This window comes from Streptomyces chilikensis (assembly GCF_001642695.1).
Classification (GTDB): Bacteria; Actinomycetota; Actinomycetes; order Streptomycetales; family Streptomycetaceae; genus Streptomyces; species Streptomyces chilikensis.
Map to the genome: position 1 here is coordinate 1,242,427 of NZ_LWCC02000005.1, position 42,115 is coordinate 1,284,541.

General features: G+C 73.5%; 32 protein-coding genes, 1 pseudogene and 2 riboswitches. Of the genes and pseudogenes, 15 read left to right on the forward strand and 18 right to left on the reverse strand.

Annotation, left to right across the window (positions count from 1 at the left end):
- Positions 1-374 precede the first annotated feature (374 nt).
- The 10 genes from A2U95_RS05555 to A2U95_RS05600 form a co-directional block, all read right to left on the reverse strand.
- Positions 375-1,235 carry a thioesterase family protein gene (locus tag A2U95_RS05555; protein ID WP_166021100.1) on the reverse strand — a complete coding sequence of 287 codons (861 nt, stop codon included), beginning with the start codon at positions 1,233-1,235 and terminating at the stop codon, positions 375-377.
- A gap of 62 nt (positions 1,236-1,297) precedes the next feature.
- Positions 1,298-1,975, reverse strand: a complete 678-nt coding sequence (locus A2U95_RS05560) for a trimeric intracellular cation channel family protein (protein ID WP_166021101.1) — start codon at positions 1,973-1,975, stop codon at positions 1,298-1,300.
- Between the two features lie 138 nt (positions 1,976-2,113).
- On the reverse strand, positions 2,114-3,478 hold the full coding sequence (locus A2U95_RS05565; protein ID WP_166021102.1) for an ABC transporter ATP-binding protein: 1,365 nt from the start codon (positions 3,476-3,478) through the stop codon (positions 2,114-2,116).
- Complete coding sequence (locus A2U95_RS05570; RefSeq protein ID WP_166021103.1) at positions 3,475-4,596, reverse strand: ABC transporter ATP-binding protein; 1,122 nt, start codon at positions 4,594-4,596, stop codon at positions 3,475-3,477. Before A2U95_RS05570 ends, A2U95_RS05565 begins: the two co-directional genes overlap by 4 nt.
- The gene (locus A2U95_RS05575) at positions 4,593-5,591 is read right to left on the reverse strand and encodes an ABC transporter permease (RefSeq protein ID WP_166021104.1); all 999 of its coding nucleotides are present in this window, start codon (positions 5,589-5,591) and stop codon (positions 4,593-4,595) included. The genes A2U95_RS05570 and A2U95_RS05575 overlap by 4 nt, the downstream gene beginning before the upstream one ends.
- 153 nt (positions 5,592-5,744) lie before the next feature.
- Entirely contained in the window at positions 5,745-7,535 is a 1,791-nt protein-coding gene (locus tag A2U95_RS05580) for an ABC transporter substrate-binding protein (protein ID WP_166021105.1), read from the reverse strand.
- A 74-nt stretch (positions 7,536-7,609) separates the two neighbouring features.
- Positions 7,610-8,617 (reverse strand): ABC transporter permease, encoded by a 1,008-nt coding sequence (locus A2U95_RS05585; RefSeq protein WP_166021106.1) that lies wholly within the window; start codon positions 8,615-8,617, stop codon positions 7,610-7,612.
- 823 nt (positions 8,618-9,440) lie between these two features.
- Positions 9,441-10,223, reverse strand: a complete 783-nt coding sequence (locus A2U95_RS05590; protein ID WP_166021107.1) for an enhanced serine sensitivity protein SseB C-terminal domain-containing protein — start codon at positions 10,221-10,223, stop codon at positions 9,441-9,443.
- A gap of 205 nt (positions 10,224-10,428) precedes the next feature.
- Entirely contained in the window at positions 10,429-11,214 is a 786-nt protein-coding gene (locus A2U95_RS05595; protein ID WP_240957210.1) for an enhanced serine sensitivity protein SseB, read from the reverse strand.
- Positions 11,215-11,268: 54 nt separating this feature from the next.
- Complete coding sequence (locus A2U95_RS05600; RefSeq protein ID WP_240957211.1) at positions 11,269-12,036, reverse strand: AAA family ATPase; 768 nt, start codon at positions 12,034-12,036, stop codon at positions 11,269-11,271.
- Between the two features lie 180 nt (positions 12,037-12,216).
- Positions 12,217-12,340: riboswitch (glycine riboswitch) on the forward strand.
- Positions 12,341-12,452, forward strand: a riboswitch (glycine riboswitch).
- 42 nt (positions 12,453-12,494) lie between these two features.
- Here A2U95_RS05600 and gcvT point away from each other — a divergent pair.
- The 6 genes from gcvT to A2U95_RS05630 all read left to right on the forward strand — a co-directional run bounded on the left by gcvT (position 12,495) and on the right by A2U95_RS05630 (position 19,385).
- Positions 12,495-13,628 carry a glycine cleavage system aminomethyltransferase GcvT gene (gcvT, locus tag A2U95_RS05605; RefSeq protein WP_166021109.1) on the forward strand — a complete coding sequence of 378 codons (1,134 nt, stop codon included), beginning with the start codon at positions 12,495-12,497 and terminating at the stop codon, positions 13,626-13,628.
- A 60-nt stretch (positions 13,629-13,688) separates the two neighbouring features.
- Positions 13,689-14,066: a glycine cleavage system protein GcvH gene (gene gcvH / locus A2U95_RS05610; protein ID WP_166021110.1), complete on the forward strand. Its 378-nt coding sequence runs from the start codon at positions 13,689-13,691 to the stop codon at positions 14,064-14,066.
- 5 nt (positions 14,067-14,071) lie between these two features.
- Positions 14,072-15,343, forward strand: coding sequence for a serine hydroxymethyltransferase (gene glyA, locus A2U95_RS05615; protein ID WP_166021111.1), 1,272 nt, complete (start codon positions 14,072-14,074; stop codon positions 15,341-15,343).
- A 172-nt stretch (positions 15,344-15,515) separates the two neighbouring features.
- The gene (locus A2U95_RS05620; protein WP_166021112.1) at positions 15,516-16,883 is read left to right on the forward strand and encodes an L-serine ammonia-lyase; all 1,368 of its coding nucleotides are present in this window, start codon (positions 15,516-15,518) and stop codon (positions 16,881-16,883) included.
- Between the two features lie 225 nt (positions 16,884-17,108).
- Positions 17,109-17,867 (forward strand): histidine phosphatase family protein, encoded by a 759-nt coding sequence (locus A2U95_RS05625; protein ID WP_166021113.1) that lies wholly within the window; start codon positions 17,109-17,111, stop codon positions 17,865-17,867.
- A 348-nt stretch (positions 17,868-18,215) separates the two neighbouring features.
- A complete protein-coding gene (locus A2U95_RS05630) occupies positions 18,216-19,385 on the forward strand; it encodes a hypothetical protein (RefSeq protein ID WP_166021114.1) in 1,170 nt (389 codons plus the stop codon).
- A gap of 157 nt (positions 19,386-19,542) precedes the next feature.
- On the opposite strand, the gene A2U95_RS05635 is transcribed toward A2U95_RS05630, so the two are convergent.
- Together A2U95_RS05635 and A2U95_RS05640 are read right to left on the reverse strand one after the other, a co-directional pair.
- Positions 19,543-20,319, reverse strand: coding sequence for a PP2C family protein-serine/threonine phosphatase (locus tag A2U95_RS05635; protein ID WP_240957212.1), 777 nt, complete (start codon positions 20,317-20,319; stop codon positions 19,543-19,545).
- A 242-nt stretch (positions 20,320-20,561) separates the two neighbouring features.
- Entirely contained in the window at positions 20,562-21,149 is a 588-nt protein-coding gene (locus A2U95_RS05640) for a nucleosidase (protein ID WP_166021115.1), read from the reverse strand.
- Positions 21,150-21,322: 173 nt separating this feature from the next.
- Between A2U95_RS05640 and A2U95_RS05645 the strand changes: the two genes are divergently transcribed.
- Positions 21,323-21,883 (forward strand): glycoside hydrolase family 25 protein, encoded by a 561-nt coding sequence (locus A2U95_RS05645; RefSeq protein ID WP_166024852.1) that lies wholly within the window; start codon positions 21,323-21,325, stop codon positions 21,881-21,883.
- 60 nt (positions 21,884-21,943) lie between these two features.
- On the opposite strand, the gene A2U95_RS05650 is transcribed toward A2U95_RS05645, so the two are convergent.
- From A2U95_RS05650 to A2U95_RS05665, 4 genes are all read right to left on the reverse strand, one after another.
- Positions 21,944-22,156 (reverse strand): EF-hand domain-containing protein, encoded by a 213-nt coding sequence (locus A2U95_RS05650; RefSeq protein ID WP_166021116.1) that lies wholly within the window; start codon positions 22,154-22,156, stop codon positions 21,944-21,946.
- Positions 22,157-22,479: 323 nt separating this feature from the next.
- Positions 22,480-22,986 (reverse strand): ATP-binding protein, encoded by a 507-nt coding sequence (locus tag A2U95_RS05655; protein WP_166021117.1) that lies wholly within the window; start codon positions 22,984-22,986, stop codon positions 22,480-22,482.
- 247 nt (positions 22,987-23,233) lie between these two features.
- The gene (locus A2U95_RS05660) at positions 23,234-24,001 is read right to left on the reverse strand and encodes an enoyl-CoA hydratase/isomerase family protein (protein WP_166021118.1); all 768 of its coding nucleotides are present in this window, start codon (positions 23,999-24,001) and stop codon (positions 23,234-23,236) included.
- 94 nt (positions 24,002-24,095) lie between these two features.
- Positions 24,096-25,343 carry a L,D-transpeptidase gene (locus tag A2U95_RS05665; RefSeq protein WP_420856966.1) on the reverse strand — a complete coding sequence of 416 codons (1,248 nt, stop codon included), beginning with the start codon at positions 25,341-25,343 and terminating at the stop codon, positions 24,096-24,098.
- Positions 25,344-25,659: 316 nt separating this feature from the next.
- Here A2U95_RS05665 and glgX point away from each other — a divergent pair, with 316 nt between their 5' ends.
- The 5 genes from glgX to A2U95_RS05690 all read left to right on the forward strand — a co-directional run bounded on the left by glgX (position 25,660) and on the right by A2U95_RS05690 (position 35,371).
- The gene (gene glgX, locus A2U95_RS05670) at positions 25,660-27,915 is read left to right on the forward strand and encodes a glycogen debranching protein GlgX (protein WP_166021120.1); all 2,256 of its coding nucleotides are present in this window, start codon (positions 25,660-25,662) and stop codon (positions 27,913-27,915) included.
- 166 nt (positions 27,916-28,081) lie between these two features.
- Complete coding sequence (locus A2U95_RS05675) at positions 28,082-29,917, forward strand: ABC transporter ATP-binding protein (protein WP_166021121.1); 1,836 nt, start codon at positions 28,082-28,084, stop codon at positions 29,915-29,917.
- Complete coding sequence (locus tag A2U95_RS05680) at positions 29,914-31,791, forward strand: ABC transporter ATP-binding protein (protein ID WP_166021122.1); 1,878 nt, start codon at positions 29,914-29,916, stop codon at positions 31,789-31,791. Before A2U95_RS05675 ends, A2U95_RS05680 begins: the two co-directional genes overlap by 4 nt.
- Complete coding sequence (locus A2U95_RS05685) at positions 31,788-33,626, forward strand: ABC transporter transmembrane domain-containing protein (protein ID WP_166021123.1); 1,839 nt, start codon at positions 31,788-31,790, stop codon at positions 33,624-33,626. Before A2U95_RS05680 ends, A2U95_RS05685 begins: the two co-directional genes overlap by 4 nt.
- Positions 33,623-35,371, forward strand: a complete 1,749-nt coding sequence (locus A2U95_RS05690; RefSeq protein WP_166021124.1) for an ABC transporter ATP-binding protein — start codon at positions 33,623-33,625, stop codon at positions 35,369-35,371. Before A2U95_RS05685 ends, A2U95_RS05690 begins: the two co-directional genes overlap by 4 nt.
- A gap of 102 nt (positions 35,372-35,473) precedes the next feature.
- Here A2U95_RS05690 and A2U95_RS05695 read toward each other — a convergent pair whose 3' ends face one another.
- Complete coding sequence (locus tag A2U95_RS05695; RefSeq protein ID WP_166021125.1) at positions 35,474-36,097, reverse strand: flavin reductase family protein; 624 nt, start codon at positions 36,095-36,097, stop codon at positions 35,474-35,476.
- Between the two features lie 473 nt (positions 36,098-36,570).
- Between A2U95_RS05695 and A2U95_RS05700 the strand changes: the two genes are divergently transcribed.
- Positions 36,571-38,229, forward strand: coding sequence for a M4 family metallopeptidase (locus A2U95_RS05700; protein ID WP_166021126.1), 1,659 nt, complete (start codon positions 36,571-36,573; stop codon positions 38,227-38,229).
- A gap of 92 nt (positions 38,230-38,321) precedes the next feature.
- On the forward strand, positions 38,322-38,834 hold the full coding sequence (locus A2U95_RS05705) for a DUF1990 family protein (protein WP_166021127.1): 513 nt from the start codon (positions 38,322-38,324) through the stop codon (positions 38,832-38,834).
- A gap of 61 nt (positions 38,835-38,895) precedes the next feature.
- Here A2U95_RS05705 and glgP read toward each other — a convergent pair whose 3' ends face one another.
- Complete coding sequence (gene glgP / locus A2U95_RS05710) at positions 38,896-41,520, reverse strand: alpha-glucan family phosphorylase (RefSeq protein WP_166021128.1); 2,625 nt, start codon at positions 41,518-41,520, stop codon at positions 38,896-38,898.
- 396 nt (positions 41,521-41,916) lie between these two features.
- On the opposite strand from glgP, the pseudogene A2U95_RS31975 reads away from it, so the two are divergent.
- Positions 41,917-42,115: pseudogene (locus tag A2U95_RS31975) on the forward strand (hypothetical protein); the annotation flags it as partial.

Sequence of the window (42,115 nt, forward strand, 5' to 3'; positions counted from 1 at the left end):
GCCGGTCGCGTCCCGGGACGGGAGCCGGTGAGTCGCCGCCGCGCGGGGCGTCTCCCCCACCCCGCCCCTTCCCGGAACCGGGGCTCCGCCCCGGACCCCGGGCCGCGTCGAGGGAGCCGTCGCGCGGACAGGCGCGGGACCGCACCCGCTTCCCCCGAAAACTTCGTCCGGGGATACCCCCCGCCCCCGAGCTCTCGGCTTCGCTCGAGCAGGTGGGGATCCCCGGACGAAGTCCGGGGAGGGCCCCCGTCCCGCCCTCTGGGCGGGACGGTCGCCCAGGGGGAGGGACGGACGGAGCCCGGGCGGCCGCGCCCTTGGGCCCGGCAGCCCGCGGGCGGGAAGGAGCCCCGGCGGACAGGGCCTCGGGCGGCCGCTCAGGCGAGCCGCGCCCGCGCGAGCTGGCGGGACTGGGCGACGAGGCGGCCGGCGGTGTCCCAGACCTCGGCGTCCTCCTCGAGGAAGCCGCCGGCGAGGTTGCGCGTGGTGATGGAGACCCGCAGCGGGCCGGGGGCCGGACGGCACCGGATGTGGGCGGTGAGCTCCACGGTCGGCACCCATCCCGTGAGCCCCAGGTCGAACGCGGTCGGCGGCAGCGCGTCCACGGTCAGCAGGAGCGAGAACGGGTCGGCGTCCCGCCCGTCGGCGAGGCCGAAGTACCCCCGCACCTCGCCCTTGCCGGAGGGCGCGCCCAGCGCCCAGCCCAGGGTGGCGGGGTCCAGCTTCATGAACAGGCGGTCCGTGATGGCGGACGCGCCCGGCAGCGGCTCCGGCGAGTCGTCGGGCCCGAAGCACTGCTCGAGCGGCGGGAACGACGGCGGAACGGCGGTGGTGCGGACGTCGTCGGGCAGCGAGTCCAGGTCGCCGTAGGAGGCGAGGACCCGGATCCGCTCGACCTCGTTGCCGTCCGCGTCCGTCTGGAAGATCGACGCCTGGCCGGTGGAGAGGGTGCGGCCGGTGCGGACCACGGACGTGCGCACCACGGCCGGGCCGGGCGTGGAGGCCGTCAGGTAGTGGGCCGTGATGGAGAACGGGTCGTCGTGCGGCAGCGCGTCGGAGAGGGCGCGGGCCGCCACGGCCAGCAGGAAGCCGCCGTTGACCGCGTTGAAGATCGTCCAGTCGGCGGAGAGATCGATGTCGTACACGCCGGGCTCCCGGCGCGTGACCGTGCTGTCCCGGTCGAACTCGCTGTCACCGATCGTGGCCCGGATCGCCTGGGCGGAGGCTGCATCTGACATGGGAGAACGATACAACGCACGTTACTAAGCGGTAGCTTTCCAACGGGCGACAGTGTCCCACCTCACACCAGGACGTCCTCCGTGGCGACCTCCTTGACCGTCGACCGCCGGTGCCAGGCGCGGGGGGCGCGCCAGTGGAACCGCATGGCCAGCAGCCGCAGCACGAAGGCGACCATGACGGCCACGCCCAGGGTGGCGGGGGTCAGCGCGTCCAGCCCGATGAAGACGGCGGCCATCGCCGAGCCGACGATGGCGGGCACCGCGTACAGGTCGCGGTCCCAGCGCAGCAGCGAGGGCACCTCGTTGGCCAGCATGTCCCTCAGCACGCCGCCGCCGACGGCGGTCGCCATGCCCAGCGTGGCCGAGGCCGTGAGCCCCAGCCCGTACTCGTACGCCTTGAGCGTCCCGCCCACGCAGAACAGGCCGAGGCCAGCCGCGTCGAAGACGTTGACCGCGGTCTGGATGCGCTCCACCTGGGGATGGAGGAAGAAGACCAGCACGGTGGCCGCGAGGGGGGTGAGGAAGTACCCGAGGTCGGTGAAGGCGACCGGCGGCACGGCGCCGATCACCACGTCACGGAGGAGACCCCCGCCGAGCGCGGTGACCTCGGCGAGCACGGCCATGCCGAAGACGTCGAAGTTCTTGCGCACGGCGAGCAGCGCGCCGGATATGGCGAAGACGAAGATGCCGACCAGTTCGAGCGTGTGCTGAACTCCCGGGCTGAACAGTTGGGGAGACACCTCAACATTGTGCCGGTCGCCTGGCGTTCGCCTTGCATTAAAAGGTCCAGCATGCGAGATGCCTGAAGTTCAATGCGTCACGTCGGCATGCGGAGGGGGCGGCACCCTGCGGGCGCCGCCCCCTCCGGCCACCGGACGTCACTCCTTGGTGACGGCCTCGCCGGACGTCCCGTCCGGCCCGGACTTCGCGGCCGGGCCCGTGCCGGGCTCCGCGGCCGGGTCCGCGCCGGACTCCGTGACGGGGTCCGCGCCGGACTCCGTGACGGGGTCGGCCCCGGACTCCGTGACGGGGTCGGCCCCGGACTCCGTGACGGGGTCGGCCCCGGACTCCGTGGCCGGGTCCGCGCCGGACTCGCGCTCCGCCGCGACCGCGGCCGAGGTGGACTCCTCCAGGACGGCGTCCGGCACCAGCTCGGCCGCCTCCTTGGCCGCCGAGAGCAGCACGGTGTCCTGCGGCGCCTGGTCCGCGAAGTCCTCCGGGTGGTGGCAGGCCACCCGCTGCCCGGGCCGCAGCTCCAGCAGCGGCGGCTCGGTGGTGCGGCACACCTCGGTCGCCTTCCAGCACCGGGTGTGGAACCGGCAGCCGCTGGGCGGGGCGATCGGCGAGGGGACGTCGCCCTGGAGCAGGATCCGCTCGCTCTTCGCCGACTTGCGCGACGGGTCCGGGATCGGCACCGCCGACATCAGCGCCTTGGTGTACGGGTGCATCGGCGACTTGTACAGCGAGTTGCGGTCCGCCAGCTCGACGATCTTGCCGAGGTACATCACCGCGATCCGGTCGGAGACGTGCCGGACCACCGACAGGTCGTGCGCGATGATCACGTAGGTCAGCCCGAGCTCCTGCTGGAGGTCGTCCAGCAGGTTGACCACCTGCGCCTGGATGGACACGTCGAGCGCGGAGACCGGCTCGTCCGCGACCACCAGCTTCGGCTTGAGCGCGAGCGCGCGGGCGATGCCGATGCGCTGGCGCTGGCCGCCGGAGAACTCGTGCGGGTAGCGGTTGTAGTGCTCCGGGTTGAGGCCCACGACCTCCAGCAGCCGCTGGACCTCCTTCTTGATGCCGCCCTCGGGCGTGACGCCCTGCAGCTTGAAGGGGGCGCCGACGATCGTGCCGATGGTGTGGCGCGGGTTCAGCGACGAGTACGGGTCCTGGAAGATCATCTGCACGTCACGGCGGAGCGGGCGCATGCCCCCGACGCCGAGGTGCGTGATGTCCTTGCCCTCGAACTCGACCGTGCCGCCGGTCGGCTCCAGCAGGCGGGTGATCAGCCGGCCCATGGTCGACTTGCCGCAGCCGGACTCGCCGACGACGCCCAGCGTCTCGCCCCTGCGGACCTCGAAGTCCAGGCCGTCGACGGCGCGGACCGCCCCGGTCTGCCGCTTCAGCAGGCCGCTGCGGATCGGGAAGTGCTTCTGGAGCCCGGTGACCTTCAGCAGGATCTCGCCGTCGGCGGTCTCCCCGGAACCCGCGGGGTCCGTACGGTTCTCTCGGTTCTCGCTCACAGCTTCGGCGCAATCTCTTCGGTCCAGATACGCTCCCGCTGCTCCTGGCCCATGTGGCAGGCGGCCCAGTGACGGCTGCCGACCTCGGTCAGCTCCGGCCGGACCGTGCGGGTGACGTCGTCCTTCGGGATGTCCGCGTACGGGCAGCGCGGGTTGAAGGCGCAGCCGGACGGGAGGTTGATCAGCGACGGCGGGGAGCCCTTGACCGGGACGAGACGCTCCTGCTGCTCGCGGTCCAGCCGCGGCATCGAACCGAGCAGGCCCCAGGTGTAGGGGTGGCGGGGTTCGTAGAAGACCTTCTCGGCCGGGCCGCGCTCGACGCACCGGCCGCCGTACATCACCAGGATGTCGTCGGCGAGCTCCGCGACGACGCCCAGGTCGTGGGTGATGACGATGACCGCGGAGCCGAACTCCTTCTGCAGGTCGCGGATGAGGTCGAGGATCTGCGCCTGGACGGTCACGTCCAGGGCGGTCGTCGGCTCGTCGGCGATCAGCAGTTCCGGGTTGTTGACCAGGGACATGGCGATCATGGCGCGCTGGCGCATGCCGCCGGAGAACTCGTGCGGGTAGCTGTCCACCCGCTTGTCCGGCTGCGGGATGCCCACGCGGTCGAGCATCTCGACCGCGCGGCGCTTCGCCGTCTTCTTGTCCACGTCGTGGTGGATGCGGTACGCCTCCACGATCTGCTGCCCGATCGTGTAGTACGGGTGCAGCGCGGAGAGCGGGTCCTGGAAGATCATCGCCATGTTCCGGCCGCGCAGCTTGCGCACGTGGTCGGGGTCGGCGGAGAGCAGTTCGGTGCCGTTCAGCCAGATCTCGCCGGAGATCCGCGCCTTGCGCTTGCCGTACTGCCCGGCGGTGTGCAGGCCCATGATGCCGAGCGAGGTGACCGACTTGCCGGATCCGGACTCGCCCACGATGCCGAGGGTCCTGCCCCGCTCGAGCTGGAAGCTCAGGCCGTCGACGGACTTGACCAGGCCGTCGTCGGTGGGGAAGTGCACCTTGAGGTCGCGGACGTCGAGGAAGGCGCCGCCGCCGGCCGGGCGGGCCGCGGCGGGCTCGCCCACGGCCGTGCCGCGGTCGGTCGTGGAGCCGGCGTTCTTGCTGGTGTCGGTCATGCGAGCCTCACCCGGGGGTCGATCACGGAGTAGAGGATGTCCACCACGAGGTTGGCGATGATCACCGCGATGGAGGTGATCAGCACGACGCCCAGGATGACGGGCAGGTCCTGGGTGCGGATCGCCTGGAGCACCGCCTGGCCCAGTCCGGGCAGGTTGAAGGTGGTCTCGGTGAGGATCGCGCCGCCGATGAGGGCGCCGATGTCCATGCCCAGCATGGTCAGCACCGGCGTCATGGTGGAACGCATGGCGTGCTTGCTGATCACGGTCTTCTCGGCCAGGCCCTTGGCGCGCGCCGTGCGGATGTAGTCCTCGCCGAGGACCTCCAGCATGGTGGCGCGGGTGATCCGGGCGTACATGGCGGCGTAGAGGAAGGCCAGGGTGATCCAGGGCAGGATCAGACCGCCCATCCACCCGGAGAAGCTCTCCTCCAGCGGGACGAACTGGCCGTCGATCCAGCCGAGTCCGTAGATGAAGATCGCCGCCGACACCATGCCGGTGAAGTAGATGGGCAGCGAGACGCCGCCCAGCGCGATGACCATGGCGCCGCGGTCCCAGACGCTGCCCCGCTTGAGGGCGGAGAGCACGCCGGCGGACACGCCGAGCAGCAGCCACAGCAGCGCGGCGCCCAGCGCGAGGGCGAGCGTCACCGGGAAGCGGTCCATCAGGACCGGCCAGATCTCCTGCTCGGTGCGGAACGAGTAACCGAAGCAGGGCGCGGCGCAGTTGGTGACGTCGCCGCCGCCCACGTAGGTGCGGCCGGCGAAGATGCCCTTGAAGAACTCCCAGACCTGGGAGTGGATCGGCTCGGCCAGGCCGAGCTTCTGCCGCACGGCTTCGATGGCCGCGGGGTCCGCCTGCTTGCCCACGAAGTTGGCCGCGGGATCGATGCCGGCCCACTTGGGGATCAGGAAGAAGATGCCGAAGACCACCACGATGATGACCACCAGCATCACTGCGGCGGCTATGAGCCGCCTGATGAGGTAAGCGAGCACAGCTCTCGGCCCGCCGCGGACCGCGGGCCGAGCCGGGGGACGTTCCCCAGCCGCCTTGTGAGCGGCGGGGGTTCGTCCCCCGGTCGGCCCGCGGTCACGCCGCGCCGGCCTTCACCTGCCTTTCGTGCCGTACGGCGGGTGTGCCGGAAGGGATTACTTCTTCAGGCCCAGGTTGACGAAGTCGTACTGACCGCTGTAGCCGTCCGAGGTGTACACGTTGGCCAGCTCCGGGGAGCGCCAGTTGATGAACTTCTCGAAGACGAAGGGCAGGTAGTAGCCGCCCTCCATGACCTTGTGGTTGATCTGCGTGGAGATCTCGGCCTTCTTGGCGTCGTCGAGTTCCTTGACGTAGTCCTCGAAGAGGCCGTCGATCTCCTTGTCCTCGATGAGCGCGTAGTTGTTGTTGCCGCTCTCGAGGATGTAGTCGCTGTGCCACAGCGGCAGGCCGTAGCCCTGGACGGACGGGAAGTCCGGGCCCCAGCCCATGATGATGATGCCGTAGCCCTTCTTCTTCACGTTCTCGGGGCTACCGATGATGGAGGAGGTCTGCGAGCCGTCGTACTGGTCGATCTCGGCCTCGATGCCGACCTTCTTCAGCGACGCCTGCAGCGACTCGGCGGTCGCGACCTCGACCGGCTTGTTGTTGCGGACCGCGATGCGGGTCTTGAAGCCGTCGGGCTTGCCGCAGGCCTCGAGCTCTTCCTTGGCCTTCTCGGCGTTGCCCTTCTTGTTGGCACCGGCGAGCTCGTACGGGTCGTACTTCTGGCCCTCGGAGCCCGGCACCGACGGCGGGAGCATGTTGGTGCCGATGTCGCCACCGGCGATCGGGCCGCCGCGCGCGGTCTGCAGCGACTCGTGGTCGGCACCGTAGATCACGGCCTTGCGGCAGTGCTCGTTGTCGAACGGCTTGACGCTCTGCGGGAAGACCGCGTAGCGGATGTAGCCGGAGACCGGGTTGTCCAGGTTGCCCTTGTGCTCCTGGAGGGCGGTCTGGCGGCCCTGCGGGGACATGCCGGTCTGGTTGATGTCCAGGTGGTAGTCACCGTTGATCAGGCGCTGGTCCATGTCGTTGGCGTCCGAGAAGAACGTCACCGAGATCTTGTCCGGGTACGCCTTGCGGACCGGGTCGGACTCCTGCGACCACTTGTCGTTGCGGACCAGGACCAGCTTCTTGCCGGGCTCGTACGACTCGAACTTGTACGGGCCGGAGGAGAACGGCTTGAGCTGGTACTGGGCCTTGGTGTCCTTGTCGGCGCGGACCGGGGACGCCGAGACCATGGCGAGCATCTCCTCGAAGTCGGAGTTGGCCTCCGGCAGCTTGAAGATGATCGTCTTGTCGTCCGGGGTCTCGATCGCCTTGAGGCCGAGCTTCTCCGGGTGCTTGTCCTTGTACGGGCCCTTGTACTCGCCCTTGGGGTCGAGGACGTCCTTCAGGTAGACCGGGCCGCCCGACAGCACGTCCTGCGCCCAGATGCGCTCGATGCCGTACTTGACGTCCTTGGAGGTGATGGGCTTGCCATCCTCCCAGGTCACACCGTCACGGAGGGTGTACTTGTAGGTCTTGCCGTCGTCGCTGATCTCGGCGGCGGCGGTCGCCAGGTCCGGCGTGATGCCCGCGCCCTCGGCACCCGGGGCCGGCGTGTTCGTCACCAGCGTGCGGGAGTAGTACCGGGCGAAGTTCCACATGAAGCCGTAGTAGCCACGCGTGGTGTCCCACGAGTCGGCGTCCTGGGCGCCCGCGAACTTCAGCTCGCCGCCCTTGGCGACCAGTTCGGCCTGGGCGACCTTGTTGTTCGCGGCGTCGAAGCCCGCGGCCTTGGCGGTGTTGCCGGCCTTGTCGGTGCTGTCGCTGCCGCCGCCGCACGCCGCCGTGGACAGCAGCGCCGCGACCACGGCGGCAGCGGCGAGAGCCCGCTTCCGCCGCCCTGTGGTGTGGGTAGTCACGATCTCGGATCCTCCGGATTGATGAAAGATCCCGTGTGCTTGAGCCACGGGACGCTCAGTGGGTGTTCGACGCGTCAGCGCGAACCCTTCGGGTCGAGGGCGTCACGGACGCCGTCGCCGAAGAGGTTGAAGGCCAGGACGGTGATGAAGATCGCCAGACCGGGGACCACCATGTACATGGGGTCCGACTGGTAGTAGCTGATCGCGCTGGAGAGCATCTGGCCCCAGGACGAGGTGGGCGGCTTGACGCCCACGCCCAGGAAGCTGAGGGCCGCCTCGGTGAGGATGTTGGTGGGGATCATCATCGTCGTGTACACGATGATCGGCGCCACCAGGTTCGGCAGCAGCTCCTTGAACAGGATGTAGAGCCGCCCGGCACCCAGCGAACGGGCCGCCTCGACGTACTCGCGCTCCCGCATGGAGAGCGTCTGGCCGCGCACCACGCGTCCGACGTAGGGCCAGCCGAAGAAACCGATCACCAGGATCATCACGAACACCCGGACGCCGGAGCCGCTGAGTCCCAGCAGGTCGTTGGGCATCACGGAGACCAGGGCGATGGTGAACAGCAGCTGCGGGAAGGCCAGCAGACCGTCCATCACGCGGCTGATGAGCGCGTCGACCCAGCCGCCGAAGAAGCCGGCCAGGATCCCGAGCACGGTACCGAGCACCACGGCCACCAGCGCGGAGGCGAAGCCGACCAGGAGCGAGACCCGGGCGCCGTGGACGATGCGGGCGAAGATGTCGCGGCCGCTGACCGGCTCGACGCCGAACCAGTGCTCGCCGCTGACGCCGCCGAGCGACCCGATGGGCGTGCCGAACAGCGGGTCGATCAGTTCCTCGTGGCGCAGGTCCGGGTCCTGCCCGACCAGGCTGGTGATCAGCGGGGCGAAGATCGCCACGAACACCAGCAACACCACGACGACGCCGCCGAAGAGTGCGAGCTTGTCCCGCTTCAGGCGCTCCCAGGCGATCCGCCCAAGGGAACGCCCCTGGACGGCCTTCGTCCCGCTGCTGGCAGCGGCCGCTTCCACGGCCGCGCTCGGGGCCGCCTCGGCGGTCGGCTCGTGCAATGGTGCCGTCATCTGGCAGGGACCCCTCTCAACCGGCGGTAGCCGGGCCGCACATGCCGCGGTAGCGGCTTGACCTGTCCGTCGTGCAAAAGGGTGCGTAGCGCACACCCTTGCGGGGAGTTTTCATGGCCATGGCGACGAATCGCCAGAGCTCCCGGGGAATGGATGCGCAACTGTGATGCTGAGCTGGGAGTTCCGTTATTCGGACGGTGGTCATCAAGGGGCGGACACACCCGCGTCGGGACAGGTGCGTCTCAACGCTGTCCAACTGGGCCAAACCGCCCGGAGGTTACGCGCGGAGACTCCGGCCGCGGACGCATGGTGGACCGGACTGCGGCGCGGGCGGCGCGGTGCGAGGCGTGGGGTTCCGCCGCCCGGCACGACCACGGGGTCCGGGTGCACGGCGTGGCACCACCGGCGGGTCGCGGCCCTGTCGGCCCGCGACCACAGGCCGGGCCCGGCCGCACCCACGCGATGTCAACAGGCGCGCCGACGCGGCCCGGTGGCCGGGGCGCGCTCGGACCTTCTCCGCACCGGAACGGGGCCTGCGGCCAGGGACGGACACCCGCACGGGCCGGCCGCCGGACGGCGGCCCGCGACCGCCGGACGGGCCCGGCCGCACCCGCACGGCGTCAACAGCCGCGCCGGCACGGCTCGGCAGCCGGGGCGCTCGGACGGGTCCGCGCGGGAACGGGGCCGGCGGTCAGGTCCCGCCGTCGCCCGGAGGGCGGCCGCGCGGGCGGGGCCGGGTGCGCGCTCCCGGCGCGGCGGGGGCGCGTGCACGGCGTCGCGCGGCCGACGGGAACGGCCGGGCGGGCGGACGCCGGCGGGCGGATCAGCCGCCGGGGACGGGCGGGTAGCCGTAGGCGCCGGCCGGGCGGGCGTGCGCGTCCCGGTCGTAGAACGGGCGGGCGTTGGCCCGCATCCACAACGCGACCGGGTCGTGGTCGTCGGCCATGGCGACCGTGGAGACCGCCAGGCCCTCCGGCACCGCGCCGACCGACTGGCTCATCATCGACCGCACCGACTCCACGGCGGCGGGCGACGCCTGGTAGACGTCGAGCCCGATGGCCAGGTAGGGCGCGCCGAGCACCGGCTGCACCCAGGCGCGGCGCAGCGCGCGCACCGCCGGGGTGCGGTGGGCGTTCTGCGCCAGCAGGGCGTAGAACTGCGGCACCTCTATGGCGGGTTCGGACAGCCGCAGCGGACCGGCCGGCTGCCGGTCCAGGCCGGCGACGATACGCCGCAGGTCCAGCCAGGGGATGCCGACCCCGCCGCCGGGGGCGTGCGGGTTGAGCCACAGGCCGTGGTGGTCCGGGTAGAGGGCGTTGGCGACCTCGAGGGCGTCGACGACCTCGTAACCGCGGCTCCAGCCGCTGGCGGAGAGTTCCTGCGCGGAGGTCACGCAGGGCACGTAGGCGTACCCGTCGACCTCCATGCTCCCGTACTGCGCGTCGGGGGACCCGGCCCGGCCGTGCCACAGCAGCATCCAGAGCCGGCCGGCGGACGGGGCCGCGAGGGCGCCCAGCAGCGCCTCGTAGGCGTCATAGCGCCCGGGCGACACCTGGCGCAGCATCTGCTCCACCTGCCCGGCGGCGGCCGTGCCCGACGCGCTCACCTCAACCAGCCTTTCGCGACGACATTGGTTTCCGCCCATCGATGTCCGACAGCGAGTGTTCGACCGGGATTATGAAACCAGGTTGAGCGGGGTCGAAGACACCACCTTGACGCACCCGGGAGCTCCCGGGCGATTTGCCCCGCCCGGCGGCCGGTGACCGCCGGGCGCCGGCGGCGGGCGGCGCGGCGCCTGCCGGAGCGGCGGCTCAGACCGCGCCGTAGAAGGGCGGCACCTTGGTGCGCAGGTAGTCGCAGACCGGGTCCGGTACCGCGTCGAGCAGGACCAGGTTGACGGGCCAGCGGACGGGGTGGCGCCCCAGGGCGCGGCCGAGCGCGTCCAGGGGGAGGGCCCTGGCGTCCCCCGACGGGGCGTCCCAGGTGGCGAGTTCGACGCCGACGAACAGCGTCGGCTCCGCCGTCTCGATCGCCGCCAGGCAGCGGCGCGCGCTCGCGACGACGCCGAGGGCGGCGAACTCCTCGGCGGCGGCGCGCAGGAAGTCCACCGGGTCGTCCCGCCAGTCCGGCTCCCACAGCCGGACGCGCCCGCCGCGGGTCCCGCCGCCGGGGCCCGCGGCACGGCACAGCTCGGCCACCGCCGCCGGGGGCAGCGGGAGGCCCACCGCGCCGTCCGGGTTGACGGCGATGCCCACCTCGGGCGGCAGCCCGCGGGCGAACTCCACGAGCGGGGCGACGGTGAACGACATGCGGGGTCCGACAACGCGCAGGAACTGTTCCTGGGAGCTGAAGACCGGGACGAACGTCTGCCCGTCCAGCTCCACGGTGGGCAGGTCCAGGGTGGTGCTGTCCCGGTCGCCGCCGCCGGGGAGGGGGATCCAGACGAAGCTGCGGGTCAGCACCTCCAGGACCCTGCCGCCGGCGGCCTGGGAGGCGGGAGCGCCGGCCGACGCCGCCAGCACCTCCTCCAGTTCGTTGACGGGCCCGCCCGCTTCCGCCGGACCGCCGGCCCCGTAGTTCATCCCTGCCGCGTTCATCGCCTACCGCCTGGGTTCCCGCTCTGCTCGACCGCTTGTCTGCGGCTGGCCAGACTACGGGACGCCGGAGCCCCGGTCCGGGGCGAACCCGATCCCGCGCAGTGCCCGCGCCGCCGCGCGGTCCAGCAGCACCGCCGATCCGCAGTCCCGCGGCAGCCGGCCCCGGTCCACGACGTCGGAGAGGAGCTGCCCGACCGCCTTGCGGTGCCGGGCGAAGGCGTACCGGGAGACGCCGCGCCCCCTCGCCCGCTGTCCCTGCAGGGCCTCGCCGGGGGTGGCGTCGAGCAGGACGAGCCGCAGCGTCCCGCCCCGCCGGCGGGCGGCGCGGCCCAGCCAGGAGCGGACCCACCGCTGGGTGCCGCAGTCGTGCACCACCACCGGCGCCGGTCCGCGCAGCGCGCGCCGCAGCCCCGCGTAGTGGTCCAGCCGCACCAGCGGCCGGTACACGGCGTAGGGCAGCGCCCGCGGCATCCGCGCGTCCCACCGGTCGCGGGTGTCCTGGGAGTCGATCCGGACGGCGCCCTCACCCACGGCCCGCCGCATCATGGTGGACTTGCCGCTGCCCGGCAGCCCGGTGACCACCACCACGTCCCGCGCCCCGAAGACCAGCCGCGCCCCGGGCCCCCCGGCGCCCTTCCCGCGCAGGTCGCACACCTTCCTCGCGGCGGCCCCGCCCGCCGCGCAGCGCGCCGCCCGGTCGGCGCCGCCCCTGGCCCGGGCCGGACCCGCCGCCCGTGTCCCGGCCCAGGAGCGCGCGTGGTGGCGCGGACCGGGTCCGGTCACGGGCACGGCGTACCCGGTGCCGGCGATCGTCCTCTTCACGTGGTCGTCCTCCCCCTCGGGTTCGGGACCTGGAGCATCCCCCCCAAGTGTAAAGAGGAGGTAATGCGGGGGTCGTCTCATTTGCGCCCGGTTCCCGCCACGGTTCCGCAACACGCGGGGGGCCCGCCGGGCGCGGGCGGGCCGTGCGATGATGAGCCCGTCAACTGCATACCGGCCGCTTGAATCCGCGCGGGAGAGTCCCGGGGCGTCGGACCCACGTCTTTTCAGGTGTGCGGTCGGCCCGGGCGCCGAAGGAGCAAGTCCCTCCCTTGAATCTCTCAGGCCCAGTCACCGCGCGGGCGAGGCACATCTGAAAAGCGGTCCGTCCCTCGTGGCGGTCCCACCCACGGTGCAAGCCCTGACCCCGGCCGGCGGTCATGGCGAACCTCTCAGGTTCCGATGACAGATGGGGAGGAACACCCCACCGTCATGCCCTCGCCCGTACCGGGAGTCCGCCCATGAGCAGTTCCGACCTCCGTCACACCGCGCTCGACGCCCTGCACCGCTCGCTCGGCGCCACCATGACCGACTTCGCCGGCTGGGACATGCCGCTGCGGTACGGCTCCGAGCGCGACGAGCACAACGCCGTCCGCACCCGGGCCGGCCTCTTCGACCTCTCCCACATGGGCGAGATCACCGTCACCGGCCCGCAGGCCGCCGCGCTGCTGGACTTCGCCCTCGTCGGCAACATCGCCTCGGTCGGCACGGGCCGCGCCCGGTACACGATGATCTGCCAGGAGGACGGCGGCATCCTCGACGACCTGATCGTCTACCGACTGGCGGACACCGAGGCCGGTCTGCAGAAGTACATGGTGGTCGCCAACGCCTCCAACGCCCAGGTCGTCCTCGACGCGCTCACCACGCGCGCGGCCGGCTTCGACGCCGAGGTCCGCGACGACCGGGACGCCTACGCCCTGATCGCCGTCCAAGGCCCCGCCTCCCCCGGCATCCTGGCCTCCCTCACCGACGCCGACCTGGACGGCCTGAAGTACTACGCGGGCCTGCCCGGCACCGTGGCCGGCGTCCCGGCGCTGATCGCCCGCACCGGCTACACCGGCGAGGACGGCTTCGAGCTGTTCACCGCCCCGGAGCACGCCGAGGAACTGTGGCGGGCGCTGACCGAGGCGGGCGCCCCCGAGGGCCTGATCCCGTGCGGCCTGTCCTGCCGCGACACGCTGCGCCTCGAGGCCGGCATGCCGCTGTACGGCCACGAGCTCTCCACCTCCCTCACGCCCTTCGACGCCGGTCTCGGCCGGGTCGTGAAGTTCGAGAAGGAGGGCGACTTCGTCGGCCGCGCCGCCCTCACCGAGGCCGCCGCGCGCGCGCAGGAGAACCCGCCGCGCAAGCTGGTGGGCCTGGTCGCCGAGGGCCGCCGGGTCCCCCGCGCGGGCTACCCGGTGGTCGCCGACGGCAAGGTGATCGGCGAGGTCACCTCCGGCGCCCCCTCCCCCACCCTGGGGAAGCCGATCGCCATGGCCTATGTCGACGCCTCCCACGCCGAGCCCGGCACGGCCGGCGTGGGCGTGGACATCCGGGGCACCCACGAGCCGTACGAGGTCGTCGCGCTGCCGTTCTACCGGCGTCAGAAGTAATCCTTCGCCGCCTTTTCCCCCTTCCTTCGGAAACTCCCCGCGTACAGGAGAATCTCTGCCATGAGCAACCCCACTGACCTGCGTTACAGCAAGGAGCACGAGTGGCTGTCGCCCGTCGAGGACGGCGTCGCCACCATCGGCATCACCAAGTTCGCGGCCGACGCGCTCGGTGACGTCGTCTACGCCCAGCTCCCCGAGGTCGGCGAGAGCGTCGCCGAGGGCGAGACCTGCGGCGAGCTGGAGTCCACCAAGTCGGTCTCCGACCTGTACTCCCCGGTCTCCGGCGAGGTCACCGAGATCAACGAGGACGTCGTCAACGACCCGTCCCTGGTGAACTCCGAGCCCTTCGAGGGCGGCTGGCTCTTCAAGGTCCGCATCTCCGAGGAGCCGAGCGACCTGCTCTCCGCCGACGAGTACACCGAGTTCGCCGGGAACTGAACCTTATGTCGACGCTCAACACCCCCCTTCAGCAGCTCGACCCCGAGGTCGCCGCGGCGATCGACGCCGAGCTGGCGCGCCAGCAGTCCACCCTCGAGATGATCGCGTCGGAGAACTTCGCTCCGGTGGCCGTCATGGAGGCCCAGGGCTCGGTCCTCACCAACAAGTACGCCGAGGGCTACCCGGGCCGCCGCTACTACGGCGGCTGCGAGCACGTCGACGTGATCGAGCAGATCGCGATCGACCGCCTCAAGGAGCTCTTCGGCGCCGAGCACGCCAACGTGCAGCCCCACTCGGGCGCCCAGGCCAACGCCGCCGTGATGCACGCCCTGCTCAAGCCGGGCGACACCATCATGGGCCTCAACCTGGCCCACGGCGGGCACCTGACCCACGGCATGAAGATCAACTTCTCCGGCCGCCTCTACGACGTGGTCCCGTACCACGTCGGCGAGGACGGCCAGGTCGACATGGCCGAGGTCGAGCGCCTGGCCAAGGAGTCGCGGCCGAAGCTGATCATCGCCGGCTGGTCGGCCTACCCGCGGCAGCTGGACTTCGCCGCGTTCCGCCGGGTCGCGGACGAGGTCGGCGCCTACCTGATGGTCGACATGTCGCACTTCGCCGGCCTGGTGGCCGCGGGCCTGCACCCGAGCCCGGTGCCGCACGCCCACGTCGTCACCACCACCACCCACAAGACGCTGGGCGGTCCGCGCGGCGGCGTGATCCTCTCCACGGCCGAGCTGGCCAAGAAGATCAACTCCGCGGTCTTCCCCGGCCAGCAGGGCGGCCCGCTGGAGCACGTGATCGCGGGCAAGGCGGTGGCCTTCAAGGTCGCGGCGTCCGAGGAGTTCAAGGACCGCCAGCGCCGGACCCTGGAGGGCTCGCGCATCCTGGCCGAGCGCCTGGTGCGGGACGACGTCACCGCGGCGGGCGTCTCCGTCCTCTCCGGGGGCACGGACGTCCACCTGGTCCTGGTCGACCTGCGCGACTCCGAGCTGGACGGCCGGCAGGCCGAGGACCGGCTCCACGAGATCGGCATCACCGTCAACCGGAACGCGGTCCCGAACGACCCGCGCCCGCCGATGGTGACCTCCGGACTGCGCATCGGCACCCCGGCACTGGCCACCCGCGGCTTCGGCGCGGAGGACTTCACCGAGGTCGCCGACGTGATCGCCGAGGCGCTGAAGGCCCCGTCGCCGTTCCCGGCCGACACGGCCGCCGCCCTCGCCGCGCGGGTGGAGGCCCTGGCCGCGAAGCACCCGCTGTACCCGTCGCTGTGATCCCGGCGACGCTGTAACCGGCCCCGCACGGCGCGTGCGGATTTCGCCCCGCCTGGGGCATTACGTACGATTCACGTACGCGCGCGGGGCGTCCCGCCCACCACCGTCCGGTGGGCGGGGCGCCCCGCCCCTTCCCCCCACCCCACAGCCAACGATTCAACGAGGAGTCGACGTGGCCGTCTCGGTCTTCGACCTGTTCTCGATAGGCATCGGCCCGTCCAGCTCCCACACGGTGGGCCCGATGCGCGCCGCGCGCATGTTCGCCGCCCGCCTGCGCAACGAGAACCTGCTGGAGGCCACCGCCTCCGTCCGCTGCGAGCTCTACGGCTCCCTCGGCGCCACCGGCCACGGGCACGGCACCCCCAAGGCCGTGCTGCTGGGCCTGGAGGGCGACTCGCCGCGCACCGTCGACGTGGAGTCGGCCGACGAACGCGTCGAGAAGATCAAGGAGACCGGTCTCCTGCGCCTGCTGGGCGACCACGAGATCCCCTTCGACTTCGACGCCGACCTGGTCCTGCACCGCCGCGAGGCGCTCCCGTACCACGCCAACGGCATGACGGTCGCCGCCTACGGCCACACCGGCGAGGAGCTCCTCCACAAGACGTACTACTCGGTCGGCGGCGGCTTCGTCGTCGACGAGGAGGCCGTCGGCGCGGACCGCGTCAAGCTGGACGACACGGTGCTGAAGCACCCCTTCCGCACCGGCGACGAGCTGCTGCGCCTCACCCGGGAGACCGGCCTCTCCGTCTCCTCCCTGATGCTGGAGAACGAGAAGGCCTGGCGCACCGAGGAGGAGATCCGCTCCGGCCTGCTCGACATCTGGCGCGTGATGCGCGAGTGCGTCGACCGCGGCATGTCCCGCGAGGGCATCCTCCCGGGCGGCCTGAAGGTCCGCCGCCGGGCCGCCGTCACCGCCCGCCAGCTGCGCGCGGCCGGCGACCCGCTGGCCCACTCCATGGAGTGGATCACCCTCTACGCCATGGCGGTCAACGAGGAGAACGCGGCCGGCGGCCGGGTCGTCACCGCCCCCACCAACGGCGCCGCGGGCATCATCCCCGCCGTCCTGCACTACTACCTGAACTTCGTCCCGGGCGCGGACGAGGACGGCGTGGTCCGCTTCCTCCTCGCGGCCGGCGCCATCGGCATGCTCTTCAAGGAGAACGCCTCCATCTCCGGCGCCGAGGTCGGCTGCCAGGGCGAGGTCGGCTCCGCCTGCTCGATGGCGGCCGGGGCCCTCGCCGAGGTGATGGGCGGCTCCCCCGAACAGGTGGAGAACGCCGCCGAGATCGGCATGGAGCACAACCTGGGCCTGACCTGCGACCCGGTCGGCGGTCTGGTCCAGATCCCGTGCATCGAGCGCAACGGCATGGCCGCGGTGAAGGCGGTGACCGCCGCGAAGATGGCGCTGCGGGGCGACGGCTCGCACAAGGTCTCCCTCGACAAGGTCATCAAGACCATGAAGGAGACCGGCGCGGACATGTCGGTGAAGTACAAGGAGACGGCGCGGGGCGGGCTCGCGGTCAACATCATCGAGTGCTGACGGGACGGGCCCGGCACGGGCGGGCTCCTGACGGTCCCGGCGCAAGGCCGCCGCCCGGTGGTCCCGGCACGGCGCCGGCCGCCCGGTGGTCCGCGCGGCCGGCGCCGGCACACCGGTTCCGCGTCCCGCGCGGGCCCGCGCGGCCCTACCCTGGCGGCGACGGCCTTCCCCCGTGAGGAGTGCGCGCATGGATCTGTCCGCGACCGGCCGGCGCGAGCGGCCGGCATGACGCGGCTCCCCGAACCGGGCCCGCCGGCCGACCTGGTCCCGCCCTGCGCCCTGGCCGGCCTGTGGGCCGTGCGCCACGGGCGGAGCACGGCCAACGTGGCCTTCGCCGCCGCGGCGGCGTCCGGCTCCACGGAGCCCGTCCCGGGCCGCGACCGGGACGTCCCCCTGACCGGTGAGGGGGTGGCGCAGGCCCGCGCGCTGGGGACCTGGCTGGCCGGGTTCGCCCCCGGAGCAGGGCCGGAGCTGGTCGTCTGTTCCCCCTACCTGCGCGCCCTGCGGACGTGGGAGGAGATGGCCTCCCGTGCCGCCGGGCTCGGCACGCCGCCCCTGGACGCGCTGGTCGACGAGCGGCTGCGGGACCGGGAGACGGGCGTCTTCGAACTGCACCCGCCCACCGCGCTGCGCGCCCGGGCGCCGGGCGAGGCGGCCCGCCGGGAGCTGCTGGGCGACTGGTACTACCGGCCGCCCGGCGGCGAGGCCTTCACCGACGTGGCCGTCCGGGTCGGGCAGTTCGTCTCCGACCTGGGCCGGGCCGCGCCCGGACGGCGCGTCCTGGTCGTCGCGCACGACGGCGTGCTGATCGCCCTGCGCCACGTCCTCGCCGGCATCGGGGCCACCGCGCCCGAGCAGCTGCCGCCCGTCCCGAACGCCTCGGTGTCGCACTGGGACGGCGACGGCCACCGCCTGCGCCTGATCTCCTGGGGCGACACCGCCCATCTGACCCCGCCGGCATCGGCCGGTGACCGCACCGCCTGACCCCGGGGCACCGCCCGGCGGGCCGCGCCGTTCCCGCCGCCGTCACCCCGTGAGCCGCTCGGGCGGGGCCGGGAGCCGGGGGAAGCGCACGCCGGGCCCCGCGGCCCCCGCGCATGATCCGCCGGACGGGCCCTCCGGGCACCGGGCGCCGCGGCCGGCCGCCGCCGTGGGGCGGATCCCGCGCACCGCCGGGGCCGCGGTCCCGGTTCCGTTCCGGCGCGGGTACGCTGCCTCGCCGGGACCGCTCCCGAAGGGGGCGGCCGGGGAGGGGGGACGGTCATGCGCCGGTGCCGGTCAGCCGTGTGGCGGGGGGCCGCGGCAGCCGCCGTCACGGCGACGCTGCTCACCGTGGCCGGATGCGCTCCCGGCACGGCCCCGGGCCCTCCCGCCCCGTCCGGCTCCGGCGGCGGGGCCGCCTCGTCCCCGCTCCGCTGGGAGTTCGAGCACATCGCGGACTCCGGCGCGCCGTTGAGCGATGTCGCCGCCCTGGCCGAGGACGACGTCTGGGCGGTCGCGCCCGAGGGCGACGGGGGGCCCGGCGCGCACCTGCTGCACCACGACGGGGAGCGGTGGAGGCGCGAGCCCCTGCCCGAGGCGCTCGGCGCCGGCCCGCACCCGCCGCGGCTCGAGGAGATCGGCACGGAGGAACTGTGGCTCCGCCCCTCGGGTGCCACCGACGGCCCCGCCTCCTGGGCGCGGTGGGACGGGGACCGCTGGTCCGCGGTGCCCGTCCCCCCGCCGGTGCCGTCCCGGGACCTCGGGGCGGACGCGTCCCTGGTCGGGGACCTCCACGCGCTGGGTCCGGACGACGTCTGGGCCCTCGGCCCCGACCGGACCGCCCTGCACTTCGACGGCGTCCGCTGGACCTCGACCCGGCTGCCGTACGACGCCTCCGACCTCGCCGTGGCCGGACCGGACGACGTGTGGGCGGTGGGCAGCCGCTCGACCGGGCCGGGCACCGAACTGGGCTACGGCGAACGGTACGCCCAGCCCGCCTCCATGCACTGGGACGGCGCGTCCTGGAGAGCGGTGGAGACTCCGCCGGCCCGCTTCGCGGAGCCGGTCCCCCCGGAGCCGAGCGCCGGCCTCAGCCGGGTCCTCGTCCTCGACGACGGTGAGGTGCGCGCCTACGGGACCAACACCTTCAACCACGGCGAGGTCGATCCCGAGCCGCAGGACGAGTACATCCGGCTGCGCCGGGAGGGCTCACGGTGGGTGGAGCAGGAGCCCGCGCCGGGACAGTGCGCCTGGCGGACCCCGGTGGGCCAGGAGGACCGGGGCCTGTTCCTCGACGGCAACTGGTACCTGACCGACGACGGGCGGTGCGTGAAGATCGGGCGCGACCGGCTGCCCGTCTCCACCGGGGCCCGTGAGGAGTCGCGGCAGTCGCTGTGGCTGCGGGAGATCCACCGGGTGCCCGGCACCGACGAGTGGCTCGGCGCCGGCCACGTCCAGGTCAACCAGTCGGGCGATCCCTTCCGCGCCCCCGTCGTCGTGCGCCTGCGGCGCGAGGGCTGACCGGCCTGGACGTCCGGCGAGGGGCGCGGCGGCGGGCCCCCGCCGGGCCGAGGAGCGGCGGCTGCGCGAAGCTCCCCAGGGCGGCGGGCGGGATTGTCTCCGGCGGTCCGTCACCCGCCCTCGGGTCGTCCGGCTCGTCCGGCGGCCCGGGCGCCCGCTACGGGATCGGGTGGGCGACCGGCGCCTGCCCCGGGACCGGCAGGGGGGCGAAGAGCCGCGCGTCGTTGTGCAGGATCAGCAGGGCCGTGTCGTCCGAGGGGCTTCCCCCGGTGTGGTGCAGCAGCGCGGAATCCAGCGCGTGGAGCAGGTACCGGGCGGTGGGCGGACGGCCGCGGGCCGCTCCGGTGAGCGTCTCCGGCAGGGGGAAGGGACGGCCGCGGTCGTCGCGGGCCTCGGTGACGCCGTCGGTGTGCAGGATCAGGGCGTCGTCGGGGCGCATCCGGCCGCAGTGGGTGACCGGGATGTGCTCGGGCAGCGGGAACGCGCCGAGCGGGGGCAGCGGTTCGGCCTCCGAGAGCGGCCGGGTCGGCCCCACGCCGACGCGGTACGGCCACGGGTGGGCGCAGTTGACCGCGCGCAGGACGCCGTCGCCGCGGATCTCCAGGAGCAGCAGGGTGACGAACTCCTCGCCCGCCGGGTGCCGTCCCTCCTGGGCGCGGTGCCTCAGGTGGCGGGCGAAGGCCCGGTCGACGCGGCGGAGCACGCCGTGCAGTTCGTACTCCTCGTGCGCCGCCTCGCGGAAGCAGCCGAGCACCGCGGCGGCGGCCGGGACGGCGGTCAGGCCGTGGCCGCGGACGTCCCCGATGAGGGCGCGGACGCCGTGCTCGGTGTCCAGCACCTCGTAGACGTCGCCGCCGATGACCGCGCCGGGGTCCGCGGAGCGCTGGACCGCGGCCACGTCCAGGCCGCCGACCCTGGGCGGCAGGGGGCGCACCAGGACCCCCTGGGCCGTGGCGGCGATGTCCCAGGTGCGGCGCAGCTCCCGCAGCAGGGCCCGGCGGGCGTGCAGGACCAGTCCCGCGCCCGCCCCGAAGAAGAGCGCGGTGGCGGCCGTCCGGATGCCGGTGCCGCTCCTGTCGCCGGTGATCCCGACGATCAGCCAGCAGATGGGCGGGGCGCGGCCGCCTCCGGGCCGGCGGGCGCCCGTGCCGCCGCCCGGCGCACGGCCGGTGCGGTCTACGCCGGGGCCACGTTCCGCTCCGCCCAGCGGGCCAGCTCCACCGCGCAGGCGGCGACCGACTCCCGCCAGGTGCGGGCGGCGCCGTCCCCCGCGTCGTCGCTCACGTGCTTGACCAGGCGGATCGGCACCCCGAACCGCTGCGCGACCGACGCCAGGGCGTACCCCTCCATGTCCACCAGTGCCGCCTGTCCGGCGAGGCGGTCCCGGGCCGCGTCGTCGGACACGAAGGTGTCGCCGGTGGCCAGCACCGGTCCGTCGCCGTCATCCTCGGCCAGCGTGATCGGCGCCCCGTAGACCTCCCCGGTCAGGCCCGCCAGCAGGCGCGAGTCCAGGTCGTGCTGGATCACCCGGGCGATCACGTGCGTCCCGGTCCACCCCGGTCGCAGCGCCCCCGCCGTGCCGAGGTTCACGATCTCGCGCGGCAGCACCCCTCGCCCCAGGACCCCCGCCAGCGCCGCGGCCGCGTTGACCTTGCCCATGCCGGTCAGCAGCACGGGGGCACCGCTCCCGAGTTCCGCCGCCTCCTCCTTGACCGCCAGGACGAGGAGCGGGCGGTCGGGGGACATCTCACCGATCAGTTCCATGGGAGGAACGGTACGTTCCACCGGCGGACGGCGGTTCCGGGGGCCGGGCGTCCGGAGACCCGCTTTGCGCGGTTTGACGGGGATCGGTGGTGATCGGTGGGGGTCGCTCCCGTTCGCGAGGGGAATGCTCCGTTCAACCCGGCTTGTTCAGGAGCGACATGAGGGAGACCCCCATGCTTCACGGCATCGACGTCAGTTCGCACCAGCCCGCCTCCTACGACACCGACGGGCTCGCCTTCGTGATCGTCAAGGCGACGGAGGGGCGGACCTACGTGAATCCGAAGATGGAGGCGCAGGCCGAGTGCGCCCGGAAGGCCGGACTGGTTGTCGGTTTCTACCACTTCCTGTGGCCCGGCGACATCACCGAGCAGGCCGAGTACTTCACGCAGAAGGCCCCGGCGCGGGCGGGCGACCTGCTGGCCTGCGACTGGGAGACGACCGGTGGCGGCACGCGGGCGAGCGACGCGGAGAAGGACCGGTTCATCCGCGAGGTGAAGTCGCTCAGGCCGCGCAACCGGGTGCTGCTGTACTGCAACCGGAGTTTCTGGCTGGACGTCGACCGGACCTCGTACGCCGGCGACGGGCTGTGGATCGCGCAGTACGGGGTCGCGGAGGGCGAGCCGGAGATCAGGGCGAAGTGGGTCGTCCACCAGTACACCGACGACCCGGTGGACAGGAACGTCGCCCGGTTCGACGGAGCGGACGCGCTCCGGGAGTGGGCCGAGGGCGCCTGAACGGCGGCCGCCCCGCGCCGGCGGGGGCGCAGGGCGGGCCGGACGTCTCGGAGCGGGGCGTCACTTGGAGAGGTACGCCCAGAACTCGTCGAAGGAGAGGAGCTTGTCGCCGTCCAGGTCACGCGAGGCGATGATGGACTCGGCGACGGTGTCGGTGACGTTCCAGTCACCCGCCTGCGCGAGCGCCGTCTTGAACTCGGCGGCGGTGACGAAGCCGTCCCCGTCGGCGTCGAGCCGCTCGAACTCCTTGCGTGCTTCCTGAATGTCCGCCATGCCGGACCCTCCCCTTCGTGCCGGACGCGCCGTCTGCCCGCGCGTCCACGTCTACATCTGGTTGACGCAGGAAAGATTATCCGGCCGCACGGGCGCGCAGTGCGGCGACCACCCGGGCGAACGCCTCCCGGCGGCCGGCGTCCGGCCGCCGCCCCTTTCCGGCCGCCGGCAACTCCCGTCGGCGGAGCGGCCCTTCGACGGTGTCCTCCTCCGCGCGGGCCTCGGCGGCGGGGCCGCCCCGGGAGGGGCGCCGCCGTCGGCCGTGGCAGCGGGTCCGGTGTTCCCGGCGGGCGGAGGACCGGGCGGCGCGCGCCGCGGGGGTCCTAGACGCGGTCGGCGACCCGCATCTCGAACCAGGTCCGCTTGCCGCGGGGCAGCAGGTCGACGCCCCAGCGGTCCGCCATGCGGTCGACCAGGTACAGGCCCCGCCCGCTCTCGTCCATCGGATGGACGGGCAGCAGACAGGGCAGCCCGCGGGAGGGGTCGCGGAGTTCGATGCGGATCCATCCGCGCCGGCGGCGCATCCGCAGCCCGTACTGGGCGGCGCCGGTGTGCCGGACGGCGTTGCCCTCGAGTTCGGAGACGAGCAGCGTGCAGTCCTCGGCGAGCTTGGGCCCCAGCGCCCAGTGGCGCAGGATGACGACCTGCACCAAGCGCCGCGCCGTGCCCCGGGTCTCCGGGGAGGACGGCAGGACGACCTCCGCCTCCGCGGGGTTGCCGTGGGCGGCGACGGCCGAGAGCGCCCGTTCGTCCTCCACCGCGGGCGACCAGCGCACCAGGGGGACGCCGGCAGGTCCGCGCGACTGCTCGATGCCCTCCAGCCCCGCCATGCCCCCATCATGGCCGCCGGACGAGCGCTCCGGGGTGGTTCCGCAGGAATCCGTACACCGGAGCGATCGATTCCGTCCGTTCGGGCGACATATGCCAAGGAAACATGTGTGAACCTTGGCCAGAACCTTCACGAAGAAGGATGCCGAAAGGGCCGATTCCGGCCGGACCACGGGCAGGGGACCGGCCGGGTCCCGGCCGGGCACCCGGCCGGTCCGGCTTCGCCGCCAGGCCCGGCGCCCCGTCCGGTCAGAGGAACCTGGCCTTGCCCGGGCCCTCCTCCACGAAGGACTTCATCCCCCGCTCCCGGTCCTCGGTGGCGAACAGCCCGGCGAACCAGTTCCGCTCGATGGCGAGTCCGGTGTCCAGGTCGGTCTCCAGGCCCGCGTCCACCGACTCCTTGGCGGCGCGCAGCGCGATGGCCGGCCCCTGGGCGAGCTTCGCGGCCCAGGCGTGGGCCTCGGTGTAGACGTCGGCCGCCGGGACGACCCGGTCCACCAGGCCCAGGGCCAGCGCCTCGTCGGCGCGCACGTGACGGCCGGTGAAGATGAGGTCCTTGGCGCGGGACGGGCCGATCAGGCGGGACAGGCGCTGGGTGCCGCCGGCGCCCGGGATCAGGCCGAGCAGGATCTCCGGCTGACCGAGCTTGGCGTTGTCGCCGGCGATGCGGTAGTCCGCGCACAGCGCCAGCTCGCAGCCGCCGCCCAGCGCGTAGCCGGTGATCGCGGCGACCACCGGCTTGGGGATGCGGGCGACCGCGGTGAACGAGTCCTGGAGGTCCCGGGCCCGGGCGACCATGGCCGCGTGGTCCATGGCCCGCATCTCCTTGATGTCCGCGCCGGCGGCGAACACCCTCTCCCCGCCGTACACGACCACGGCGCGGACGTCGTCGCGCCGGGTGATCTCCTCGGCGAGTTCCTTGATGCGGTCCTGGGTCGCGATGTCCAGGGCGTTCATGGGCGGGCGGTCCAGGCGCAGGGTGCCGACGCCTTCGGCGACTTCGAGATGAACGGTCATGCGCAGCAGGTTACGGGCCGGACGCGACGGCCGGCCCGGTGCGCTGCGTCACACCGGGCCGGCCGTGAGGGTTCCGAGGGAGGAGCGGGAACTCCTACTTCTTCCATTCCTCCCAGGACATGTTCCAGCCGTTGAGGCCGTTGCCCGGCGCGACGACCGCGTCGGCGCTGTTCTTGACCTCGACCACGTCGCCGATCAGCGAGTTGTCGAAGAACCAGGCGCCGGGGGCCTTCTTGTCCCAGCCGCCGCGGGTGTCGCGCAGGCCGACGCAGCCGTGGCTGGCGTTGTAGTTGCCGAAGGCGTCGCCGCCCCAGTAGTTGCCGTGGATGAAGGTGCCGGAGTCGGTCAGGCGCATGGCGTGCGGGACGTCCGCGATGTCGTACTCGCCCTCGTAGCCGACGGTATCGCCGTTCATGCGGGTCACCTCGTACCGCTCGCTGATGACCATCTTGCCGTTCCAGGTCGCGGAGCCGGGGGCGCCGGTGGTGACCGGGATGGTCTTGACGACCTCGCCGTCGCGCTCGACCTTCATGGTCAGCTTCTTGGCGTCCACGGTGGACACCTGGCGGCGGCCGATCTCGAAGGTGACGGTCTTGGCCTGGCTGCCGTAGACGCCCGGGCGGCCCTCGACGCCGTCCAGGTTCAGCTTGACGGTGACCTTGGTGCCGGCCTTCCAGTACTCCTCGGGGCGGAAGTCCAGGCGGTCGTTGCCGAACCAGTGGCCCTCGACCTCGACCGGCGGATCGGTCTTGATCTCGATGGCCTTCTCCACCGCGTCGGGCTCCGTGATGCCGCGGGTGAAGCGGAGCGAGAACGGCATGCCCACACCGACCTTGGCGCCGTCCTCCGGGCTGTAGTGGCCGATGAAGGTGTTGGCCGGAGTCAGCGTGGTGAAGCTGGTGTCCTTGACCGCGACCCGGCCGTCGGCGTCCTCGGCCTCGGCGTGCACGGTGTACTCGGCGCCGGAGGCGAGGTGGGTGGACGGGATCCAGGCGGCTCCGTCGGCGGAGATGTCCCCGTCGATCTTCGTGCCCTCGTCGTCCTTGACCTCGACCTTGGTCAGCTTGCCCTTCTCCGCGAAGACCTCGAGCGCACCGCTGGTCTTCACCGACTCGGCGCCGTCCTCGGGGCTGATCCTCAGCACCGCCTCGGACTGCTTGGCGGCCGGGGCCGCCGTCGCGGCGCCCCCGCCGGTGCCCTCCCCCTTGGACTCCGTCGCACCGCCTCCGCCGCAGGCGGTGACGGCGACCATCAGCAGGCTCGCCATCAGGGCCGCGGCTCCTGTGCGCCTCGCTCCGCGGTGCCGTCCGGACGTCGTTCCCGCTATAGGCCACACGTTCACGTGTGCTCCCCCTCTTCCCCTCATCGGGCCTGGTCAGACCCCCTCCCGGCGCGTCACGCGCGCCATGACGAATCGTAGAGGCAGGATCGGCTCTCTCCCCCGGCCGAAAGGTCACCGTTTCGTCCCAAGTTCCACCTCAAACCTGTCAGCCGGCGATATTTTCCGAAGCGTTGTCGTCGACGCGTCATCCAGGGACGTGAGCGGGACGCCCGGTGTGGGCAGAAACCTGGGGGTAGGACGACGTTCCGGGCCGGCGGTGCACACGCCGCGCCCCTGGTCCGTCGTCGCCCCACACGAGCCGCGGGGAGGCCGACCGGTGTCGAGCGCAGCCGAGCAGGAGGCAGTGGCGGAGCAGCACGCCGCCGACGTGGGCCGCGGCGCCCTCGCGTCCGCCGTGCTGAACGGGACCGAACGCGCCCCGGCGCCCGCGCCGCGGGTGTGGCCCGGTTCGTCCACGCCGCTGGGCGCCCGGTACCGGGTGGGGCCGGACGGCGTGGCCGGCACCAACTTCGCCCTGTGGGCGGGCGGCGCGGAGGCGGTGGAGCTGTGCCTCTTCGACGCCGACGGCACCGAGCTGCGGGTGCCGCTCGGCGAACTGACCCACGAGATCTGGCACGGCTTCCTGCCCGGGGTGCGCCCGGGGCAGCGCTACGGCTACCGGGTCCACGGCCGGTGGGACCCGTGGACCGGAGCCCGCTGGAACCCGGCCAAGCTGCTCCTCGACCCGTACGCGCGGGCGGTGGACGGCGAGTTCACCCTGCCGCCGGAGGTCTACGGGCACGTCCGGGACTGGCCGGACCAGCAGGTCGCCGACACCGTCCGCGACGACCGCGACTCCGCGCCGTTCGTCCCCAAGGGCGTGGTGGTCCACGACGACGACGACTGGTCGGACGACCGGCGGCCCAAGACCCCCTGGTCCGACTCGGTCATCTACGAACTGCACGTCCGCGGCTTCACCATGCGCCACCCCGGCATCCCCGAGGAGCTGCGCGGCACCTACGCGGGCCTGGCCCACCCCGCGGCGATCGAGCACCTGACCCGCCTCGGCGTGACCGCCGTGGAACTGCTGCCGGTGCACCAGTTCGCCCACGAGGACCACCTGCTGCGCCGCGGCCTGACCAACCACTGGGGCTACAACTCCATCGGCTACTTCGCCCCGCACGCCGGTTACGCGGCCACCGGCACGGACGGACAGCAGGTGGGCGAGTTCAAGCGGATGGTGCGCGCCCTGCACGCGGCGGGCATCGAGGTGATCCTCGACGTGGTCTACAACCACACCGCCGAGGCGGGCGAGCTGGGCCCGACGCTCTCGCTCAAGGGCATCGACAACCGCGCCTACTACCGCCTCCAGAGCGACGCCCGCCGTTACGCGGACTACACCGGCTGCGGCAACACCCTGCACGTGGTCCGCCCGCAGGTGCTGCGGCTGATCACCGACTCGCTGCGCTACTGGGTGACCGAGATGGGGGTGGACGGCTTCCGCTTCGACCTGGCGGCGGCGCTGGCGCGCTCCATGCACGACGTCGACATGCTCTCGCCGTTCCTGGCGGTGATCTCCCAGGACCCGGTGCTGCGCCGGGTGAAGCTGATCGCCGAACCGTGGGACGTGGGCTCGGGCGGCTACCAGGTGGGGGCGTTCCCTCCGCTGTGGACGGAGTGGAACGACCGCTACCGGGACGCCGTCCGCGACTACTGGCGCGGCGCGCTCCCGGACGTCCGCGACCTCGGCTACCGGCTCTCCGGCTCCAGCGACCTCTACGCGTGGGGCGGCCGGCGGCCCTACGCCTCGGTCAACTTCGTCACCGCGCACGACGGTTTCACCCTGCGCGACCTGGTCTCGTACCACCACAAGCACAACGAGGCCAACGGCGAGGGCAACCGCGACGGGACGAGCGACAACCGGTCCTGGAACTGCGGCGCCGAGGGCGAGACCGCCGACGAGGGCGTCAACGCGCTGCGCCGGCGGCAGCTGCGGAACCTGCTGACCACCCTGCTGCTCTCCACCGGCGTGCCCATGCTGGTGGCCGGCGACGAGATGGGCCGCACCCAGGGCGGCAACAACAACGCCTACTGCCAGGACAACGAGACCGGGTGGGTGGACTGGTCGCTGCTGGAGGAGCCCGCCTGGCGGGAACTGTTCGAGCTGACCTCGCGGCTGATCGCGCTGCGCCACCGCCATCCGGTGCTGCGGCGGCGCGCCTTCTTCTCCGGACAGCCGCACGCCGTCCACGGCCTGCGCGACCTGGCCTGGTTCGGCGCGGACGGCGCCGAGATGACCGAGGCCGACTGGTTCGCGCCGACCGCCACGCTCGGGATGTACCTGTCGGGGCGGGACATCCCCGGGCGCGACGAACGGGGCGAGCCGGTCGTCGACGACAGCTTCCTCGCCGTCCTGCACGCCGGCCACCGCCCGGTGGAGTTCACCCTGCCGGGCCGGCCCTGGGCCGAGCGGTACGAGGTGGTGGTGGACACCGGGCTGGAGGAGCAGCGGGAGGAACCCGGCCGGATCCACCGCGCGGGCTCCACGCTCGTCGTGCCGCCCCGCACGGTGCTCCTGCTGCGCGTGCGCTGACCTGGGACGGGAGAGCACGGCCGGGGGGGACGCCAGGAGTGGCGTACCGGGGGTCACAGGGGCGCGGCCGGTGCTCCCCGCCCGCTCCCGGTGCGCCCGGCCGGGGCTCCGGGACGCCCCGAAATTCGCTGGGGAATGTCAGCATCGAAGCCTAGGCTCGCTGCTGATGCCCAGTGACCTGATCCCCAGAGACGGCGCCGTCGAGCGCTCCCCGGCCGTCCGCACCCTGCTCCGCCTGTGGCCCTACCTCCGGCCGGTCCGGGCGCGGTGGTTCGCCGCCGCCGTCGTCGCGATCGTCGCCTCGCTGACCAGCCTGGTCATACCGGTGGTCCTGAAGTGGATGGTGGACGGCCCGATCGCCGACGGCGACACCGCCGGGGTCTGGCTGGGGGCGCTGTGGGTGCTGCTGCTGGGCCTCGCCGAGGCGGTGCTGTTCGGTCTGCGGCGGTGGCTGGTGGCCCGCCCGCTGTCCGGTGTGGAGGCGCGGATGCGCGAGGCGCTCTACCAGCGGCTCCAGCGGCTGCCGATCGCCTTCCACGACCGCTGGGCGTCCGGCCAGCTCCTCTCCCGGGCCACCACCGACCTGATGACGGTCCGCATGTTCCTCGCCTTCCCGCTGACCTTCCTGCTGGTCAACGGGGTGACCATCCTGGCCGGTGTGGTCGTGATGCTGGCCATGGACCTGACGCTGGGCCTGCTGGTCCTGATCCCGGTGGTCCCGGTGATCCTCGTCTGCACGGTCTTCGAGAAGCGTTTCTCCGAGGCCTCCCGCGCCGCCCAGGACCAGGTGGGCGACGTGACCACCCTGGTCGAGGAGAGCGTGCTGGGCATCCGCGTGATCAAGGGCTTCGGCCGTCACCGCAGCCAGGCCCGCGCCTTCCGGGAACTGACGCACCGCCTGCGCGGCACCGAACTGCGCAAGGCGCGGCTGCTGGGCGCGATCATGACCGTCATCGTCACCCTGCCCGAGCTGGCGATCGGCGCCTGCCTGGTCCTGGGAAGCGTGCGGGTCGCCGACGGCACGCTCTCCGCGGGCACCCTGGTGGCCTTCCTCTCCACCGCCCTGGCCCTGCACTGGCCGATCGTCTCCATCGGGTTCCTGCTCGCGATGAGCCAGGAGGCGGCCACCGCCACCGCCCGCTACTTCGAGGTCATGGACACCGAGCCGGAATCCGGCCCGCCCGCCGCCCCCGCGCCCGCCGCCGGGCGCCCGGGGGCGGGCGCCGCGGTGAAGGAGGGCGGGCTGCGCCTGGAGGGCGTCCGGTTCCGCTACCCCGACGCCCCCGCCGACGCCCCGCCGGTGCTGGACGGCGTGGACCTGCACGTCCGGCCCGGGGAGTCGCTGGCCCTGGTGGGCGTCACCGGCTCCGGCAAGACCACCCTCACCGCCCTGGTGCCCCGGCTCCACGAGATCACCGAGGGCCGGATCACCCTGGACGGCGTCGACATCACCGCCATGCCCCGGGAGGAACTGCGCTCCCGGGTGGCCGTCGCCTTCGAGGACCCCATCCTGTTCTCCGCCACCGTCGGCGAGAACGTGCTGATGGGCGCCGCCGGCCGGGACGGCGCCGAGGACGCCGGCGCCCTGGAGCGCGCCCTCGGGGTCGCCCAGGCCGGGTTCGTGCACGCCCTTCCCCAGGGGGTCGACACCCAGGTCGGCGAGCAGGGCCTGAGCCTCTCCGGCGGCCAGCGGCAACGCCTCGCGCTGGCCCGCGCGGTGGTGGGCCGCCCCGACTTCCTCGTGCTCGACGACCCGCTGTCCGCGCTCGACGTGCACACCGAGGCCGCCGTGGAGGCCGCCCTGCGCGAGGTGCTGGCGGACACCACCGCCCTGATCGTCGCCCACCGCCCGTCCACCGTGCTGCTCGCCGACCGGGTGGCGCTGCTGTCGGGCGGCCGGATCGCCGCCGTCGGCAGCCATCACGAACTGCTGCGGACCAACGCCGAGTACGCCTGGCTGATGTCCGGCGCCGCCCTGGAACCCGAGGAGGCCCGCCGATGACGGCTCCCGCCGCACAGACGCGCAAGCGCAGGCAGCACGACGGGACGCGCGACGCGCACGCCCCCGTCGAGGCCGGGGACGCGCGCGACGCCTTCGACCGGGACGTCCTGCCCACCCCGCCCGGCGCGACCGCCGCCCTCCTGAGGTCGCTGCTCTCGCCGCTGCGCGGCCGGGTGGTGCTGGCCGCCGTCCTGCTGCTGCTGCAGCAGGCGGCGACGCAGGCCGGGCCGCTGCTCGTGGCGTACGCCATCGACGGCGCCGTGCCCGCGCTCCGGGCGGACGACCACGGGCCGCTGCTGCTGGTCGCGGGGGCCTACCTGCTCGCCGCGGCCTCCGGGGGCGTCCTGGAGTACGCCTTCATCACCTGTTCCGCGCGGGTCAACCAGGACGCGCTGCTGGACCTGCGGGGCCGGATCTTCCGGCACGCGCAGGCGCTCAGCGTCGACTTCCACGAGCGGTACACCTCCGGCCGGCTGATCTCCCGCGCCACCACCGACGTCGAGTCGCTGCGCGAACTCCTCAGCGAGGGGCTGCAGGAACTGATCTCGGTGGTCGTCTCCTTCGCCTACATCTCGGCGCTGCTGCTCTGGCTGGACCTGGGCCTCGGGGCGGTGGCCGTGGCCTCCTTCCTCCCGCTGGCCCTGCTCGTCCGCGGCTACCAGGACCGGGCGGGCCGCGTCTACCGGGAGCGGTCCACCGCGATCGCGGCGGTGATCGTGAAGTTCACCGAGACCATGAACGGCATCCGCCCGGTCCGCGCCTTCCGCAGGGAGGCGGCCAACGACGCCGGGTTCGCCCCGCTGAACGGGCGCCACGAGCGGGCCAACGGCGACGCCCTGCTGGAGATGGCCCGCTACGTGGTGGGGTCGCGGCTGGTCGCCAACGTCACCGTGGCCGGCATCGTGCTGTGGGGCGCCTACCGGGTCGCGGACTCCTCGCTGGCGCTGGGCGTGCTGGCCGCCTCGGTGCTGTACCTGCGCCGCCTGTACGACCCCATCGACCGGCTGGGCATGTTCCTCAACTCCTACCAGTCGGCGGCGGCCTCGCTGGAGAAGATCGCCGGGCTGCTGGCGCAGGTGCCCGCCGTCCCCGAGCCGGTCGCCCCGCGCGAGCTGCCCGCGACGCGGGACGGACGTCCCGGCCGCGAGGTCGTCTTCGACTCCGTCCGGTTCGCCTACCGCACCGGCGGCGAGGTGCTGCCCCGCTTCGACCTGACGATCCCGGCCGGGCAGACCGTCGCCGTGGTCGGCTCCACCGGCGCCGGGAAGTCCACGCTGGCCAAACTGCTGGCCCGGTTCTACGACCCCTCCGACGGGCGGGTCCTGCTGGACGGCGTCGACCTGCGCGACCTGGCCAACGCGGACCTGCGGCGCGGGGTGGTCATGGTGACCCAGGAGGCCTTCCTGTTCTCCGGCACGGTCGCCGAGAACATCGCCGTCGGCCGCCCGGAGGCCACCCGGGAAGAGGTGGAGGAGGCCGCCAGGGCGATCGGCGCGCACGACTTCATCGCCGCGCTGCCCGACGGCTACGACACCGACGTCCGCAAGCGCGGCGGCCGGATCTCCGCCGGTCAGCGCCAACTCGTGGCTTTCGCACGCGCGTTGCTGGCCGATCCGGCGGTGCTGATCCTTGACGAGGCGACCAGCTCGCTGGACGTGCCCGGCGAACAGGCGGTGCAGCGGGCCATGTCGACGGTGCTCAGGGGCCGCACGGCGGTGGTCGTCGCGCACCGGCTCTCCACGGTGGAGATCGCCGACCGGGTCCTGGTCATGGAGAAGGGCCGGATCGTCGAGGACGGCGCGCCCGCCGAACTCATCGGCGACGGCGGACGGTTCGCCGACCTGCACCGCGCCTGGCGGGACAGCCTGGCATGAGGCCGGCTCTCACCGGCCGGCCCGTCGACGCCTACGAGGACCCCGGCGTCCCCGACCGCCGGGGCGCGGGCCGGTACCTGTGGTGGCTGCTGGCACGCCAGAAGGGGCGGGCGGTCCTCGGCTCGCTGTACGCGAGCCTGTGGATGGGCACCTTCGCCCTCACCCCCTGGGCCCTCTCCCACGCGATCGACGACGGGCTCGCCCCGCGCGACGCGGACGCGCTGCTGGGCTGGACGTCGATGCTGCTCGTCTCCGGGCTGCTCGGTGCGCTGCTCGGCCTCGGCCGGCACCGCACCATGAGCCAGCTCCGGATGGACGCCAACCTGCGCACCGTGAAGGTCGTCTCGGAGCACGCGGCCCGGCTGGGGGCGGGCCTGTCGCGGCGCACGGCGGCGGGCGAGGTGGTCACCATCGGCGTCGGCGACGTGCAGACCATCTCCGAGTCGCTGACGCTGGTCGGTCCGGGCGTCGGGGCGGTCGTCGCCTCGGTCCTGGTGACGGTGCTGCTGCTGGACGTCTCCCCGCTGCTGGCCCTGGTGCTGCTGACCGGGATGCCGGTGATCGCCCTGCTGACCCGGCCGCTGATGAAGCGGCTCCAGGCCCGGGAGAGCGACTACCGGGACGGGCAGAAACTGCTCACCGCGCGGATCGGCGACCTGGCGGGCGGCCTGCGGGTGCTGAGCGGCCTCGGCGGCAAGGACCTGGTCGCGCGGGCGTTCCGCCGGGACTCGGCGCTGGTGCGCGAACAGGGGTACCGGGTGGGCGCGGTGGCCGGCTGGATCCAGTCGCTCGGCACCGGTCTGCCCGTCCTCTTCCTGGCCCTGATCACCTGGCTGGCGGCCAGGATGGCGGCGACCGGGCGGATCACGGTGGGCGAACTGGTCTCCGTGTACGGCTACGTGGCGGCGCTGGTGTCGCCGATGGCGTACCTGGTGGAGGCCTGGTACCTGCTGAGCCGCGCGCTGGTGGCCGCCGGGCGGGTGGTGACCCTGCTGCGGCTGGAGCCGGAGGCGGGCCCCGCCCCCGGTGAGGCCGCGGCGGGACCGGACGGCCCGGCGGAGCTGCGCGACCCGGCCTCCGGGGTGGTAGTCGCGCCGGGGCGGCTGACCGCCCTGGTGTCCGGCCGCAGCGGGGAGGCGGAGGAGGTGCTGGACCGGCTCGCCCGTTTCGCCCCGGCCGACGTCACCTGGGGCGGGGTGCGCCTGGACGCGGTGGAGCGGACGGAGGTGCGGGAGCGGATCCTGCTCGCCGACCACGAGTCCGCACTGTTCGCCGGAACCCTGCGCGAGGTGCTGCGCGGCGCGGGGGACCCGCCGGAGGCGGAGCTGCGGCGCGCGGTGCGGGCGGCGGCCGCCGAGGACGTGGTGCGGGGCCTGCCCGGGGGGCTGGACGCGGCGCTCGACGCCGGCGGCCGGAACCTCTCCGGCGGCCAGCGGCAGCGCGTCCGGCTGGCCCGGGCACTGGCCGCGGACCCGGAGGTGCTGCTGCTCGCCGAGCCCACCTCGGCGCTGGACGCGCACACCGAGGACCTGGTCGCCCGGCGGCTCCGGGAGCACCGCGCGGGCCGCACCACGGTGGTGACCAGCACCTCGCCGCTGGTGCTGGAGCGGGCCGACGCCGTGTGCTTCCTGGCGGGCGGCGAGGTCGCGGCGTCCGGGACGCACCGGGAGCTGCTGCGCTCCGTGCCGGCGTACCGGGCCCTGGTGGCGCGGAACGCGGACGCGGACGCCGAAGCAGACGCGGACGCGGACGCGGACGACGGTCCCGGCACGGACGACGGTCCCGACGCGGCGGGCGGTGCGGCGGGCAGTTCCCCGGAAGGAGCGGCGGTATGACCGAGCGGCTGCCGGTCGCCGGACCGGCCGAGGTGCGGCGGGCCGCGGGCCGGCTGGTCCGGGCGGACGGACGGGCCTTCGCGGGCGTGCTCGCCGTCAACGCGCTGGCCGCGCTGGCGGCGCTCGCGGCGCCGTGGCTGATCGGCAGGGTGGTGGACGAGGTCCGGGCGGGCTCCCCGGTGTCGGCGGTGGACCGGCTGGCGGTCCTGATCCTGCTGGCCGCCGTCGCCCAGCTGCTGCTGTCCCGGTGGGCGCGGTACGCCGCCCACCGGATGGGCGAGCGGGCGCTGGCCCGGGTGCGCGAGGAGTTCGTGGACCGGGCGCTGGCGCTGCCCGCGTCGGTGGTGGAGCGGGCCGGGGCGGGCGACCTGACCACCCGGGGCACGGCGGACGTCGCCGCCGTCGGAAGGACGCTGCGCGACTCCGGGCCGGACCTGCTGGTCCACTCGGTGCAGGCGCTGGTGCTGATCGGCGCGGTGTTCCTCATCCATCCGCTGCTCGGGGCCTGCCTGGTGTTCGGCTTCGCGGGCATCCTCACGGCGACCCGCTGGTACCTGCGGCGGGCCCGCGAGGCCTACCTGGAGCAGGGCGCGGCCACCTCCGAACTCGCCGAGGAGCTCACCTCCACGGCGTCCGGCGCGCGGACGGTGGAGGCGTTCCGGCTGGAACGGCGCCGGGTCGCGGCCAACCGCGAGGCGGTCGAGGAGGCCCGCCGCACCCGGATGCGGACCCTCTTCCTGCGCTGCGTCTTCTTCCCCACGCTGGACTTCTCGTACGTGCTGCCGGTGGCAGGGGTGCTGCTGGTCGGCGGCCACCTGTGCTTCCAGGGGTCGTTGAGCCTGGGGTCGGTGGTCACGGCGGCGCTCTGCATGCGGCAGCTGGAGAACCCGCTGGACCACCTGCTGGACATGGTCGAGCAGCTCCAGTCCTCCGGGGCCTCGTTCGCCCGGGTCGAGGGCCTGGCCCGCGCCCCCCGGGACGGGCGGAGCGCGACGGCCGAGCCCGTGGACGACGTCATCGAGGTGCGGGGCGCCCGGTTCGCCTACCCCGGCGGCTCGGAGGCGCTGGCGGGCGTGGACCTGGTGGTGCGGCCCGGTGAGCGGCTGGCGGTGGTGGGACCGTCCGGGGCGGGCAAGACCACGCTGAGCCGGCTGATCGCCGGGATCGACGCGCCCGGCGAGGGCGCGGTGACGGTGGGCGGCGTCCCGGTGGTGTCGCTGGCGCCGGAGCGGCTGCGGCGCCAGGTGGTCCTGGTCACCCAGGAGCACCACGTCTTCCTCGGCACGGTGCGGGACAACCTGCTGATCGCCGAACCCCAGGCCGGGGACGCCGAGTTGTGGGCGGCGCTGAAGGCGGTGGGCGCGGAGTGGGTGTCCGCGCTGCCGGAGGGCCTGGACACGGTGCTGGGCGCGGACGCGTACCGGACGTCGGGCCCGCAGGCCCAGCAGCTCGCCCTGGCCCGCGTGGTGCTGGCCGATCCGCACACGCTGGTCCTCGACGAGGCGACCGCGCTGCTCGACCCGGCCACCGCCCGCCACACCGAACGCGCGCTGGCGGCGGTGCTGGAGGGGCGCACGGTGATCGCGGTGGCCCACCGGCTGCACACCGCGCACGACGCGGACCGGGTGGCCGTCATGCGCGACGGCCGCCTGAGCGAACTCGGCTCCCACGAGGAACTGGTCGCCGCCGGGGGCGAGTACGCCGCCCTCTGGCAGACCTGGCACGGCGCCCCCTCGTCCCCCTGACCCTCTCGCTCCCCGGCACCTCGGTCCCCGGCGCCCGCGGAGGGGGCCGGGACGGCGGGCACGGTCGCCCGCGAAGGGGGCGGCGGGTGCGGGGCGGGGCCGTCAGGGGGCGGTGCGGGCGCCTGCGCGCCAGTCCTCGTACCGGATCCTGCGCCGGTCGCGGACGACGGAGGTGGCGCCCCATTCGTTCCCGCCGAGGCGGGACAGCGGCCGCAGGCGGTCCAGGACCGGATGCCCGCGCCCGTCCAGCACCTCCTCCGCGACGGCCACGTGCCGGACCCGTCCGAACACCACCGTGCACGTCCCGATCGCCACCGTGTCGTGCAGACCGCACTCGATCGCCACCGGGGAGCCGGCCACCCGGGGCGGCCCGACCGTCGCGGACGGCTCCGGCGCGATCCCCACCGCCTCGAACTCCCCCAGTCCCGGCGGAAAGCCGGTCGCGGTGTCGTTGACGGCCGCGAACTGCTCCTCGGCGGCGAGGTTCACCACGAACTCCTCCGTGGCCAGCACGTTCCGCAGGGTGTCCTTGACGCCCACCGAGGTGAACTGGACCACCGGCGGCTCGGTGCTCGCCACCGTGTAGAAGCTGTGCGGCGCCAGGTTGGCCACCCCGTCGGCGGACAGGGTGGACACCCAGGCGATGGGCCGCGGCACGACCACCGCGGTCAGCAGCCGGTAGAAGGCGTCAGGGTTCACGGTCCCGGGGTCGAAGTCCACGCGCATGCCGCTCAGTGTCCCCCGCCGGACCGCCCGCCGCGTCACCGCGGGCCCGCGCGGACCGCCGGTGACGCCTGCGGGTTGCGTCGGTTTCCGGCCAGCGGAGGCGGTGACCCCCTCCCGCCGGAACACCGCCTTCCGCTTTACCGCGCCATGACCGCCCGCCGCCCCGCCGCCCGCCCCGCCGGCCCGCCGCCCCAAGGCGCGGGCCGACGGCGGAGCCCGGGGCTTGGGTGATCCTTTGCGCGCGCCGAAGCCGCCCTTGGTTGCGGCTTTACCGCGCCGCGACCCGCGCCGGTCACCCCCGGCGTTCACCCACGCACCGCCTTCCGGCCATTTTGGCGGCGTGCACATGACACATTCAGCCCCTCGGTGCGACAGTTCCTCCGCGGCTCCACCGCAGCAACACCTCCTTCCCCCGCCCCCGCTTCCGGGACCGGCTCACGAGGCCTGCCCGGATCCCCACACGAGGAGATCGCGTGTCCGCTCTCTACGCGCGTCGTCGGCGCTCCGCGCTGGCCGCCGCCACCGCGCTCGCCGCAGGCTCCCTGCTGATCACGGCCGGCACCGCGACCGGTGCCCCCGACGCCACCGCGTCCGCCGCCTCGCAGACCGCGACCGCCCCCGCCGCCATGCCGGTGCAGCTCTCCCCCGCCGCGCGCACCACCCTGCTGAAGGCCGCCGAGGGCCGCGTGGCCGACACCGGCAGGGCGATAGGCCTGGCCGCCCAGGAGAAGCTGGTCGTCCGCGACGTGGTCCAGGACGCGGACGGCTCGCTGCACACCCGCTACGAGCGCACCTACCAGGGCCTGCCGGTCCTCGGCGGCGACCTGGTCGTCCACACCTCGCCGTCCGGCAAGCAGCAGGGCGTCACCAAGGCCACCAAGGCCGAGATCAAGGCCGACCTGACCGCCGAGGTCACGGCCGGCAAGGCGGAGCGCCAGGCGCTGAGCGCCTCGGAGTCCTCCGGCGCCGAGAAGTCCGCCGTCGAGAGCTCCCGCAAGGTGGTCTGGGCCGCCGACGGCGAGCCCAGGCTGGCCTACGAGACGGTGATCGGCGGCTTCCAGTCCGACGGCACCCCCAACGAACTGCACGTGATCACCGACGCCGCCACCGGCGAGAAGATCTACGAGTTCCAGGGCGTGCACACCGGAACCGGCAGGACCATGTACTCCGGCAGCGTCACCCTGAACAGCACGCTGTCCGGCTCGACGTACCAGCTGACCGACTCCACCCGCGGCGGCCACAGGACGTACAACCTGGCCCGCGGCACCTCCGGCACCGGCACGCTCTTCACCGACGCGGACGACATCTGGGGCACCGGCGTCGCCTCCAGCTCCTCCACGGACCAGACGGCCGCCGCGGACGCCGCCTACGGCGCGCAGAAGACCTGGGACTTCTACAAGAGCACCTTCAACCGCAGCGGCATCAAGAACGACGGCAAGGCCGCCTACTCGCGGGTCCACTACGGCAACGCCTACGTCAACGCCTTCTGGCAGGACTCCTGCTTCTGCATGACCTACGGCGACGGCGCGGGCAACGTCAAGCCCCTGACCTCGCTGGACGTGGCCGCCCACGAGATGACCCACGGCGTCACCTCGGTCACCGCCCGCCTGAACTACAGCGGCGAGTCCGGCGGACTCAACGAGGCCACCTCCGACATCCTCGCCACCGGCACCGAGTTCTACGCCGCCAACTCCACCGACGTGGGCGACTACCTCATCGGCGAGAAGATCGACATCAACGGCAACGGCACGCCGCTGCGCTACATGGACAAGCCGAGCAGGGACGGCAAGTCCCAGGACTACTGGTCCACCTCCACCAACAGCGTGGACGTGCACTACTCGTCCGGCCCCGCCAACCACTTCTTCTACCTGCTCTCCGAGGGCAGCGGCGCCAAGACGATCAACGGCGTGAGCTACAACTCGCCGACCTACAACGGCGCCGCGGTGACCGGCATCGGCCGCGCCAAGGCGCTGCAGATCTGGTACAAGGCCCTCACCACCTACATGACCTCCACCACCAAGTACGCGGGCGCCCGCACCGCCACGCTCAACGCGGCGACCGCCCTGTACGGCTCGGGCAGCGCGGAGTACAACGCGGTGAACACGGCCTGGGCGGCGGTCAACGTCAAGTGACGCCGGCCCGGCCGGCCCACGGCTGACCCGTCGAACGACTGAGCGGCACCTGGAGGGTGAAGACCTCCGGGTGCCGCTTAGTCTTGGGCCTCATGTCGTTCACCTACGAGGATGTCGGCGCCACGCGCGACGGCGGCGTCCCCTGCCCGCCAGGCTTCCGTTCCCTGCGGGAGCGCACCCGCATCGGCGAGGGCGAGGAGGTGTTCCGCCGCGCCGCCGAGGCCCTGATGACGTGGCGGATGCACCGGGAGATGGGGGTGGGCGTCACCGCCTCCGCCGAGCGCGCGGCACCGGACGTCGACGTCACGGTGACACTGGCCGGCATCGTCAGGGCCCCCTGCCGGGTGGTGTGGGCGGTGGAGCAGGCGCGCCACGTGGGCTGGGCCTACGGCACGCTGCCCGGGCACCCCGAGTCCGGCGAGGAGGCGTTCGTGGTCAACCGCACCGGCGACGGCACGGTCTGGCTCACGGTCACCGCGTTCTCCCGCCCCGCCAAGTGGTACGCCAAGGCGGGCGGCCCGGCGACCCGGGGGTTCCAGCACGCGTACGCGCGGCGGTGCGGGGTGGTGCTGCGCCGCATCGCCGACCCGCCGGCCGGACCCTGACGCGGCACGGCGCCCCGCACCCGGGGGCCGCGAACGCCCCCCGGGCCGCGCGGGGACGCCGTCACCGCATCAGCACGCCCGCCGCCTCCGCCGGCTCCTCCCCCGGAAGGGCGACCAGCCCCAGCTCCGCGCCGGAGGCCAGCAGCCGGTGCGCGGGCAGCACCCGCACCGTGTAGCCGAACGGCCCGGTGCGGTCCAGGGTCAGCGGGCCCTCGTAGACCCAGTTCCCCTCCGTGTCCGGTCCGTGGGACGAGGGCTTCAGCGGGACCGTGGTGGGGGCGGTGAGCCGGTCCTCCGCGTCGACCCGGCCCGCCGCCGCCTGGACCTCGACGTCCTCCGGGGCGAGTCCGGCGAGCCCCACCCGCACCCGCAGGGTCAGCGTGGCCCCCAGCTCGGCGGTGCTGGAGGCGGACGAGGTCTCCACGTGGCCCACCCGCACGGCCGGCCAGCCGCCGCGGACCCGCGCCTTCCAGTCCGCCAGTTCGCGCGCCGCCTCGACCGTCATCGCCCGGTGCGAGCGCGCGGCGGGGGCGTAGAGGCGCTCCACGTACTCGCGCACCATCCGTCCCGCCAGCACCTTGGGCCCCAGGTGGGTGAGGGTCCGCCGGACCATCTCGATCCACCGGTCGGGCAGCCCGGTGGAGCCGCCCTTCTCGTAGAAGCGGGGCGTGACCCGCCGCTCCAGCAGGTCGTAGAGGGCGGCGGCCTCCAGGTCGTCCCGCCGCTCGGGGCCGGTGCCGGTGCCGTCGGCGGTGGGGATCGCCCAGCCGAAGTCCGGCTGGAACCACTCGTCCCACCAGCCGTCCAGCACCGACAGGTTGAGGCAGCCGTTGAGCGCCGCCTTCATCCCGCTGGTGCCGCACGCCTCCAGGGGCCGGAGCGGGTTGTTCAGCCAGATGTCGCAGCCGGGGTACAGCTTCTGCGCCATGCCCATGCCGTAGTCGGGCAGGAAGACGATCCGGTGCCGCACCTTCGGGTCGTCGGCGAACCGCACCAGCTCCTGGATCAGCCGCTTCCCGCTCTCGTCGGCCGGGTGCGCCTTGCCCGCGACCACCAGCTGCACCGGCCGTTCGGGGTGCAGCAGCAGCGACCGCAGCCGCTCGTGGTCGCGCAGCATCAGCGTGAGCCGCTTGTAGGACGGCACGCGGCGGGCGAACCCGATGGTCAGCACGTCGGGGTCGAGCACGCCGTCGATCCAGCCGAGCTCCGCGTCGCCCGCGCCGCGCTGCCGCCAGGAGTCGCGCAGCCGCCGCCGGACCTCCTCCACCAGCTGGCCGCGCAGCGACCGGCGCAGCTCCCAGATCTCCTCGTCGGAGATGTCCCGCACGGCGTCCCAGCGCTCGGAGCCGCCGACGCCGAGTTCCTCCTCGGCCCGCCGTTCCCCGACGCCGCGCGTGCCGAGCCGCAGCACCTCGGGGGCCACCCAGGTGGGCGCGTGGACTCCGTTGGTGACGGAGGTGATAGGCACCTCCTCGGGGTCGAATCCCGGCCAGAGTCCGGCGAACATCTCCCGGCTCACCTTGCCGTGCAGCAGCGAGACGCCGTTGGCCCGCTGGGCCAGGCGCAGGCCCATCACCGCCATGTTGAAGACGCCCGGGTCGCCTCCGGGGTAGGTCTCGGCGCCCAGCCGCAGCACCCGGTCGACGTCGATCCGCGGCAGCTCGGCGTCCTGCCCGAACTGGCGGGCGACCAGGTTGCGGTCGAACCGGTCGATGCCGGCCGGCACGGGGGTGTGGGTGGTGAAGACGGTCCCGGCCCGCACCGCCTCCAGGGCGGCGTCGAAGTCCAGTCCCTCGGTCACCAGTTCGTGGATGCGCTCCAGTCCGAGGAAGCCGGCGTGGCCCTCGTTGGTGTGGAACACCTCGGGTCGCGGGTGGCCGGTGAGCTCGCAGTACTCGCGCACCGCCCGGACACCTCCTATGCCGAGCAGCATCTCCTGGAGCAGCCGGTGCTCGCTGCCCCCGCCGTAGAGGCGGTCGGTGACGCAGCGTTCGCCGGCGCCGTTGTCCTCGACGTCGGAGTCGAGCAGGAGCAGGGGCACCCGGCCCACCTGGGCGAGCCAGATCCTGGCCCGCAGCGAGGTGCCGCCGGGCAGGGCGAGCGAGACGTGGGCGGGGGTGCCGTCGGGACGGGCGAGCGGGGCGAGGGGCAGCTCGTTGGGGTCGAGCACCGGGTAGTGCTCCTGCTGCCAGCCGTCGCGGGACAGCGACTGGCGGAAGTACCCGTGCCGGTAGAGCAGTCCCACGCCGATGAGCGGGACCCCGAGGTCGCTGGCGGCCTTGAGGTGGTCGCCGGCCAGGATGCCCAGGCCGCCGGAGTACTGCGGCAGGGCGGCGGTGATGCCGAACTCCGGCGAGAAGTAGGCCACGGCGGCGGGCAGGCCGTCGGACTGTTCCTGGTACCAGCGCGGACCGCCGGTGTACTCGGCGAGGTCCTCGGCGGCCGCGGTCAGACGGGCCAGGAACTCGCCGTCCCCGGCCAGTTCGGCGAGCCTCGCCGGCGGGACGCTGCCCAGCAGGCGCACCGGATCGCCACCGCAGGCCGCCCAGCGTTCGGGGTCGACCGACCGGAACAGGTCGCGGGTGCCGGCGTGCCACGACCAGCGCAGGTTTCGCGCCAGATCGCTGAGCGGGCGGAGGGGTCGGGGGAGGACGGGACGGACGGTGAATCGACGGATCGCCTTCACGTTTCCACCTCGGCTGGGCGTGCGGAGGGGGGACACATCTGTACGAATGCGTCCCCGTCGTCACCTCAGACGGTATCCGCGCGGGAGCGGATCAACCCACGGCGCGCGTTTTTCCGGCGTGCCGCCGGAGCACGCGGCGCACGACACGCGGGGCGAGCGGGTGAAATACCCGCCGCCAGGCCGGGAATACGACGAACGACGTACAAGTCCGCCTCGTCTCGGCCGGATACGGGACCGGTCTTGTGCTCCCGGATACGCATGAGTAGTTAACAAAGCGCCGGATTGCTCACCCGAAGAGGGTGGGAAGGCTCCCCCGGTACCCCTTCGGTGGCTCTCGCGGGAACCACCTCCCACATCTCCCCATCCGCCCATCCACGTTGACGCGGAGGAGTGGTCATGCCCGCCACACATCGTCCGACGGCCCGCACCACGGAGCCGGACGCAGCAGCCCGCCCACGCCCGCAGCCACCGCGCGGCGCCGCGGCGTCCGACAACCCGGCCCCGGAGCCCGCCCCGCTCCCGCGCGCCGACGGCGCGACGCCGGACGGTCCCGCCCCGCAGCACGCCCCGGCCGGGGACGACGCGGCGGAGGCCG

Bases quoted from the DNA above. Each gene is read 5' to 3' on its own strand.
- A2U95_RS05645 (WP_166024852.1), top strand. From the start codon at position 21,323: ATGCTTCACGGCATCGACGTCAGTTCGCACCAGCCCGCCTCCTACGAC.
- A2U95_RS05705 (WP_166021127.1), top strand. From the start codon at position 38,322: ATGTCGTTCACCTACGAGGATGTCGGCGCCACGCGCGACGGCGGCGTC.
- A2U95_RS05685 (WP_166021123.1), top strand. From the start codon at position 31,788: ATGAGGCCGGCTCTCACCGGCCGGCCCGTCGACGCCTACGAGGACCCC.
- A2U95_RS05660 (WP_166021118.1), bottom strand. From the start codon at position 24,001: ATGACCGTTCATCTCGAAGTCGCCGAAGGCGTCGGCACCCTGCGCCTG.
- gcvT (WP_166021109.1), top strand. From the start codon at position 12,495: ATGAGCAGTTCCGACCTCCGTCACACCGCGCTCGACGCCCTGCACCGC.
- A2U95_RS05650 (WP_166021116.1), bottom strand. From the start codon at position 22,156: ATGGCGGACATTCAGGAAGCACGCAAGGAGTTCGAGCGGCTCGACGCC.
- A2U95_RS05675 (WP_166021121.1), top strand. From the start codon at position 28,082: ATGCCCAGTGACCTGATCCCCAGAGACGGCGCCGTCGAGCGCTCCCCG.
- A2U95_RS05555 (WP_166021100.1), bottom strand. From the start codon at position 1,235: ATGTCAGATGCAGCCTCCGCCCAGGCGATCCGGGCCACGATCGGTGAC.
- A2U95_RS05570 (WP_166021103.1), bottom strand. From the start codon at position 4,596: ATGACCGACACCAGCAAGAACGCCGGCTCCACGACCGACCGCGGCACG.
- A2U95_RS05595 (WP_240957210.1), bottom strand. From the start codon at position 11,214: ATGAACGCGGCAGGGATGAACTACGGGGCCGGCGGTCCGGCGGAAGCG.
- A2U95_RS05640 (WP_166021115.1), bottom strand. From the start codon at position 21,149: ATGGAACTGATCGGTGAGATGTCCCCCGACCGCCCGCTCCTCGTCCTG.
- A2U95_RS05655 (WP_166021117.1), bottom strand. From the start codon at position 22,986: ATGGCGGGGCTGGAGGGCATCGAGCAGTCGCGCGGACCTGCCGGCGTC.
- A2U95_RS05695 (WP_166021125.1), bottom strand. From the start codon at position 36,097: ATGCGCGTGGACTTCGACCCCGGGACCGTGAACCCTGACGCCTTCTAC.
- A2U95_RS05625 (WP_166021113.1), top strand. From the start codon at position 17,109: ATGACGCGGCTCCCCGAACCGGGCCCGCCGGCCGACCTGGTCCCGCCC.
- A2U95_RS05690 (WP_166021124.1), top strand. From the start codon at position 33,623: ATGACCGAGCGGCTGCCGGTCGCCGGACCGGCCGAGGTGCGGCGGGCC.
- A2U95_RS05585 (WP_166021106.1), bottom strand. From the start codon at position 8,617: ATGACGGCACCATTGCACGAGCCGACCGCCGAGGCGGCCCCGAGCGCG.
- A2U95_RS05680 (WP_166021122.1), top strand. From the start codon at position 29,914: ATGACGGCTCCCGCCGCACAGACGCGCAAGCGCAGGCAGCACGACGGG.
- glyA (WP_166021111.1), top strand. From the start codon at position 14,072: ATGTCGACGCTCAACACCCCCCTTCAGCAGCTCGACCCCGAGGTCGCC.
- gcvH (WP_166021110.1), top strand. From the start codon at position 13,689: ATGAGCAACCCCACTGACCTGCGTTACAGCAAGGAGCACGAGTGGCTG.